The organism is Neobacillus drentensis (assembly GCF_036965425.1).
Taxonomy (GTDB): domain Bacteria; phylum Bacillota; class Bacilli; order Bacillales; family Cytobacillaceae; genus Neobacillus; species Neobacillus drentensis_F.
In genome coordinates this window covers 101,571-148,393 of sequence record NZ_JBALPP010000033.1, presented here as the reverse complement: position 1 = coordinate 148,393, position 46,823 = coordinate 101,571, and the positions used below count along the sequence as shown (strand labels likewise).

At 41.2% G+C, this 46,823-nt stretch carries 43 protein-coding genes, 1 other RNA gene and 1 other annotated feature (1 of these 45 only partly in view); of the genes, 5 read left to right on the top strand and 39 right to left on the bottom strand.

The window, feature by feature from the left end:
* Positions 1-226: 226 nt before the first annotated feature.
* The 13 genes from V7161_RS09030 to cymR form a co-directional block, all read right to left on the bottom strand.
* Positions 227-520, bottom strand: a complete 294-nt coding sequence (locus tag V7161_RS09030) for a DUF1292 domain-containing protein (RefSeq protein ID WP_223591243.1) — start codon at positions 518-520, stop codon at positions 227-229.
* A gap of 12 nt (positions 521-532) precedes the next feature.
* Complete coding sequence (gene ruvX, locus V7161_RS09025; protein ID WP_335444248.1) at positions 533-949, bottom strand: Holliday junction resolvase RuvX; 417 nt, start codon at positions 947-949, stop codon at positions 533-535.
* A gap of 3 nt (positions 950-952) precedes the next feature.
* Entirely contained in the window at positions 953-1,219 is a 267-nt protein-coding gene (locus V7161_RS09020) for an IreB family regulatory phosphoprotein (RefSeq protein WP_066311816.1), read from the bottom strand.
* 134 nt (positions 1,220-1,353) lie between these two features.
* Positions 1,354-3,990 carry an alanine--tRNA ligase gene (gene alaS, locus V7161_RS09015; protein ID WP_335444246.1) on the bottom strand — a complete coding sequence of 879 codons (2,637 nt, stop codon included), beginning with the start codon at positions 3,988-3,990 and terminating at the stop codon, positions 1,354-1,356.
* Between the two features lie 339 nt (positions 3,991-4,329).
* Complete coding sequence (locus tag V7161_RS09010; protein ID WP_335444244.1) at positions 4,330-5,409, bottom strand: AI-2E family transporter; 1,080 nt, start codon at positions 5,407-5,409, stop codon at positions 4,330-4,332.
* 81 nt (positions 5,410-5,490) lie between these two features.
* Positions 5,491-5,625 carry a YrzQ family protein gene (locus tag V7161_RS09005; protein ID WP_289988099.1) on the bottom strand — a complete coding sequence of 45 codons (135 nt, stop codon included), beginning with the start codon at positions 5,623-5,625 and terminating at the stop codon, positions 5,491-5,493.
* 22 nt (positions 5,626-5,647) lie between these two features.
* Positions 5,648-5,839 carry a hypothetical protein gene (locus V7161_RS09000; RefSeq protein ID WP_223591237.1) on the bottom strand — a complete coding sequence of 64 codons (192 nt, stop codon included), beginning with the start codon at positions 5,837-5,839 and terminating at the stop codon, positions 5,648-5,650.
* A gap of 11 nt (positions 5,840-5,850) precedes the next feature.
* A complete protein-coding gene (locus tag V7161_RS08995) occupies positions 5,851-6,327 on the bottom strand; it encodes a PRC-barrel domain-containing protein (protein WP_335444242.1) in 477 nt (158 codons plus the stop codon).
* A 34-nt stretch (positions 6,328-6,361) separates the two neighbouring features.
* The gene (gene recD2 / locus V7161_RS08990) at positions 6,362-8,773 is read right to left on the bottom strand and encodes an SF1B family DNA helicase RecD2 (RefSeq protein ID WP_335444240.1); all 2,412 of its coding nucleotides are present in this window, start codon (positions 8,771-8,773) and stop codon (positions 6,362-6,364) included.
* A 33-nt stretch (positions 8,774-8,806) separates the two neighbouring features.
* Positions 8,807-9,460 carry a tetratricopeptide repeat protein gene (locus tag V7161_RS08985; protein WP_335444238.1) on the bottom strand — a complete coding sequence of 218 codons (654 nt, stop codon included), beginning with the start codon at positions 9,458-9,460 and terminating at the stop codon, positions 8,807-8,809.
* Between the two features lie 80 nt (positions 9,461-9,540).
* Positions 9,541-10,701 carry a tRNA 2-thiouridine(34) synthase MnmA gene (gene mnmA / locus V7161_RS08980; RefSeq protein ID WP_335444236.1) on the bottom strand — a complete coding sequence of 387 codons (1,161 nt, stop codon included), beginning with the start codon at positions 10,699-10,701 and terminating at the stop codon, positions 9,541-9,543.
* Positions 10,702-11,844, bottom strand: a complete 1,143-nt coding sequence (locus V7161_RS08975; RefSeq protein ID WP_335444233.1) for a cysteine desulfurase family protein — start codon at positions 11,842-11,844, stop codon at positions 10,702-10,704.
* Positions 11,845-11,889: 45 nt separating this feature from the next.
* On the bottom strand, positions 11,890-12,312 hold the full coding sequence (cymR, locus tag V7161_RS08970; protein ID WP_335444231.1) for a cysteine metabolism transcriptional regulator CymR: 423 nt from the start codon (positions 12,310-12,312) through the stop codon (positions 11,890-11,892).
* Positions 12,313-12,464: 152 nt separating this feature from the next.
* On the opposite strand from cymR, the gene V7161_RS08965 reads away from it, so the two are divergent.
* Positions 12,465-13,733: a replication-associated recombination protein A gene (locus V7161_RS08965; RefSeq protein WP_335444228.1), complete on the top strand. Its 1,269-nt coding sequence runs from the start codon at positions 12,465-12,467 to the stop codon at positions 13,731-13,733.
* A 48-nt stretch (positions 13,734-13,781) separates the two neighbouring features.
* On the opposite strand, the gene V7161_RS08960 is transcribed toward V7161_RS08965, so the two are convergent.
* The gene (locus V7161_RS08960; protein WP_335444225.1) at positions 13,782-14,732 is read right to left on the bottom strand and encodes an ABC transporter permease; all 951 of its coding nucleotides are present in this window, start codon (positions 14,730-14,732) and stop codon (positions 13,782-13,784) included.
* Positions 14,725-15,651 carry an ABC transporter ATP-binding protein gene (locus V7161_RS08955; RefSeq protein ID WP_335444222.1) on the bottom strand — a complete coding sequence of 309 codons (927 nt, stop codon included), beginning with the start codon at positions 15,649-15,651 and terminating at the stop codon, positions 14,725-14,727. The genes V7161_RS08960 and V7161_RS08955 overlap by 8 nt, the downstream gene beginning before the upstream one ends.
* A 223-nt stretch (positions 15,652-15,874) precedes the next feature.
* Here V7161_RS08955 and V7161_RS08950 point away from each other — a divergent pair, with 223 nt between their 5' ends.
* Positions 15,875-16,780 carry a nuclease-related domain-containing protein gene (locus V7161_RS08950; RefSeq protein WP_335444219.1) on the top strand — a complete coding sequence of 302 codons (906 nt, stop codon included), beginning with the start codon at positions 15,875-15,877 and terminating at the stop codon, positions 16,778-16,780.
* Between the two features lie 393 nt (positions 16,781-17,173).
* On the opposite strand, the gene V7161_RS08945 is transcribed toward V7161_RS08950, so the two are convergent.
* The 5 genes from V7161_RS08945 to V7161_RS08925 all read right to left on the bottom strand — a co-directional run bounded on the left by V7161_RS08945 (position 17,174) and on the right by V7161_RS08925 (position 21,979).
* Positions 17,174-17,941: a tRNA threonylcarbamoyladenosine dehydratase gene (locus tag V7161_RS08945; RefSeq protein ID WP_223591219.1), complete on the bottom strand. Its 768-nt coding sequence runs from the start codon at positions 17,939-17,941 to the stop codon at positions 17,174-17,176.
* Positions 17,942-18,107: 166 nt separating this feature from the next.
* A non-coding RNA gene (gene ssrS, locus V7161_RS08940) (6S RNA) lies at positions 18,108-18,304 on the bottom strand.
* A gap of 66 nt (positions 18,305-18,370) precedes the next feature.
* Positions 18,371-20,140, bottom strand: a complete 1,770-nt coding sequence (aspS, locus tag V7161_RS08935) for an aspartate--tRNA ligase (protein WP_335444217.1) — start codon at positions 20,138-20,140, stop codon at positions 18,371-18,373.
* 13 nt (positions 20,141-20,153) lie between these two features.
* Complete coding sequence (gene hisS / locus V7161_RS08930; RefSeq protein ID WP_335444215.1) at positions 20,154-21,425, bottom strand: histidine--tRNA ligase; 1,272 nt, start codon at positions 21,423-21,425, stop codon at positions 20,154-20,156.
* A gap of 77 nt (positions 21,426-21,502) precedes the next feature.
* Positions 21,503-21,742: a binding site (T-box leader), on the bottom strand.
* Positions 21,743-21,802: 60 nt separating this feature from the next.
* Entirely contained in the window at positions 21,803-21,979 is a 177-nt protein-coding gene (locus tag V7161_RS08925) for a hypothetical protein (protein ID WP_335444213.1), read from the bottom strand.
* Positions 21,980-22,146: 167 nt separating this feature from the next.
* Here V7161_RS08925 and V7161_RS08920 point away from each other — a divergent pair, with 167 nt between their 5' ends.
* Entirely contained in the window at positions 22,147-23,916 is a 1,770-nt protein-coding gene (locus tag V7161_RS08920; RefSeq protein ID WP_335444211.1) for an SH3 domain-containing protein, read from the top strand.
* A 38-nt stretch (positions 23,917-23,954) separates the two neighbouring features.
* On the opposite strand, the gene dtd is transcribed toward V7161_RS08920, so the two are convergent.
* The 6 genes from dtd to V7161_RS08890 form a co-directional block, all read right to left on the bottom strand.
* Positions 23,955-24,398, bottom strand: a complete 444-nt coding sequence (dtd, locus tag V7161_RS08915; RefSeq protein WP_223591210.1) for a D-aminoacyl-tRNA deacylase — start codon at positions 24,396-24,398, stop codon at positions 23,955-23,957.
* An 11-nt stretch (positions 24,399-24,409) separates the two neighbouring features.
* A complete protein-coding gene (locus V7161_RS08910) occupies positions 24,410-26,605 on the bottom strand; it encodes a RelA/SpoT family protein (protein WP_335444208.1) in 2,196 nt (731 codons plus the stop codon).
* A 210-nt stretch (positions 26,606-26,815) separates the two neighbouring features.
* A complete protein-coding gene (locus V7161_RS08905) occupies positions 26,816-27,328 on the bottom strand; it encodes an adenine phosphoribosyltransferase (RefSeq protein WP_335444206.1) in 513 nt (170 codons plus the stop codon).
* Positions 27,319-29,682: a single-stranded-DNA-specific exonuclease RecJ gene (gene recJ / locus V7161_RS08900; RefSeq protein ID WP_335444204.1), complete on the bottom strand. Its 2,364-nt coding sequence runs from the start codon at positions 29,680-29,682 to the stop codon at positions 27,319-27,321. Before recJ ends, V7161_RS08905 begins: the two co-directional genes overlap by 10 nt.
* A 97-nt stretch (positions 29,683-29,779) precedes the next feature.
* Positions 29,780-32,041: a protein translocase subunit SecDF gene (secDF, locus tag V7161_RS08895; RefSeq protein ID WP_335444201.1), complete on the bottom strand. Its 2,262-nt coding sequence runs from the start codon at positions 32,039-32,041 to the stop codon at positions 29,780-29,782.
* Positions 32,042-32,176: 135 nt separating this feature from the next.
* Entirely contained in the window at positions 32,177-32,473 is a 297-nt protein-coding gene (locus tag V7161_RS08890; RefSeq protein WP_335444199.1) for a post-transcriptional regulator, read from the bottom strand.
* A 139-nt stretch (positions 32,474-32,612) separates the two neighbouring features.
* Between V7161_RS08890 and spoVB the strand changes: the two genes are divergently transcribed.
* A complete protein-coding gene (gene spoVB, locus V7161_RS08885; RefSeq protein ID WP_335444197.1) occupies positions 32,613-34,166 on the top strand; it encodes a stage V sporulation protein B in 1,554 nt (517 codons plus the stop codon).
* A 30-nt stretch (positions 34,167-34,196) separates the two neighbouring features.
* Here the strand turns inward: spoVB and V7161_RS08880 are convergent, their stop codons facing one another.
* Positions 34,197-34,856, bottom strand: a complete 660-nt coding sequence (locus V7161_RS08880) for a DUF421 domain-containing protein (protein ID WP_335444194.1) — start codon at positions 34,854-34,856, stop codon at positions 34,197-34,199.
* Positions 34,857-35,042: 186 nt separating this feature from the next.
* Between V7161_RS08880 and V7161_RS08875 the strand changes: the two genes are divergently transcribed.
* Positions 35,043-35,450 (top strand): TIGR04086 family membrane protein, encoded by a 408-nt coding sequence (locus tag V7161_RS08875; protein ID WP_335444272.1) that lies wholly within the window; start codon positions 35,043-35,045, stop codon positions 35,448-35,450.
* 40 nt (positions 35,451-35,490) lie between these two features.
* On the opposite strand, the gene yajC is transcribed toward V7161_RS08875, so the two are convergent.
* From yajC to nadB, 12 genes are all read right to left on the bottom strand, one after another.
* Entirely contained in the window at positions 35,491-35,769 is a 279-nt protein-coding gene (gene yajC, locus V7161_RS08870; protein WP_223591195.1) for a preprotein translocase subunit YajC, read from the bottom strand.
* Between the two features lie 28 nt (positions 35,770-35,797).
* Positions 35,798-36,937 (bottom strand): tRNA guanosine(34) transglycosylase Tgt, encoded by a 1,140-nt coding sequence (tgt, locus tag V7161_RS08865; protein WP_223591193.1) that lies wholly within the window; start codon positions 36,935-36,937, stop codon positions 35,798-35,800.
* Positions 36,938-37,016: 79 nt separating this feature from the next.
* The gene (gene queA / locus V7161_RS08860) at positions 37,017-38,045 is read right to left on the bottom strand and encodes a tRNA preQ1(34) S-adenosylmethionine ribosyltransferase-isomerase QueA (RefSeq protein WP_335444192.1); all 1,029 of its coding nucleotides are present in this window, start codon (positions 38,043-38,045) and stop codon (positions 37,017-37,019) included.
* A gap of 38 nt (positions 38,046-38,083) precedes the next feature.
* Positions 38,084-39,085 carry a Holliday junction branch migration DNA helicase RuvB gene (gene ruvB / locus V7161_RS08855; protein WP_335444191.1) on the bottom strand — a complete coding sequence of 334 codons (1,002 nt, stop codon included), beginning with the start codon at positions 39,083-39,085 and terminating at the stop codon, positions 38,084-38,086.
* Between the two features lie 10 nt (positions 39,086-39,095).
* Positions 39,096-39,707, bottom strand: coding sequence for a Holliday junction branch migration protein RuvA (gene ruvA / locus V7161_RS08850; protein ID WP_335444188.1), 612 nt, complete (start codon positions 39,705-39,707; stop codon positions 39,096-39,098).
* Positions 39,708-39,821: 114 nt separating this feature from the next.
* Positions 39,822-40,361, bottom strand: coding sequence for an intercompartmental signaling factor BofC (locus tag V7161_RS08845; protein ID WP_335444187.1), 540 nt, complete (start codon positions 40,359-40,361; stop codon positions 39,822-39,824).
* Positions 40,362-40,481: 120 nt separating this feature from the next.
* Positions 40,482-41,225, bottom strand: a complete 744-nt coding sequence (locus V7161_RS08840) for a YhcN/YlaJ family sporulation lipoprotein (protein WP_335444185.1) — start codon at positions 41,223-41,225, stop codon at positions 40,482-40,484.
* A gap of 84 nt (positions 41,226-41,309) precedes the next feature.
* On the bottom strand, positions 41,310-42,110 hold the full coding sequence (locus V7161_RS08835; RefSeq protein ID WP_438825805.1) for a phosphotransferase family protein: 801 nt from the start codon (positions 42,108-42,110) through the stop codon (positions 41,310-41,312).
* 145 nt (positions 42,111-42,255) lie between these two features.
* Complete coding sequence (gene safA / locus V7161_RS08830) at positions 42,256-43,902, bottom strand: SafA/ExsA family spore coat assembly protein (protein WP_335444179.1); 1,647 nt, start codon at positions 43,900-43,902, stop codon at positions 42,256-42,258.
* Between the two features lie 279 nt (positions 43,903-44,181).
* Positions 44,182-45,279, bottom strand: a complete 1,098-nt coding sequence (gene nadA / locus V7161_RS08825) for a quinolinate synthase NadA (protein WP_335444177.1) — start codon at positions 45,277-45,279, stop codon at positions 44,182-44,184.
* Position 45,280: 1 nt separating this feature from the next.
* Positions 45,281-46,129, bottom strand: a complete 849-nt coding sequence (gene nadC, locus V7161_RS08820) for a carboxylating nicotinate-nucleotide diphosphorylase (protein WP_335444175.1) — start codon at positions 46,127-46,129, stop codon at positions 45,281-45,283.
* On the bottom strand, positions 46,098-46,823 hold the end of the coding sequence (gene nadB, locus V7161_RS08815) for an L-aspartate oxidase (protein ID WP_335444173.1). Its footprint extends 849 nt past the window's final position; 726 of the gene's 1,575 nt are visible here — the last part of the coding sequence; its start codon lies off the right edge, out of view; it ends in the stop codon at positions 46,098-46,100. The genes nadC and nadB overlap by 32 nt, the downstream gene beginning before the upstream one ends.

Here is a 46,823-nt window from a genome sequence, read left to right as displayed (position 1 = left end):
GAATAACATCTTTTTTTGTGTCTTTATTGTCAGTCGTCATCTTCTTCCCCCTTTCCACTTGACTTACTTTTGTAAAATAACGATAGGTAATGAATTTTTGCAGATAAAACTCCTATTTTATTTCAGCATATAGTAAGAAAAATGTCAATTTAACAATTAATTTGTCGTATAGGAAGTGAAATTATCAAAAAAAAGAACCAGCAATAAAATAGCTGGTTCCCTCTTCTTATTCTTCGTCTTCTTGCTCTTCATAGAAGGTATTTAGCATTTCCTCAACCATATCCCATTCCTCGTCGGTTTCAATCGGGATTAATTCACCGTCGCCGCCCTCGTCAGTAGGATTAAAGGCGTAAGCATGAATTTCTGGACCTTCTTCATCCTCTTCGTCCATTGCACCAACTGGAGTAAATAAGACATAAGACTTTTTGAATTCTTCAGATTCAAAGGTAAAAAGCACTTCAAATAATTGCTCATTTCCTTCTTCATCAACGATTGTAATTTGGTTTTCTCCGTGTTCCATTTCTTCACCTCATTAATTTTTGCTATCAAGATAGCCTTGCAGAATCATTACAGCTGCCATTTTATCTATGACTTTTTTACGCTTTTTTCGGCTGACATCCGCTTCAAGCAATACACGTTCAGCAGCCATTGTTGTTAGGCGCTCGTCCCATAAAATAGTCGGCACAGAAAATTGTCTTTCTATTTCCTCAGCATATTGCTTGCTTGCCTCACCGCGCGGTCCAATTGTACCGTTCATATTTTTTGGCAAACCAATGACCACTTTATCTACTTGATACTCTTTTATTAATTGACCAATTTCCTCAAAACCAAACGCCTGTCTTTCTTCATTGATTTTGAGGGTTTTGAGGCCCTGTGCCGTCCACCCCAGTTCATCACTAAGAGCAATTCCAACAGTTTTTGAGCCAACATCTAAACCCAATACGCGCATTCATTAACCCTCTCGTTGCTGTTTTAGATAGGATTTGACTAATTCCTCAATAATTTCGTCCCGTTCAAGCTTGCGAATGATATTACGGGCATCACGATGACGTGGAATGTAGGCAGGGTCTCCTGATAAAAGGTAACCGACTATTTGATTGATAGGGTTATACCCTTTTTCCTTTAGAGCCTCATAGACTTGAAAAAGTACATCGTTAACATCATGTTCAAAGGGCTCTTCCGGAAAATTAAATCTCATCGTTTTGTCAAATGAGCTCATATCATGCACCTCGTTCTTTAAGGAGAGAATTGTATCTGTCTAGCTCCAGCGCCTAGGGGCTCGGGTCATAAGCCCCAGGACAAGGCGCTTCAGCTTTTCTAATTACCTACATTTTACACTAGTTTGTCCGTTTATCAAATGGATTTTACCCATTCGTCAACGAATTGTAAAGCGGATTCAAGTTTTTCAGGATCTTTCCCGCCTGCTTGGGCCATGTCAGGACGACCACCGCCGCCTCCGCCGCATCTCGTTGCTACTTCTTTGATTAGCTTGCCGGCATGATAGCCTTTTTCGATTAAATCCTTCGTTACCGCTGCAATTAAATTAACTTTTCCTTCATGAGCACTGCCTAATACGATAACTGCAGAGCCTAGTTTTTGCTTTAAATCATCTGCCATATTTCTTAAGTTGTTCATATCAGCAGCCTGAACTTTAGCAGCTAACACTTTAACTCCATCTATTTCTTTAACATTAGACACGAGGTTACCAGCTTCAATATTCCCAAGCTTCGCTGCAAGTGATTCGTTTTCACGTTGAAGCTGTTTGATTTCAGTCAATAAACCTTCAATTCTCACAGCGATATCTTTAGGATTAGATTTAAGCTTTTCAGCTGCTTCCTTTAATAAGCCAACTTGTTCATTTAAGGCTTTATAAGCAGATTCGCCTGTAACTGCTTCAATCCGTCTAGTTCCAGCCCCAATTCCGCCTTCTGAAACGATTTTAAATAAGCCAATCACAGAAGTGTTAGGAACATGACAGCCGCCGCAAAGCTCAAGGCTGTAATCGCCAACTTTTACAACACGGACAATATCGCCATATTTTTCACCGAAAAGTGCCATAGCCCCCATTGCTTTTGCTTCAGCAATTGGCTTTAGGCTGATATTGACTTCAATATTACTCCAGACTTTTTCATTAACGATTTTTTCAATTTGCTCCAGTTCCTCCGGTTTAATTTGACCAAAGTGCGAAAAGTCAAAACGAAGGCGGTCTGGTTCAACAAGGGAACCTGCCTGGTTCACATGCTCGCCAAGGACGTCCTTTAATGCTTGATGCAGCAAGTGAGTAGCTGTATGGTTTTTAATAATTTTTACGCGGTTATCCGCATCGACAGCAGCCGTAACTTGATGATTTGTTTTTAATGTACCTGATTTAACGACAACTTGATGCAGGTTTTGACCGTTTGGTGCTTTTTGAACATCTTTTACAAAAACACTTACGCCCTCGCCCTCAATCAGGCCGCGGTCAGCGATTTGTCCGCCGCTTTCAGCATAGAAAGGTGTTACGTCTAAAATAAGCTGTACTTCCTCACCGCTTGCAGCCTCATTTGCAAGTTCACCATTTTTTATAATGGCTAAGACAGAAGAAGTGGTTTGAAGCTGGTCATAACCAACAAACTTGCTTTCTACCGTCACATCGCGCAGTACACCGCCTTGAACCTGCATCGAATCAACATCCGCACGTGCTTTTCGTGCACGTTCCCGCTGCTGCTCCATTTCTACCTCGAAGCCTGCATGATCAACCTTCATACCTTCTTCTTCTGCATATTCTTCAGTTAATTCAACTGGGAAGCCGTAAGTATCATAAAGACGGAAAATGTCTTCACCCGAAATCGTATTGCTTTCTTTAGCTTTTTCCTTTTTAATAACACTTGCTAAAATAGCTAAGCCTTCATGAAGGGTTTCATGGAAACGCTCTTCTTCGTTCTTGATGACTTTTTGGATAAATTCTTCCTTGTCTTTTACTTCAGGGTAAAAATCCTGCATGATTTCCCCGACGACTGGAACCAGTTCAAACATAAATGGACGATTAATATTAATTTGCTTCGCGTAACGGACAGCTCGGCGGAGCAAACGTCTTAATACATAGCCGCGGCCTTCATTTGATGGCAAGGCCCCGTCCCCAATTGCAAAAGCAACGGTACGAATATGGTCTGCGATAACTTTGAAAGCGACGTCACGTTCTTTATCTACACCGTATTTATCACCAGAAATTCCTTCTGTAGCACGGATAATCGGGATAAATAAATCAGTATCAAAATTGGTTGGAACATTTTGAACAACGGATGCCATCCGCTCTAATCCCATTCCAGTATCAATGTTTTTCTTTGGAAGCGGAGTATAACTGCCATCAGGATTATGGTTAAATTGCGAAAATACCAGATTCCAAACCTCAAGGTAGCGTTCATTTTCCCCGCCTGGATATAACTCAGGGTCGCTCGGATCATTTCCATACTCAGGACCGCGATCATAGAAAATTTCCGTATTCGGACCGCTTGGGCCCTCCCCAATATCCCAGAAGTTTCCTTCAAGTCGAATAATACGTTCTTCCGGTACTCCGATCGTTTTATTCCAAATTTCATATGCTTCATTGTCTTCTGGATGGATGGTTACTGATAATAGCTCTGGGTCAAAGCCAATCCATTTTTCAGAGGTTAAAAACTCCCATGCCCATTCTATGGCTTCCCTTTTAAAATACTCACCGATAGAAAAATTTCCAAGCATTTCAAAGAAGGTATGGTGGCGGGCTGTTTTCCCGACATTCTCAATGTCGTTTGTACGAATGGATTTTTGCGCATTTGTAATTCTTGGATTTTCCGGCACGACACGGCCGTCGAAATATTTTTTTAAGGTTGCCACACCGCTGTTAATCCACAATAATGATGGATCATCATGCGGGACAAGTGAAGCACTCGGCTCAACATGGTGTCCTTTTTCTTTGCTAAAAAAATCAAGAAACATTTGGCGGATCTGAGATCCCGTTAAGTTTTTCATAATATAGACCTCCTTATATATGTAAAAAAGAATACAAAAAAGCCCTCATCCCTATAGCAGGGACGAGAGCTATGTCTCGCGGTACCACCCTGATTATGAATACAAAAGCACGTATCCACCTCTCAATAAAGCCTTAACGCGGCTAAAACGGCAGTGGTTAGCTGCACTCTGGACTAGCGTTCTGTCATCCTTCATCTAGAGCTCCTTTCAGCCGGGGAAGCTCCTCTCTTCAGCGCAATTTGCGCTACAGATGGTCTACAACATACTAAGGTCCTTCAACATGTTCATCCAATTATTCTATATCGAATTATATCCACCCAGAAAACGTTTGTCAATTTCTTATGTTGGCGAATCAGGCGTTTCCCGCTGCATAAAATGATTTTTTGCATGAAGGATCGCTACTTTTAGAACAACTAGGATTGGAACTGCTAATATCAATCCTAATATCCCGCCAATTTCTCCTCCTGCCGTTAACGCCACCATGATTAATAAGGGATGCATATGCAGACTTTTCCCAACGATATACGGAGATAAAATATTTCCCTCAAGAAATTGCAATCCAAACACAATGACTAATGTGATAATGACTAGCTTAACTGATGTAGTTGCTGCAATAATAACAGCAGGCACCGCGCCGATTATCGGTCCAAAGTAAGGAATCACATTTGTGGCACCAACTATTAACCCTAATAGCAATGGATATTTTAAATGAAAAATCCAAAATAATAAGGCCGAAATGCTCCCGATAATAATGCAAACCAACAACTGCCCCCTGATATAGCTGCCAAGGGAATCATCGACATCCTTAAGAAAAGCCGTTCCTTTTTTACGCCATTTTTTCGGAGTCAAATACCAAACTGCCCGTTTTATCAAAGGAAAATCCTTTAACATATAAAAAGCAATGAACGGAATAATCATAAAGATTAATGCCGAATTCAAAAAGTTCATTAAAATATTCACAATTACCGTCAAAAGCGAATCCATCTTTTTTTCAAATGCGTCAATACCATCATTTAATTTGGTTTGCAGACCATCGGGCCATGCTCTCGTGTGGGATTGTAAATGATTGATCCAGCCCCGGTATTGCTCCGCAAATACCGGAGCACTTTCTGACAGATCCTTTAATTGGTCGATGATCACTGGAATTCCTTTATAAAGGGCAAAACCGATTCCGCCAAAAAATAGCACATATATTAAAATAATAGCAAGACCACGGTGCAGCCCTTTTTCATGCAATTTTTCTACAATAGGATGAAGTAAATATGTTATGAATCCCGCTATGACAAAGGGGAGAACAATGATTGCAGCCATTCTTACAATCGGCATCCAGACAAAGCTAATTTTTAGAAAAACAAAAATGGCTATTAATAAAAGGAGCAAAAATCCGATTCTATAATACCATTTCATTCGAATGTCCACGTCCACGCCTCCTTTCTTTTAGTTTTGGAGACATTTCAATGGAATATTCAAAATCCCCCTCAAATTTGAGGGGGATTAATTTTAAAACATCGCTCGTTTTACTTTCTTTTGCATTCTTTTCATATTGCGGGCTGACAGCATATTATTTCTTTGGGCGATATTATATGCCGCCATTCCAGCACCAAAGGCAACCATCGTCGTCATCATTTTATTCATACGCCTCACCTCTTTGCTTTATTTAAAGGGTGTAACGACGTTCTTCTTCTTCAAACAAATCATCCAGCGAACTTAGGGATCCGTCTTCTTCGACTTGATGGGTGTTGATTATACCTTTGTTAAGGGAAAGTTCAATAAAACAGTTCCAGCAATAATATTGGTTGATACCAATTTTGCCGATATCCTTGCTTTGACAATTGGGACACTTAAACATGAAAAGACACCTCACGTATGATCTACATCAACGATAATGGCATCCTTTCCGATCGCTAAGGGCTTCCCGGATTGAACCACTTGTTTCCCTTCCGTAATCTCCGAAAAGAAGCCATCCGTGATTTCGTACCCTACGATTGTGCCCACTTCCTCCTGAAAATATACATCTTTTAACATTCCAAGCGACTCACCGCTCTTTGTAAGCATCATCATTCCATCTAGAGAATGTTGATGGGTCAAGGTATATTCAGGGCTCTCTTTCAACTTTTCCAATTCCTCGGCATCCTCAATCATTACCCCATCCCAGCCAAAGGAAGCCACCTTTTGAATATCTAGAAAATAGGAATGTTTGAAGAAAACGCCTTTTTTTACTAAAAGACCATTTACTTTTCCATTGCTGGAAATACAAAGGTCGTGAATTTCGCCAATTTTTGTTCCTTTTTTAGTGTCAAAAACCGGCTGTCCTTTTAATAATGAAAATGTCCGCAAAGAGTGTCCCACCCCCTCTCGAACATTTATAGTTTCAGTCTTTTACCATAAAATCATAAGGGGTAACGTTTTCCATACCCACCATTGGATTGACCAGCATTAGTTCCTCTTCTAACGACATTTCGCTCTCCGCTGCTTTTGAAGCTAAACTGGAATCATTTGCCGGAAGTGTTTCACGAAGCTTTTCGCATAGAGTGGTTTGCCTTTTCGATTCATCCGCTCGTTCCACGCCCATTCTGAGTGCATCTTCTTCACCGCATAATATCAAGGATTGCTTGCTTCTTGTAATCGCTGTATAGATTAAGTTGCGCTGCAGCATCCGGTAATAACTTCTTGTTATTGGAAGGATGACGATAGGAAATTCGCTGCCCTGCGATTTATGGACAGAACAGCAATAAGCAAGGGTAATTTGGCTTAAATCCTGCTTTGTATATTCGACTTCATTGCCTTCAAAGGAAATGTAAATCATATCTTGTTTTTCGGTATTTTCCTTCGCATAAATAATCGAAATAATTTCTCCTATATCGCCATTAAATACATTGCTTTCCGGCTGATTAACAAGCTGAAGCACCTTATCGCCAATTCGATACTTCACTTCACCAAAGGTAATTTCCTTTCTTGTGCCCTCCGAATTCGGATTAAATATTTCCTGCAGCAAAAGATTTAATCGGTCAATTCCTGCCGGTCCCCGATACATAGGGGCTAATACTTGAATATCCTTGGCGGTATAGCCTTTATTTTTTGCATTGATTGCCACCTTTTCAACTACCTGTGAAATCTGGGCTGTTGAACATCTAATAAACGAACGGTCTGGCTTTCGTTCTGTGACATTAGCCGGCAAGTGACCCTTTTTAATGTCATGAGCTAGTTCGATTATAGAGGAGCCTTCTGCCTGGCGGTATATATCGGTTAATCGTACTGTTGGAATTCGTTCCGATTGCAGCAGGTCTTTTAATACTTGACCAGGTCCAACCGATGGGAGCTGATCTTCATCCCCTACTAAAATCACTTGAATATTCTCAGGGAGTGCTTTAAACAATTGATTGGCAAGCCAAATATCGAGCATGGATGTTTCATCGACAATCAGAATTTTCCCTTCAAGAGGACTGTCTTCAGCTCGGTCAAATCCTTCTGAACCGTTAAATCCAAGCAGCCTGTGAATCGTCACCGCTGGAAGCCCTGTTGATTCACTCATCCTTTTAGCTGCTCTGCCAGTTGGTGCGGCCAGCAAAAATGGAAACGGCTCATCCTTTTTATGGTAATCCTTAAGCTCTAATGAACAGCCATGCAACTCGGCATATAACTCGACAATTCCTTTGATGACTGTTGTTTTTCCTGTTCCAGGCCCCCCTGTTAGGATCAACATCGGTGACATTAACGCTGTTTGAATCGCTTCTTTTTGTGTTGGGGCATATTGAACCCCAATCCGCTCCTCTAAGCTTCCCAATGCAAGCAAAAACTCCGATTCCGGAAATTGTTCTCTGTACTCAGTTTGTTTTAGAATGCGATTGATGCTAGTAACAAGTCCCTTTTCCGCAAAAAATAAGGAAGGTAAATATATGCGCTTTTCTTCTCCAATTATTTTTCCTTCTTCTTCAAGCTTGATAATCTCGTTAGAAATATTTATGTAGTCAATTTGATCCCGTTTATTTTCTTCTAAAAGTGCTTTTACCCGCTCAAGCAAATCCTCTGCCTGCATAAAAACATGACCGGTTTGCATACTTTCATTTTCTAGGATATAGAGACAGGCTGCTTTAATTCGGTCAGGATGGCTGCCGGAGATGCCAAGCTGGTAGCCCAATTCGTCCGCTCGGCCAAAACCGATCCCTTCAATATCTTCGACAAGCTGATAAGGATTTTTTTGAATGGTATTTAAGGTTTCTTCTTTATACACCTGATAAATCCGCATCGATAACTGCGGCCCAAAGCCATATTGATTTAAGGCGACCATAACCTGCTCGAGTCCTTGATGCTCCATCAAAGTATCATAAAGCAGCTTAGCCTTATCTGGAGGGAGCTTTGGCACTGAATCTAAGAGTGACGGCTGATTAAGTATTTTCGAAATCGCGTTTTCCCCTAGCGTTTCCACAATGTTTTCGGCCGTCTTTTTTCCAATCCCTTTAAACATTTCGCCGGATAAATAAGCAATCACTCCTTGTTTTGACTGCGGCATATCCTTTCTGAAATGATTAGTTTGAAATTGCAGTCCGAACTTAGGATGATCTTTAAACTCACCGTAGAAAATATAGGTTTCCTGCTCATGGATTTTTGGAAAATAGCCGGTGATAACCGCTTCTTTGTCCTCATACGCATGATTGGTTTCATCAACCCGGATTCTTAAAACCGTATAAAGATTCTGCTCATTGTGAAAAATCGTAACAATTGGTCTGCCCTTCACAAACTTCCCCTGTTCAGCAAATAAATCAAGCGAGTCCTGTTTTTCCATTATGCTCCCTCCCTCCTCTTAAAATTTAATACTTTATTGATTATTTTCAATTAATTTTTTGGCATGACCAGCAAGCATATGGTCTGGTTGAATGTCTAAAGCTTTTTGGAACATTTCTAATGCTTTATCAGCATTTTCTTTAAAGGCATACGATACCCCTAAATTATAGTAAGCATCTGAATGATGAGGATCTAACTCCACACATTTTTCAAATTGAACCATCGACTCATCAATGAGCTCTAACTGGGCTAAACATAAGCCATATTGAAAACGTGCTTCGGCATCGCTTTCATTAAGCTCTACGCTTCTTTGCAAGTAGGGAAGAGCAAACCTTCCTTGGTCTAAACTGACTAGAGTTAATCCCAGCATAAAGAAATTGTCAGCAGACTGAAGTCCTTTTTTCATCGCGGTTTCAAACATATTTTTAGCTTCGTTGAATAAGTCTTTGCTAAAAAGTAAATTACCGATACTATAGTATGCAGCCGCTGCGTTTTCATCTATTTGGATTGCTTTTTGATAGAAGTTTAGAGCTCTTTCATCGTCCCCAACTGCTGAGAGGACGTTACCAAAATTTATATAAGCAATAGGATCTTTAGGGTTTTCTTCAATAGCTTCGTTAAAGGCCTTTGCTGCCTCTTCCCAGTTCCCTTCTTGCATGTACTGTACACCCAATTGGTTTTTATCCATTCCAATCACTCCATTCTAAAGGAAAGTATAACATATTCCGTAAAAAAACCCTGACTCCAGAGCAGGAATCAGGGCCGCTTTTATCCGACGTAGGTCAGACGCTCACCATTTTTATATACTTCGTCAATCGTTCCCCCGCCAAGGCATTCATCACCATTGTAAAAAACAGCAGCCTGTCCAGGTGTGACGGCACGAATTGGTTCATGGAAAATAACTTCTGCCCGGCCCCCTTCCAGTGGACGAACTGTTACCTTATTATCTTCCTGACGATAACGGAATTTTGCCGTACATTCGAATTCTGCCGGTTTTTCCCGATTGGATACCCAGCTGATATTGGCCGCGATTATCGAATCGGAATATAACTTATCGTTATGAAAACCTTGACCAACATACAGAACATTTCTTTTTAAATCCTTCCCGATGGCAAACCAAGGGTCACCCGAACCGCCAATGCCAAGTCCATGACGCTGGCCGATCGTATGATACATTAGCCCTTCATGCTTGCCCTTTACTTCGCCTTCGAATGTTTCCATTTTTCCAGGCTGTGCCGGTAAATATTGTCCTAAGAACTCCTTAAAATTCCGTTCCCCAATGAAACAAATTCCCGTGCTGTCCTTTTTCGTCGCGGTTGCCAGGTTCGCTTCCTTGGCAATTTCCCGTACTCTTGCTTTTTCTAAATTCCCGATTGGAAACATAACTTTACTTAGCTGCTCCTGAGACAACTGATTCAAGAAATACGTTTGGTCCTTGTTTTCATCCAGACCGCGGAGCATTTTGTATTCTCCATCACGATATTCTACCTGTGCATAATGGCCAGTCGCAAGGTAGTCCGCTCCCAACTTCATCGCATGCTCGAGGAAGGCTTTAAATTTGATTTCTTTATTGCACATCACGTCGGGATTAGGTGTTCTTCCCGCCTTATATTCTTCAAGGAAATAGGTAAATACCTTGTCCCAATATTGCTTTTCAAAATTAACGGCATAATACGGAATACCGATTTGATTGCAGACACGAATCACGTCTTCATAGTCTTCTGTCGCTGTACAAACACCGTTTTCATCGGTGTCATCCCAGTTTTTCATGAAAATGCCGATGACATCATAGCCCTGCTGCTTCAATAAAAGCGCTGCTACTGAGGAATCCACCCCTCCGGACATTCCAACAACAACCCGTGTGTCTTTAGGATCTTTTCTTTCCAATTTTAATTCACCTCTCTTTTTGCGGAAGCTTTTGCTGTACATTTATTTTTTCAGACGCGAAACCACCTTAGCCGTTTCTTCCGCAGCCTTTATTACTTCTATCTCTGTTGTGGTAAAGCCAAAGCTGAAACGGATGGAATTGATTAATCGCTCTGATTGTTTGCCAAACATGGCCACCAGGACGTGAGAAGGTTCGATTGAGCCAGCCGTGCAGGCTGATCCGCTCGAAACGGCAATACCTGCTAAATCAAGATTCACCAGCATCGCTTCCACGCTTGTCCCCGGAAAGCTTAAGTTTAATACATGCGGCAGCGAATTTTCAAGCAATCCGTTTACCTCAAACTCGACCTCTAAATCCCGAAGCTTTCGTATAAGGGCTTCTTTTAATCCAAAATACTTATCACGTTTGGTGGAGCGATCTTCATTTGATACGATGACGGCTTCATGAAAGCCAGCAATGGACGCAACATTTTCCGTCCCTGCCCGTCTTTTTCTCTCCTGCTCCCCGCCAAAAATACGAGGGGAAATTTTTACGTCTGCACTTGCAAAAAGAAAGCCCATTCCTTTTGGGCCATTGATTTTATGAGCAGAAACAGATAATAAGTCAATCATGCATTCACGTACATCAATGTCCTCTACTCCATATGCCTGAACCGCATCGGTGTGAAATTTCGCTTGATGGTCTTTTAATAGTTGTCCGATTTCCTTGATTGGCTGAATGGTACCTACCTCGTTATTGCCATACATAACAGAAACCAAGATTGTGTCGTCCCTCAAAGCGGTTCGGAGTTCATCGATCGAAATTCGCCCTGTTTCATCGACAGGTAAATACGTAACCTCAAAGCCCATTTTTTCTAGTTTTCTACAAGCATGAAGAACTGCATGATGTTCAATTTGTGTGGTGATAATATGCTTCCCATTTTTCTGGTAGCTCTCAGCCACACTGAATAAGGCCAAATTATCGGCTTCGGTACCCCCGCTTGTAAAAATAATCTCGTTTTCCTTCGCTCCAATGCTTTTAGCTAAAGCTGCCCGTGCAAGGTCAATATGATGGCGGGCTTCCCTTCCAAAGGAATGAATGCTGGAAGGATTTCCAAAAGTTGAGTTCATGACTTCGAGCATTCTCTCCACAACCCTTGGATGCATAGGAGATGTCGCGGCATGGTCGAGATAGATTCTTTCCATAAATACACCTTCAATCAAAATAATTCTCTATTATTACCATTCACCTTAAATGTAAAACATATAACCTTCTTCTGGTTCTTGATCTTCACTGTGGCTCGCTAAGTCTTCTAATGTCGTATTATCTAAGACGTCTTTAATCGCATCGCGAATACGAATCCACAGCTCACGTTTGGCAGGTTCTTCATCTTCAATTCCCTCTACAGGCGTAATTGGACCTTCAAGGACACGGATAACATCCCCTGCAGTAATTTTTGAAGGAATATCTGAAAGAATATAGCCGCCATAAGCACCCCTAATACTCCTAACTAATCCGGCATTTCGTAATGGAGCAATTAATTGTTCTAAATAATGTTCTGACAGATCATTGGCCTGGGCAATTGTTTTTAAAGAAGTAGGACCTTCACCGTGTTTTTTAGCAAGCTCAATCATAATCGTCAAGCCATAACGTCCCTTTGTTGAAATCTTCATTATTAGCACCCCTATGTTCTATTATCTATATTTAAGAAAATCCTTAGTTAATTGATAGGCATTAAAATTATATCATATTCTTCTTTAATATGCTTTTAGGATAGAAAATGGTATCGTTAAGGTAAGTGATTTCTTATGTTGGAGAGATGAACATGCAGCAAAAACCTTTAGCATTTCGGATGCGTCCCAGAACGATTGAAGAAATTGTCGGCCAGCAGCATCTAGTAGGCGACGGTAAAATTATTGCGAGAATGGTAAAAGCGAAACAGCTGACATCAATGATTTTATATGGACCGCCAGGGATCGGCAAAACCTCGATTGCCAGCGCCATCGCTGGCAGCACGAAATATGCATTTCGAACTTTAAATGCCGTAACCAATAATAAAAAGGACATGGAAATTGTCGCAGCAGAGGCGAAAATGTCCGGGAAAGTAATCCTTCTCCTCGACGAAGTCCATCGTTTAGATAAAGCAAAACAGGATTTTTTATTACCTTACCTGGAAAACGGAATGATTACCTTAATTGGCGCTACAACCAGCAATCCTTATTTTGCGATTAATCCAGCGATCCGCAGCCGATGTCAAATTTTCGAACTCAAGCCGTTAACTCCAGTTGAAATTGGACAGGCGTTGAAACGGGCACTTGAGGATGAAGAACGGGGCTTCGGACGATTAAAGGTGGCGGTTTCTGATGAAGCACTGCAGCATTTTGCTCAGGCATCGGGCGGTGACGTGAGAAGCTCGTTAAACGCACTGGAATTAGCGGTTCTTTCAACAGATAAAGATGCGGAGGATGTAATTCATATCGATGTGGCCACAGCCGAAGAGTGCTTGCAAAAGAAAAGCTTAGTTGCCGATAAAGATGGGGATGAACACTATGATGTCCTCTCGGCTTTTCAAAAATCAATTCGCGGCAGCGACGTCAACGCGGCTCTTCATTATCTTGGGAGGTTAATTGAAGCAGGCGATTTGGTCAGTATAAGCAGGCGGTTGATTGTTATTGCTTATGAGGATGTTGGGCTCGCCAACCCACAAGCGGGAGCAAGGACCTTAGCGGCCATTGAAACGGCAGAACGAATCGGTTTCCCTGAAGCAAGGATTCCCTTAGCAAATGCCGTGATTGAACTGTGCTTGTCACCTAAGTCCAACTCTGCTGTTTTAGCGATTGAAGCAGCCCTTGAAGATATTAGAAAAGGAATCGTCGGCGAAGTACCGGACCATCTGCGTGATGCCCACTATAAAGGCGCAAAAGAGCTTGGCAGAGGAATCGGCTACAAATATCCTCATGACTTTGAAAACGGCTGGGTGCCTCAGCAATACTTACCGGACAGGCTAAAAAATAAACAATACTATCAACCTAAGAAAACTGGGAAATTTGAGCAGGCATTTGCGACTGTTTATGAGAAATTAATGCGAAAATAGGAAAAAAGGTGTCAGGCACTATTGGATCGTGCCTGACACCTTTTTTTGTTAAGCTGCTACGTCACGTTTTTTGAAAACGAAGAAGGCAAAGAACTGGAAGACGACAAAATAGAGCAGCAGCATGAGGATGGAGAAGGTCAACGTCATCCCTTCCACCATTGGCGTGCCTTCGAAATATTGCATTAAATCGGTATTGGCAAATAGGATGTATTTCGCCCAAGCAAATTTCAATGACAATAAAGCTGTGAATTGATCCCCGGTAAATAATAAGAACAGTGATAGACCTATCGCCAGCGAACTATTCCGGAACACAGATGAAATCATAAATGCCATCGTAACTAACATCATCATTTTAATCGAGTTTAGACCGTAATAGATTAATAAGTGAACAACAATATTTTGTTCCGTAACCTGGCCATTATTATAATTCAAATATGGAAGGGCATTCTCTGGCATCCCAAATAAGACAGCTCCCAGCGCCATCGAAAAAACAAACAGAATCCCAAGCATAAACAGGGCAAACATTAAAACGGTTAAATATTTCGAGGTAAGGATTTTCGTCCGATTAATCGGCCTGATTAGCAGCAGTTTAATGGTCCCCCAATTAAATTCACTGGCAACAATTCCAGCAGAGACGATTATGGTAAATAAACCTGCTAAAATAATGAGCTCTGATGCATCTTTGACAAAGGACCAAACATTATATTTTTCATGCGGATTTATATGATGCTTGATTCGATAATCATTGATGGCGATTTCTTTTTGATAAAATTTCTTTTCTATTTTGGTTTGACTTTGATCCATCTGCTTCTTTAATGCATCATTTTCCTGCTGCAAGGTTTGCTCCCAATTTTTATCGACAGCTGCTTTATTGTTATTATCCTGATACTTAAAAAAGATTCCTACTATAATGGTAACGGCAATTAAGATAGCCATCATTACATATGTTCCCGGTCGTTTAAAAATTTTCATCCATTCATTTTTGATTAAATTAAGCATGGGTTGCAGCCTCCTTTTCTTTCGTAACTTCTAGGAAGCGATCCTCTAATGTTTTGGCTATTTCTTTTATCCCAAAAACCTGGATATCCTCATTCACCAATATTTTGACTAATTGAGGAATTTCTTCCTTCGAAACCTCAATGGAGATGCCATTTCGTGATCGGCCTATCCTAATATTAGGATAGGTTGTCTCAATTAGTGCTAATGCCTTATCGCTTGGAAATACCTCTAATTCATACGTGCTTTCGGTACTCTGGACGAATTCCTGAACTAGTTGTACATCAATCAATTTACCGTTTTGAATAATTCCAATTCGGTCGCACATCATTTCCATTTCAGACAGAAGATGGCTAGAGACGATGACGGCCATATTTTTTTCACGGGCCAGCAGGCGGACATAATCGCGGATTTCTCTTATGCCTGCTGGGTCTAATCCGTTTGTTGGCTCATCAAGGATTAAGACTTGGGGGTCATGTAATAGACACTGTGCTAGCCCTAATCTCTGCCGCATCCCAAGTGAATAGGTTTTTACTTTGTCGTTAATCCGGTCGGTTAACCCAACAAGTTCGACTGTTTCGGCTATTTTTTCTTTAGTAATTCCTTTGGTCATTCTGGCATAATGCACCAAATTTTGATAACCGGTTAAAAATTTATACATTTCGGGATTTTCAACGATGGCGCCTACATGTCTAACAGCATCTTCAAATTGGGTTTTAATGCTTGCGCCAGCAATGGTGATATCCCCTGAAGTGATTCCCATCAGGCCGACAATCATCCGAATGGTTGTCGTTTTCCCCGCCCCATTTGGGCCTAAAAAGCCGAAAACCTCACCTTTATTTACTTGGAAGCTAATATTATCAATAATGGTTCTTCCCTTAATTACTTTGGTAACATCTCTTAACTCGACAATTTTTTCCATTTTTTCTCCCCTCTCTATTTGCCAGTTTACCTTATTGAAGAAAATTTTTCCTGTATTAAGGTGTTTTTCTGACTTTATTATATCTAGATTTAGTTGACAGGATAAACGGCTCGAGGATGAATGGGTTATAGGGCTGGAGACTGAGAATGTTAACAAAACGTTCATGCATTATTAACAAAATTATTTTTTATAATGAAATTATGGATTTGAGAGGAAGTGTAATATGTTTTTAAAGTCCCGTTCACCCTCGATTGAATTGAGGATTCTTCGGTCATTAAATACACGGATGTTGTTATCACCCAAGGAAAGGAAGCGGTATTGGAAACTCGAAAAAGGCTATCAGGGAGAGGTGATGTTTGACCAATTAACAGCAACCTTTCATAGTGATAAGTATGTTATCAATGATTTATGCCTTGAGTTTAACAACTCCTTTTTCCAAATCGATACCTTAATCATTTCTCAAGAAACACTTTATCCTTTTGAGGTTAAAAACTTTGAAGGTGACTTTTATTATGATTCAGGTAGTTTCTTTACCATTGGCGATGAAGAAATTCAGAATCCCTTAGATCAATTAAAAAGGAGTAAATTGCTTCTTGGGCCATTAATCAAAAATCTTGGATTTCCTTTTCCCCTAGATGGATATGTCAGCTTTGTAAACCCCAAATTCACCTTATATCAAGCCCCATTAAACTCACCAATTATTTTTCCGACACAGCTTGATAGCTTTATAAAAAAATTTGACCAAATTCCTTCAAAATTAAACGGCCTACATAAAAAGCTCGCGGACCAATTAATTTCAATGCATCTCAATGAAACCCCATATAGCCGGTCAATTTCATATAAATATGAACAACTAAGAAAGGGCATCCTTTGCTTCTTATGCTTTTCATTTATGCATTTGGTTGGTGAAAAGAAATTGGTATGTGAAAAATGTGGGTGCCAGGAAGATGTGGTTTCCGGCGTTTTAAGGAGTGTCGAGGAGATAAAGCTGCTTTTTCCTGATATGAAGATTACAACTAATCTTGTGCATGAGTGGTGTGGGGTGATTAAGTCTAGAAAGAAGATTAGGAGGATCCTAATGGAGAATTGTAATCAAATTGGGTACGGTCGTTGGTTTTACTATGAATAAATTTGATATTTAAACTTACACTATGGTCGTTTAAGGGATCCCCTAAACGGCCTTTTTTATTCTACGTTACCTTTTTTCTTCTCACTTCAGGGTTTTAGGCACGTAGACAAGGTCTACGTTACTTTTTTCTTACTCCCACCGCGATTTCGGGCACGTAGACAAGGTCTACGTTACCTTTTTCTTACTCCCACCCCGATTTCGGGCACGTAGACATGGTCTACGTTACCTTTTTTTACTCCTCCGCCGATTTCGGGCAAGTAGACACGATCTACGTTACCTTTTTCTTACTCCGACTGCGGTTTCGGGCACGTAGACCCGCTCTATGTTAACCTTTTTCCCCTCCAGAAAAAGAAAAAACCCCAAACTATACCAAGTCCAGGGCCCACAACAAGTCTATTTTTCATCCGAAACGCGACTAATTTTGATATTTTTAAGCAATTCTCTCACTACATAGCTTGCCATAATTAAGCCGGCAGCAGATGGTACGAAAGCATTAGAGGAAGGAGGCATCTTCGCCTTACGGATAGCCGCTTGATCATTTCCGACCTCTTTGCGGACATCTTCCCGAATAACGATAGGGCTTTCATCGGAAAAAACAACCGGAATGCCTTTATGGATTCGTTCCTTACGCAGCTTCGTACGAATTACCTTTGCAATTGGATCCGTATGCGTTTTTGAAATATCGGCAATCTGAAAGCGGGTTGGGTCCATTTTATTGGCTGCCCCCATGCTTGAGATAATCGGGATATTTCGCTTCAAGCACTCTTTCATTAAATGGATTTTATACATAATGGTATCCGACGCATCAACCACGAAATCCAGATTATATCCGAAAATATCTTCATAAGTTTCCTCGGTATAAAACATTTTAAGAGCGATGACTTCACAATCAGGATTAATATCCTTAATCCGCTCCTCCATGATTTCAACCTTTGGACGGCCGACAGTTGAAAGAAGGGCGATAAGCTGTCGATTTACGTTGGTAATATCAACGTCGTCTTTATCGATTAACACTAAGCGTCCGACACCAGAACGGGCAAGCGCTTCCGCCGCAAACGAACCGACACCGCCAATACCCAGAACAGCAACGGTGCTGCCCTTCATAATATCTAATCCTTCTTTTCCTATCGCAAGCTCATTACGAGAAAATTGATGCAGCATTTATTTTCACTCCAAATGTAAATTCAATTTATATTTATTTTTTCACCATAAAAATATATCATACCCACTCATAAAAACAAGTATTTTTATAGGAATTATGTAGATACAAAGCAAAAATAAAACCTCCTGCACAATGACAGGAGGTTTGGCACTCATAAGAATAGAAAAGAGTCCCAATGATGCCGTCGCTAATGATCCCTCGTTTTGATCCCGCATTCAGCAGGGGGGTGTCCTGTTCCCGAAATTATAAGTCCCCTAACTCGTCAAAGAGTGAGGCATTTATGCAATCAGGAAACTCCAGACTCCCGAATAAATAATGTTCGGTCAAAACTTCAGGTAACACAACGTACATTTCAGGACTCTTTTGAATTGACTTTATAATACCATATTAAGATTCGTCATTCAAGGTTTCACGAAAGCGAATTCATGCTATTTATTGACATTTAGTGACAAATTTAGTTCTTTTAATTGCGCTTCTGAAACCTCACCTGGTGCATCAGTCAACAAGCAGCTTGCACTTGCTGTCTTTGGAAATGCAATCGTATCACGAAGGTTAGAGCTGCCGGCAAGCAGCATAACCAAACGGTCTAGACCAAGGGCAATTCCGCCATGTGGAGGTGTACCATACTCAAACGCATTTAACAGGAAGCCGAACTGCTCGCGCGCTTCTTCAGAACTAAAGCCAAGGACGCTGAACATTTTCTCTTGGATATGACGTTCGAAAATCCTTAAAGAACCGCCGCCTAGCTCGTAACCATTTAGTACAAGGTCATAAGCCTGAGCACGCACTTTAGAAGGATCTGAATCTAAAAATTCAAGATCTTCTCTAAATGGCATTGTAAACGGATGGTGAGCGGCATAATAACGGCCTTCTTCCTCATCGTACTCCAAAAGCGGCCAGTCAGTAACCCATAGGAAATTAAATAGGCTTTGATCGATTAAACCTAATTCTTTACCAAGCTTCAATCGAAGTGCGCCCAGTGCATCGGCAACAACGCTCTTCTTGTCAGCGACAAACAGCAGCAAATCTCCAGCAGCCGCTTCAAGGGAAGCCAGCAGTGCATTCGCATCCTCTTCTGAGAAGAATTTAGCAATTGGACCTTTCAGGCCTTCAGCATCTACCTTTAACCAAGCAAGACCCTTTGCACCATAAACAGCCACGAATTCAGTTAGGGCATCGATATCCTTTCGGGAATACTTTTCAGCTGCGCCTTTTACATTGATAGCTTTAACTTGACCGCCGCCTGCAACAGCAGCTGCGAACACCTTGAATCCGGAATCCTTAACGATTTCAGAAAGATCAACCAACTCAAGACCAAAACGGGTATCAGGTTTATCAGAACCAAAACGGCTCATCGCTTCGTCATAAGTCATTCGTGGGAACGCAGCCGGAACATCTACACCCTTAACTTCCTTCATCACCCTCGACATCATTTTTTCCATCATAGCAATGATATCCTCTTGGCTTAGGAAGCTCGTTTCAATATCGATTTGTGTAAATTCAGGCTGGCGGTCTGCACGCAGGTCCTCGTCACGGAAGCAGCGGGCGATTTGATAATAGCGCTCTACTCCGCCAACCATTAGCAATTGTTTAAAAAGCTGCGGCGATTGCGGCAATGCATAAAATTCACCAGGATGAACACGGCTTGGCACTAAATAATCACGGGCACCTTCAGGAGTGCTCTTTGTTAAAATCGGCGTTTCAATATCTAAGAATCCTTCACCATCAAGGAAATTACGTATTTCCCTTGTCACCTGATGACGCATTTTCAGTGTTTCAAAAATGACCGGGCGGCGGAAGTCTAAATAACGGTATTTCAGACGTACATCCTCGGAAGCATCAGTTTTATCAGTTATCATAAACGGCGGAGTTTTCGCTTCATTAATAATCGTCACGACTTCCGCTTGGACTTCGATTTTCCCCGTTTTTATGTTCTCATTAATGGTCCCCTCTTCACGAGCAACAACCGTTCCAACAATATCAAGAACATATTCATTACGGATTTTTTCGGCTGCCTCTAAAGCTTCCTTTGACAAATCAGGATTAAAGACAACCTGAACAATTCCTGTACGGTCGCGAAGATCGATAAAAATTAATCCGCCTAGGTCCCGTCTTTTTTGAACCCATCCCTTAAGGGTAACTTTTTCCCCTACTGCTGTTTCTGGAACTTCACCACAAAAATACGATCTGCCAAACATTTCTTAATCCCCCTTATTGTTTTAACCCCTGAAAATATTGAATAAAAGATTCAAGTGCTATTTCTTCTTGTTCTCCTGTAGCCATATTTTTCACATTGATTTTGTTGTTTTTAAGCTCATCGTCACCAAGAATAGCCACATATTTGGCCTTCAAGCGGTCTGCCGACTTGAATTGGGCTTTAATTTTTCGATCTAGATAATCTCTTTCTGCTGAAAAACCAGCGAGACGAAGCTGCTGCAGCAAGCCAACTGAATAATCCTTTGCCTCATCACCAAGTGAAGCCAGGTAACAATCAATGCCTTCATTAATTTCAAGTTCAATTCCTTCTGCCTTAAGAGCAGCAATAAACCGTTCAATACTTAACGCAAAGCCGATTCCTGGTGTTTCCGGACCGCCAATTTCCTCCGCTAAGCCGTTATAGCGGCCGCCGCCGCATAAAGTAGTGATCGCGCCAAAGCCCTCTGCATTGCTCATAATCTCAAAGGCTGTATGGTTGTAGTAATCCAAGCCTCGAACAAGATTGGCATCCACTTCAAATGGAATATCAAGCTGGGTTAAATACTGCTGTAATTTATCAAAATAAGCCTTTGAATAATCATTTAAATATTCAAGAATCGATGGTGCTGATTTCATTAATTCATGATCGTGATCCTGCTTACAATCAAGGATTCGCAAAGGGTTTTTCTCGAGACGGTTTTGGCAGTCACGACAAAACTCGCCGATTCTTGGTTTAAAGTGATTCACTAACGCCTCGCGGTGAGCAGTTCTGCTCTCCTTGTCACCAAGGCTGTTAATAATCAACTTCAGTTTTCGCAGACCCATTTCCTTATACAGATTCATCGCCAGCGATATAACCTCAGCATCAATCGCCGGATCATTGCTTCCAAGCGCCTCTATTCCAAACTGGACGAACTGGCGGAAGCGCCCTGCCTGCGGCCGCTCGTAGCGAAACATTGGTCCCATATAATAAAGCTTCACCGGCTGGTTTGCATAACCAAACATTTTTTTCTCAACAAACGAACGAACCACCGCTGCCGTACCTTCTGGTCTTAATGTAATACTCCGGCCGCCACGGTCTTCAAAGGTATACATTTCCTTTTGAACAATATCAGTCGTATCACCGACTCCACGTAAAAAAAGATCAGTATGTTCAAATATAGGTGTCCGAATTTCTTGGTATTGATATTTTTCACAAAGTTCTCTTGCTTTTTGTTCTATCAGCTGCCATTTCTCAACTTCACCTGGCAGGATGTCCTGTGTTCCTCTTGGAATACTAATTGCCATGGTAGGAACCCTCCTCTATATATAAAAATTAATTATGTAATCTAAAAAACAAAAAACTCCCATCCCTTGTAATAAATACAAGGGACGAGAGTTTATATCCCGCGGTGCCACCCTAGTTGAAGCGACCCAAAAGGGTGTGCTTCCTCTTAAACAGTTAACGCCTGTTACGTTCATCTCCTAATAGAGCCAAGACTTTTTCAGAGAGAAACCTACGGAGTGTTCCTTCATTAAGACACATGCAGAAATGCTTTCAGCCTAAGGCATTTCCTCTCTTTTCATGGGTTAGTTTAATTACTATGCTCCATCATTGGTTATATCCGAGTATGTTTTATATTTATATAATAATACGGAGCATCGCGTGCCTTGTCAAGAGAGTTTTATGATCTCCCCAAAAGTTTTTTTAACTTTCTGACATCACTCATCGTCAACCCGAATTCAGATGCAAGCTCAATGGATGAAGCGTGCTGCTCTTTTTCAATAAAATCATGAAAATCCACCCCAAATAGCCGTCCATTCATGGATTGGATGTTCATTCCTTTGTCACTTGATCTCATGCCAATCACCTCTGCCTTTTCCTTTGATAAGCTTATTATTTCCATCCTTGCGAAAAAATTGCATGGATAAGAGGAATTTCGAGATTTTGTTGGCCAAATTTAACAGTTTAGGAATGATTTTCACTAATTTTTACGGTAAAATAAGGAATTAGACAAGGAGGGGAAGAATGTTCAAAAAGTTTAGTTTACTGCTATTATCTTTAATCCTTTTTTTCGGAGCCTTCCTGCCGCAAGGAAAAAGCAGCGCAGCAAGTGGTTCCATCATTATTTCAAGTGATACAGCCAATATTCGCAGCGGACCGGGATTAAGCTATCCGCTCGTAAAAATCGCAAACCGAGGCGAAAAGTATTCCATTGTCAAAGAAAAGGATGATTGGATCCAAATTCAGCTTTCTTTTGGCAAAACAGGCTGGGTGGTAAATTGGCTTGTTTCAAAAGAAAATGAACAAAAAACAGCTAATGCAGCATCTGCCTCAAATTCCGCAGACACTGTTGCAAAAGCCAATACCGATCAATTAAGGGTTCGTTCCGGACCTGGGACAAGCTTTCAAATTGTCGGATTCTTAAATAAGGGACAGGAAGTTACCATCCTCGATCAAAACGAAAACTGGTATAAAATCACCTCCACCTTTGGCGAAGGTTGGGTTGCTAGAGATTTTTTAGTTATACAAACGGGGCAGCCCGAAAAGAAACCGGAATCGACTACTTCGAAGGGGACTACATCGGGTGTTGTAAATGGTGATACCTTAAACATCCGGAAGGAGCCTTCATCATCAAGCTCGGTCCTTGGAAAACTAACCAAAGGGACAATCGTAACGATTTATGATAAGCAAAAGAGCTGGTATGAGGTGGGATTCGGCAATCTGAAAGGATGGGTCAGCTCCGAGTTCATTGACAAAGGGTCGGACGCATCCAAGGTGGACAAGCCGGCAAAAGCCAACGGTATTACTGGCACTGTAACAGCCAACAGTCTTAGTGTCCGCTCAGTCGCGTCATTGAATGCATCCATTGTTGGCAGTGTTACAAAGGGACAAAGTTTTACCATTTTAGAAGAGAATAATAATTGGGCAAAAATAGAGTATAAGAATGGTAGTTTTGGCTGGGTGGCCGGGTGGTACCTTGAAAAATCATCTGGAAAATCAAGTAGTGGGCAAACATCAGGAAACGATAAAACCATTACCATTCTGCAAGACGGTACTAATATCCGTAAAGAAGCAAATGTACAGTCTGACGTGCTTCAACGCGCCAATGAAGGAGAATCCTTTTCAGTTGTCAGCGTTAAGAATGATTGGTATGAAATTAAACTTAAAAATGGAAAATCCGGTTACGTTGCCGGCTGGATCGTTTCTACAAACGGTTCTGCACCGAGGATTGAGAAGTCCGGCGCAGATGGCTATTTAAAAAATAAAACCATTGTACTGGACCCTGGTCATGGCGGCGGTGATAACGGAACAACTGGAGCGAGCGGCACACTGGAGAAGAACCTTACCCTTCGAACGGCTCGCCTTTTATATGATAAGTTATCAGCCGCTGGTGCGAATGTCTATATGACCCGAAATACTGATTCCTATCTTACACTCCCGTCAAGGGTGAGCTTAGCAAGTGCGAACCGTGCAGATGCCTTTATCAGTTTGCATTATGATAGCAATTTAGACCGCAGCGTCCGCGGTATGACTGGCTATTATTATCATTCCTATCAAAAATCCCTGGCAGATACGATTTTCGCTTCCACCATCGCGCAAACTAAATTATCCAACCGTGGGGTACGCTTTGGTGATTTCCATGTTATTCGGGAAAATAGCCAAAAAGCGACTTTGATTGAGCTTGGCTATTTAAGCAACCCAGAGGAAGAAATGACGCTAAATTCCGGAGCGTTCCAGGAAAACGCTGCATCGGGTTTGTATGATGGACTAGCTCGATTTTTTAAAGAGAATTAAAAAGGCTAGGCACTTTTCATTAAGTGCCAAGCCTTTTTTTATGCTTTACTTTCAACGATTAAGGTAACTGGACCGTCATTTGTGAGTGAGACATCCATCATCGCCCCAAACACGCCTGTTTCAACCTTAACTCCTTTTTCACGAAGCATAGTGTTAAATACTTCGTAAAGCTGGACAGCCTGCTTCGGCCTTGCCGCATCCATAAAGTTAGGTCTTCTTCCTTTTCGGCAATCTCCATAAAGCGTAAATTGAGAGACAGAAAGAATTTCTCCGCCTACATCAAGAAGGGAAAAATTCATTTTTCCCGCTTCATCTTCAAAGATTCTAAGGTTTACAATTTTATCGGCCAAATAAGCTGCATCTTCTTCCCTGTCCTCATGGGTAATGCCAACAAGGAGGACAAAGCCTTTTGTAATTTGCCCAGTAATTTCGCCATTAACGGTTACTTGGGCAGCTTTACTTCGCTGTACTACAACTCGCATTTTGAAACTCCTTAATTCATAATTCGGCGCACCGAATAAATATCCGGGATTTGTTTAATCCGGTCTACCACTTTCTGGAGATGGCTGACATTATGAATGGCAATCGACATAATAATTGTCGCCATTTTATTTCGGTCAGATTTACCAGTTACAGCTGAAATATTTGTTTTCGTTTCATTTACAGCTTGCAGAACTTCATTCAAAAGTCCTCTGCGATCGTAACCGCTGATTTCGATATCGACATTGTATTCTTTTCGGTCATTTAGGGAAGTTTCCCATTCTACCGGAATTAATCTGGACTGGGCATCATTGGAATCAATGTTCGTACAGTCAGAACGATGCACGGACACGCCGCGGCCCTTTGTTATAAAGCCGACAATTTCATCTCCTGGCACCGGATTACAGCATCTTGATAAACGAATTAACAAGTTATCAATACCTTGAACACGGACACCCGACTCTCGTTTTTTGGTCGAAGGAAATGCCTTTAAATCCGTTATCGCGTTGGTGATGCTGGCTGACTGCTCCTGGTCGCGCTTTTTCCGCCATTTCTCTGTTAAGCGGTTGGCCACCTGCAGGGCAGTTACCCCATTATAACCAACTGCCGCATACATATCCTCTTCCCCCGCAAAATTAAACTTTTCCGCAACCTTTTTCAAATTATCAGGAGTGAGGATCTCTTTAATGTCAAACTCCATCGCCTTTATTTCTTTTTCAACAAGCTCTCTGCCCTTGACAATATTCTCATCGCGGCGTTGCTTTTTAAAGAAGGCGCGGATTTTATTTTTCGCTTGGGAGGTTTGTGCCAGCTTCAGCCAGTCTTGACTAGGACCATAGGAATGCTTGGAGGTAAGAATCTCGATGATATCCCCAGTCTTAAGCGTATAGTCAAGCGTCACCATCTTGCCGTTCACTTTTGCTCCTATCGTCTTATTGCCAATTTCAGAGTGAATGCGATATGCAAAATCAATAGGAACTGAACCGGACGGCAATTCGATCACATCGCCTTTTGGTGTAAACACAAAAACCATATCGGAAAACAAATCGATCTTTAATGATTCCATAAATTCTTCCGCATTTTGCGTATCATTTTGAAATTCCAGGATTTCTCTGAACCAAGTTAATTTTTGCTCGAAGGTGGAGCTGTCACTGATCGCCTTGCCTTCTTTGTATGCCCAGTGGGCCGCAATCCCGAATTCGGCAATTCGATGCATTTCGAAGGTCCGAATCTGTACTTCAAGTGGATCCCCTTTTGGTCCAATAACAGTTGTATGCAGGGATTGATACATATTCGGCTTTGGCATTGCAATATAATCCTTAAACCGTCCCGGCATTGGCTTCCAGCATGTATGAATAATGCCTAGTACCGCATAACAGTCTTTAATACTGTTGACGACAATTCGAACGGCCAGCAAATCATAAATTTCACTGAATTGCTTATTTTGCAGGGCCATCTTCCGATAAATGCTGTAAATATGCTTTGGTCTGCCAGAAAGTTCGGCTTTTATGGATACCTCACTCATCCGGTCCTTGACTTCATCAATGACGTCCTCTAAATATTGCTCCCGCTCAGCACGCTTCTTTTTCATTAAGTTAACAATCCGGTAATATTGCTGCGGATTTAAATATCGTAATGCTGTGTCTTCCAGCTCCCACTTAATTTTAGAAATACCAAGACGATGCGCTAAAGGGGCAAAAATTTCAAGTGTTTCATTTGAAATCCGACGCTGTTTCTCTAAAGGAAGATGCTTCAATGTCCGCATATTATGCAAACGGTCAGCAAGCTTTATGAGAATGACCCGGATGTCCTGTGCCATTGCCACAAACATTTTTCGGTGGTTTTCAGCCTGCTGCTCCTCGTGCGACTTATATTTAATTTTCCCTAATTTGGTTACTCCATCGACAAGCATAGCCACTTCGGCATTAAAGGCTACTTCAATATCCTTTAAGGATACATTTGTATCTTCAACAACGTCATGGAGAAAACCAGATGCAACCGTTGCCGGATCCATCTCCAGGTCAGCGAGGATGCCTGCAACCTGAATAGGGTGGATAATGTACGGTTCGCCTGATTTTCGATATTGTTCACGATGAGCATGCTTCGCGAATTCATACGCTTTTTTCACGAGTTCCACATGTTCTTCATTTAAGTATTTTCTAGTCTTGTCGATGACTTGGTCGGCTGTTAACACTTGATCATTCGCCATGAAATCACCTTTATTTTCATCTCAATTTTATATATATATAAATGTCATCCTATAAAAAATAGTTCCTAAATTAGAATGATTGTTTCTATTATCGAAAAAAATAACAAAGATGTAAAGAGATTGAGAGATTTTTTCAACAATTTACGAAAAAAATGTCGATTTTCCTTATACAAAGAGAGCACCCGCCTATCGAGTGCCCCCTTATATTCATTAATATTCCAATAATGTTAAAATATCATAACCGTCAAGCTTGCTTCTGCCTTCTAAATAAGTTAACTCCACTAAGAAAGCGATACCAGCAACAACGCCGCCAAGCTGTTCAACTAATTTGATTGTAGCGTCGATGGTGCCGCCTGTAGCTAATAAATCGTCTGTAATGAGAACGCGCTGGCCAGGCTTGATCGCATCCTTATGGATGGTTAAAACGTCGCTGCCATATTCTAAGCCGTAGTTAACCTTTATGGTTTCGCGTGGAAGTTTTCCTTCTTTACGGACTGGAGCAAAGCCAATTCCAAGCGAATAAGCAACTGGACAGCCAATAATAAAACCTCTGGCTTCTGGTCCAACAATTAAATCAATATTCTTATCTTGAGCATATGCCACAATCTGGTCTGTTGCATATTTATAGGCTTCGCCATTGTTCATTAATGGAGTAATGTCTTTAAACTTAATTCCTGGTTTTGGGTAATCCTCTACGATTGCGATAAATGGTTTTAAATCCATCCTTTTACTGCCTCCTCAATTTCAACCGACTCTTGAATAACTTCGTCGAACCAGCCTTTTAATTCCTGAAAGGATGAAAACAATAAATCTCTTTCAAGAGCATATTGAGCTTGTTTTAATTGATAGGTTCTTGAGTCAGTTAAATCACGCTTCTGCGCTGATCTTTGTAAAGTTATAAATCCATTGTTTATTGTAACAAATTCCAGCTCAGAAAACACCTTTGACATAAAGTAAATCGTTTCCTTTGACCAGCCGCGCTGCTTTGCAATATCATCACCGTAACGTTTAAGGTCAATCGGGCCATTTTTTAACAGGAACGCATAAAACCATTTAAAATGTTCCCGTGTTGGAATGGTGCTGAAAAAATCGCTGGACTCTTTATAGAAATAGGCATAAACCCTTGCCGGCTGTTTCCCCTTCAATAATTGAGCAACAAGCTCTTTTGAAGGCGGAAGGTCGACCAGTACGATATTTGCCTGATAACCATCGAAGGATTGGGCATCTTCCATATCTTGAATAAGAATGGTTTCAAGCTGAAGTTGAGCGGTTATTTTTTCATAATGCTCTTTGTTAAAAATAATAATTTTTCTATTTTCATCTGGAACCAGACTGCCAATAGTATTGATTCGCTTTTGTCCGCGATAATCGAATAACTGCCAGGACTGCACGGCCATATCATGGATGAAAATTTGCGGTTTACGTATATTGTTCCATTCGTTTATCGATAATTCTCCAATGAATGAAATTTTTGATGCTGGAGAAATTTGATCAACAAATGGACCTAATCCAAATCCGACCCCATCCAATGTGGCACCCTGATCATTCACTAATATTTTTAAATGGTTTTGGTCACTGCCAATTTTTCTAATAGAAGAAATATCAACATTATTTATTAAAACTTTTGGCTTGGAGTTGTCCATACCAAAAGGAGCTAATTGATTTAATTCATCTAATGCTGACAATTGGATATCCTTAAGTTGAACCTCTTCGTCAAGATAGGTGACCGGCATAAAATCTTCTTCGGTCATTAGCTCATCTGCAAGATGGTTTAACCTCTGACGGAGCTCTCCCACATCATCCAAGTTCAAGGTCATCCCCGCTGCCATTGGATGTCCGCCAAAATGCGGCAGAATATCGCGGCAGGTAGATAAATTATGGAACAGGTCAAAACCGGCAATACTACGTGCCGATCCCTTTGCCAACCCTTTTTCACGATCGAAGCTCAGAACAATCGTAGGACGATAAAATTTCTCCACGAGTCTTGAGGCAACAATCCCAATAACTCCGGCATTCCATCCTTCTTTTCCAATGACGAGAACTTTATTGGAGTCAATCGGATAATTCTGTTCCACTTCTTCGATTGCTTCAAGTGTAATCGTATTTACGATCGATTGCCTTGTTTTATTCAGGTCATCCATTTCTTGCGCTAAATGGTCTGCTTCCTCCGGATCATCTGTTAAAATAAGCTGCACCGCCAAATCAGCATCTTCCAAACGGCCGACAGCATTAATCCTGGGAGCGAGAGTAAATCCGATTGTTTCTTCGTTAATGGCTGATAAATCCACTCCAGCCAATTTAAAAACAGCCCTTAATCCTATGTTTGTTGTTACCTTTAATTTTTCGAGACCTTTTTTAGCAATCAGTCGATTTTCACCTTTTAAAGATACCAAATCCGCAATTGTGCCAATAACGGCAATCTCAAACAAATGCTCAGGCAATTTTCCATATAAAGCATGTGCTACTTTAAAGGCTACCCCGACTCCGGCCAGCTCGCGAAACGGATATATGCTGTCAGGAAGCTTCGGGTGAATGATAGCAAGCGCTTCAGGAAGGACCGGACCCGGTTCATGGTGATCCGTAATAATAAGGTCAAGCCCCAGCTCTTTTGCCACGTTTGCTTCATGTATAGCAGATATTCCAGTGTCAACAGTAATAATTAATTTTATACCAGATTCTGCTGCCTTGCGAAAGGCAGATTCATTTGGACCATAGCCTTCTGTAAAGCGATTAGGGATGTAAAAGTCAACATTCGCTCCTAAATCACGTAAGGTGATCATCAGTACGGAGGTGCTGCTAACTCCATCAGCATCATAATCGCCAAAAATAAGGATTGGTTCTTGCAGTTCAATGGCTTTCTGAATTCTATTCACCGCGATGTCCATCCCTTTTAACAGGTAAGGGTCGTGGAACTCATCCTTTCCAAATAAAAAATACCGTGCAGAATCAACGGTATCAAATCCACGATTGACAAGCAGCGATGCAACTAGAGGTGTTATTTTCAATTCATTTGCCAGCATTTTAACAAGTTGGTCATCAGATTTACGAACAATCCATCTTGTTTTCGACTTTAACATTAGTAAGTTCACCCCTCAGACTTTTTTATTATACAGGAGCTTGAACCAGCTTTCAATCATAAGAAAAAACCGCAGAATCGCTGCGGTTTTCTAAAAATTACACTTGCGGTTGATCTGAATATTTTCTTTTTTCTTTAACGGTTTTAATGACGCCTTTCTTTTTCAGCTCTTTACATTTCAGAACATACCATAAAGAACCGGCGATAAAGATGGAAGAATACACACCTACAATTAATCCCACGAACAACGCGATAGAGAAATTAAGAATGGATGGACTTCCAAAAATCATTAAGCAAACCACAGTAATGAGTACTGTTAAAACGGTGTTAATAGACCGTGTTAACGTTTGACGGATACTTACGTTTACGACCTCGGCAATATCCTCAACCGTTTTAAGACGCTTTTTCTTGCGCATATTTTCGCGGATCCTATCGAATGTAACAATCGTATCATGGTTGGAATAACCGATGATGGTCAATACTGCCGCAATAAAGGTCAAATCTACTTCCAGTCTTGTAATACTAAAGATTGCAATCATGAAAAAGGCATCATGAAGGATGGAGGCAACGGCAGCAATTGCCATGTATGCTTCAAAGCGAACAGATACATAGAGAATAATACCGATTGATGCAAACAAAATCGCAAAAAAGGCATTTTTCGCCAGTTCTTTTCCTACAGTCGGAGAAACTGTGCTGACATTCGGCTCATAACCAAATTGCTTTTTGAAATCCGCTTTTAAATCAGCAATTTCATTTTTTGACATAACCCCGAGCATGCGGACTGCCCCAATTTGCTTTTTATCACCGGAAATGACGATATCATCTGGTGTTAAATGATGCTTTGTAAATGCTGCTTCCACCTTTTCAGTGGTTAATGGTGTCTTAGATTGAACCTCAACACGTGTTCCACTTGAAAAATCAATTCCTAAATTCATGCGGAAAATGGCAAGAATTATAACACCTGCTACTAGCAGAACACCGGATATAGCAAAAATTGGTTTTCTAATTTTAACAAAATCAATTTTGTCAAATCTTGTAGGAAGATTAACTGTATCGATATTTTCGGTAAGAGATTTAATTTGTGACTGACGTACAGAAAACCAACCTGGTTTATCCTTCAATAAACCACTGTTCACCCAAAGTCCTAGTAATAGCCGTGCACCGTAAACGTTGGTTAAAAAGCTCATAAGAACACTCACGATTAACATGGTCGCAAACCCTTTTACCGAGCTTGTCCCATAGAAGAAAAGAACACCTGCGGTTAAGATGGTTGTTAAGTTTGCATCAAGAATCGCAGTAAAAGCATGCTGCTCACCAGCTTGGAAGGCTGACTTAATCGTTCTGCCCACTTTAAGTTCTTCTCTAATCCGTTCATACGTAATTATGTTGGCATCGACGGCCATACCGACCCCTAGTATAATCGCCGCAATTCCCGGCAAGGTCAGGACTCCATTCATCCAATCAAAAATCAATAGGACGAGATAAATATAAATGGATAACGTAATAGTTGCAATGAAACCTGGAAAACGATAATAGAAAAGCATAAATAAATAAATGATAATGACACCAATGATTCCAGCTAAAATCGTGTCATGTAGTGCTTGTTCTCCAAACTTAGCTCCGACGGAAGTAGAGTATACCTCTTTAAGCTTTACTGGCAAGGAACCTGCATTTAAAAGAGAAGCCAAAGTTTGAGCTTCTTTCGCTGTGAAGCTTCCGACTATGGATACAGTGTCTTGATTGAAAACTTGTTTCACAGTTGGTGCAGATAAATATTTCGGATCCGGCTTTGTTACTTCTGTTTTAAAGGAGTCTTTGCCTTCTTCAAAATCAAGCCAAATAACAAGAACATTTGGATTCATGTTCATAATTTCTTCAGAGACCTTTCGGAATTTATCCGCGCTCTTTAATGTTAAAGAAACGCTTGGATTTCCATTTTGGTCAAAGGTTTGCTTCGCACCGCCCTGCTTTAAGTCAGAACCGTCCATCATCAGACGGTCATTGGCATCGCGGAAGGTTAAGTTAGCTTGGGTAGACAAAATTTCACGTGCTTTATTTTGATCTTTTACCCCGGCAAGCTGAACGCGAACGCGGTTATTACCTTCAATCTGAATATTCGGCTCACTTACGCCCAGCACGTTAATCCGCTTATCAAGGGCTTCCGCCGTACTAGCTAGCACATTTTTGTCAATTTTCTGTCCTTTTTTCGCTGGTTGTACCTCGTACAAGACCTCAAATCCTCCTTGGAGGTCAAGTCCAAGCTTCATATTGTTTAAGATGTTTTTCGTTGTTGCCCCCATTGTGCTTCCGAGAATCAGAACCACAAGTAAGAAAGCAATGATTCTACTGCGTTTTACCATTATGTATTGTTCCTCCTTAGTGCGTGTGCAAAGCACTTTTACCGTCATGTCCTATATAAAAATAATAAAAAAGTCACTGCTATCATTATGGAATAAGTAAGAAAGTGTGTCAATTTACAAATATATGAAAACGCTCTATTTCAATAGCTCTTTCCATTCATTTTCATCATCAAAAGAGAACTCAGCCGTTTTGAAGGCTTCAATCGTAGCAAAGTTCATATAATCGCTAACCTTGACAGAGAGTATTTCTTGGATCATTTCGTACAGCTTCATTTCATCCTTTACCTTTTTCCACTTTTTCTTAATTAAAAAATCCCAAAGCTCCTTTTCTGTTACAGAGTCAATTCCTAGTAAGCGAAACTCAAAAAGTTTACTTTTTAAGGCCGGCTGTACCTGGGTACGAAAATGATTAAATTTATGGCTGTTATCCATTTTAACTACCCCCTGAGAGAAGTCCCTAAAGTTCTTGAACCTTTGCAAAAAGCCAAGACAACTTGTCATGCTTTGTCCACCATGATGCATATAGTTAATTGTATATGATATCGCCTATTTTGAGAAGGTGGGAAGTAGAATGTCGAAGTTTTTAAAAGGGACCTTTATCCTATTAGTGGCCGGTTTTATAACGAGGGTCCTCGGATTTATTTATCGAATCGTGCTCGCTCGCAGCATTGGCGAAGAAGGCGTTGGCTTATACATGATGGCATACCCCACGTTTATTCTCGTGGTTACGATAACGCAGCTTGGTCTCCCGGTTGCCATCTCCAAAAACATTGCCGAGGCGGAAGCAAGGAAGGACTATGGAGAAATTAAAAAAATCCTGGTGGTCTCCCTTGCCATCACCATTGGACTTTCCATCCTTATTACCCCAGCATTGCTATTACTGGCACCAATGCTTTCAAACACGCTTTTCACCGATCAAAGGACCTATTATCCTTTAATCGCGATTGCACCAGCACTGCCAATTATCGCAATATCTTCAGTATTAAGGGGATACTTCCAAGGGAGACAAAACATGCGTCCCTCCGCTGTGTCTCAGATATTAGAACAGCTTGTGAGAATAACCCTGATCGCAACCGCTACAAAAACCTTCCTCCCCTATGGGGTTGAATATGCTGCGGCAGCCGCGATGGCCGCCTCTGTATTAGGTGAATTGCTTTCCCTAGTTTATTTGCTGACCATGTTTAAATTAAAAAAGCGGTTTAAACTGAGGAAAGATTTTTTCCAATTTGTTCATAAAGGAAAGCGGACCTTTAAAGAGTTAATGGAAATCGCCCTGCCTACGACGGGGAGCAGGATGATTGGATCATTAGCATGGTTTTTCGAACCAATCGTTGTTGCCCATAGTTTAGCCCTTGCTGGTGTACTGGCCGTAAATGCAACGAAACAGTATGGAGCTTTAACCGGTTATGCTATGCCGCTGTTAATGCTGCCTTCATTTGTTACGTTTTCCTTAGCGACTTCACTGGTCCCAGCAATTAGTGAAGCCAATTCCAAAAATAATCATAAATTAATCGAATACAGGCTCCAGCAAGCACTTCGCTTTGTTTTTTTATCAGGGGGACTTGCTGTCATTGTCCTATATGTTTTGGCGGACCCGCTTATGCAGCTCATGTACGGCTCGACGAAGGGAGCCTATTTTATTAAGATTATGGCTCCCTTCTTCTTGCTCTTTTATTATCAGGGACCCCTGCAGGCCGTCCTACAAGCGTTAAATCTTGCAAGAGCGGCCATGATTAATAGTCTCATCGGAGCCGTAGTGAAAACAGCCGTCATCTTCTTACTTGCTTCCCAGCCATCCTTTGGAATTACCGGCGCCGCTCTTGGGATTATTGTTGGTTTTGTTTTAGTTACCATCCTTCATTTTGCAACAGTAATGAAGCGAGTGGCCTTTTCCTTTTATATTCGCGATTATTTAAAAGGAATTCTTGTTATGGCGGCATCGGGCTGGCTTGGCTATTGGTTGTTTGAAAATATTCTTCTAAAAGAAGCGTTAACAATTCGTGTTTTAATCTCCGTCTCAGGAATGAGTCTTTCCTACATTATGATGTTGATCTTTTTCGGTCTTCTCAAAAAAGAAGAACTGGAGCGAATACCGTGGATACGAAAATTTATTATTTTTCGCTAAAGAAGACACGCTAATTCTGCGTGTCTTCTTTTACTCATCCTGCAGGTCGATAAAGAATTTCCCGTTTTCATAGCTGCAAAACGAAATCTTTTTCACATCACGGTAGCCCTTTTTTTTTAATTCCTGACGGAGCCACAGATTGGTTTTATTAATTCTTTTTAAATTTTCTTCCTCGATGGAACCATCGATAATTAACGGGATAGTAATATCCCCTTGCTTGGGGATTTCATTGCTGTTTTTTAATTTTTCAATGACGGACAGGCTTCCGGATGATTCAAGTATCGCAAACTCAACATCAGCAATACTGCGAATGTCTTTTTCCCTTAATTGTGTCATTAAATCATCAAAATTGTAACGCTGCTTGCGCATTGCTACTTCGTCTATTTTCCCACGATTTATAATAATGCTCGGTTTGCCATCCACCAAATCACGAAATCTTTTACTTTTTAAAGAAATGATGGCCATGATGATTTGGATAAACATCAATAAAACCATTGGTACGATTGCATGGAGCAAACGGACATTCGGCCGCTCAATAGCCACAACTGCCAGTTCGCCAATCATAATGAAAACGACCAAGTCCAGAATGCTTAGTTCCCCTATTTCACGCTTACCCATCATTCGAAAAATGACCAGAATGAGTACGTAAAAGAGAATTGTTCGAAACACAATTGTTAAATATGGATCCACTTTGTTCCGCCCCTTTTTTTCCATTCAAAACTATTGTTTGCAGTTTGCGGCGGATAATGATAGGAATAAACTTCCAAAGTTATTTATTTAAAGTGATGAAAATTTATTCTACTTTTTCTTCTTCACGAATACGCTTGTACTAGGAAAGAAACTGTCTACTAAAGGCAGGGTTTCAGCCTTTGGCGACTGAAAGGGGAGAGAAAAATCGAATCTAAAAGCTTTGGAACTTCAATTCTGTATGGATTAATCTTTATTCTTGCATTCGCTGCTGTCTGCAGCCTGATTTTTGCGTTTATACTTCGATTTACATCAACACGGGAAGGCTCACTTCAATATGTGGTAACAGCTTTATCGTTTATCGGTTTATTTGGCGGCGGTTTTCTTTCTGGTGGGAAACGGAAAGAAAAAGGTTGGCTGATAGGGGGAACTACGGGGCTTATTTACTCATTCATTGTCTTTTTGTTTCAATATTTAGGCTTTGATCACCTCTTTAATGCCGAGCAGGTTATCTATCATACCTGCTACACATTAATCGCAATGATGGGCGGTATTCTTGGGGTCAATATCGCAACAAATAATAAAAGGCATGCATAAATATTAAAAGGAAGCCTTCACTAAAAGGCTTCCTTTTGTATTATACTTCTGCAGTCTTTGAAGATTCAGTTACTTCGCGAATGGCATTGCGGTCATAGGTAAGACGGCTGCCGTCTCCACATTTGATCACAACTTTATTGTCATCGATCGAGTCGACAAAACCATGTAAACCGCCAATCGTGACGATTTTATCACCCTTTTTTAAGTCGCTTTGCATTTCACGAACCGCTTTTTGGCGCTTTTGCTGCGGGCGAATCAGTAAGAAATAAAATAACACAAACATTAAAATTAATGGAATGAGTGTAGTCATGTTTTGCATCTTGTTTCCCTCCTTTCAAAAAGATCTATTAGAAGTTTTTCGCATTTGGCTTATTAAAGCCGTATTGCTCAAAAAATTCTTCGCGGAAATCACCAAGCCTGTCTTCCATAATAGCTTGTCTGACCTTCTCCATTAATCTTAGCAGAAAATAGAGATTATGGTAAGACGTTAATCGAATTCCAAATGTTTCATCACATTTTATTAAATGTCGAATATAGGCTCTGCTATAATTTCGGCATGTGTAGCAATCGCATTCAGGATCAAGCGGTCCAAAATCTTTAGCAAATTGAGCATTTTTGACAACCAAACGGCCCGAACTGGTCATGAGCGTACCATTTCTTGCAATCCTTGTTGGCAGTACACAGTCAAACATATCAATACCACGAATGGAACCATCAATAAGTGAGTCCGGCGAACCTACTCCCATTAAATAGCGTGGTTTATTTGTTGGTAATAGCGGTGTTGTGAATTCTAGCACCCGATTCATGACGTCTTTTGGTTCCCCTACTGATAATCCGCCAACAGCGTAGCCTGGGAAGTCCAGTGAAACGAGGTCTCTTGCACTTTGACGGCGAAGCTCCTCATATTCTCCTCCCTGTACGATTCCAAATAAGCCTTGATCCTCTGGACGCTGATGCGCGTTTAAACAACGTTCCGCCCATCTTGAGGTCCGCTCTACTGATTTTTTCATATATTCAAATGTAGCAGGGTATGGCGGGCACTCATCGAAGGCCATCATGATATCGGAACCAAGAGCATTCTGAATTTCCATCGCCTTTTCCGGTGATAAAAATAATTTTTCACCACTCATATGGTTGCGGAAATGAACACCCTCTTCTTCAATTTTACGGAATTCACTTAAACTGAATACCTGGAATCCGCCGGAATCTGTTAATATAGCGCGATCCCAATTCATAAATTTATGCAGCCCGCCAGCTTCTCTAATAATTTCATGCCCAGGGCGAAGCCATAAATGATAGGTGTTGCTTAAAATTATCCCTGCCCCCATCTCCTTTAAGTCCTCAGGGGACATCGTTTTGACGGTCGCCAGTGTTCCAACCGGCATAAAGGCAGGTGTATCAAAAGATCCATGCGGGGTGTGGACTCTGCCAAGCCGTGCCCCGGTTTGTTTACATGTTTTTATTAACTCATAGCGAATCGCTGTCAAATTGTTTTCTCCTTCCTATAGGCGGTGTGATGAGCCAGCTAAGCAGTGATTCACTTAAGCGGCGCCCGCCCCTTTCCCACTAGATGATAAGCATTGCATCACCAAAGCTGAAGAAACGGTACCGCTCATCCACAGCTGTATGGTAGGCATGCAATACATTTTCTCTTCCAGCTAAGGCACTCACGAGCATGATCAAAGTTGATTTAGGTAAATGGAAATTCGTAATCATCCCGTCAATCGCTTTAAATTCGTAGCCTGGATAAATAAAAATACTGGTCCAGCCGCTGCCAGCAATAAAATGTCCATCGTTTTGCGAGGCAATCGTCTCTAAGGTGCGGGTCGAAGTTGTACCAACGGTGATAATTCGTCCACCGCTCTCTCTAACCTCGTTTAAAAGCCGCGCCGTACCTTCTGTAACCATATAATATTCAGAATGCATATCATGTCCTTCAACATCGTCCACGCTGACTGGTCTAAATGTACCAAGTCCGACATGCAGAGTGATAAAGGCAATATGAATACCTTTTGCTTTAATATCATTTAATAGATCTTCAGTAAAATGAAGTCCTGCCGTTGGGGCCGCAGCGGAACCAGGCTCGCGGGCAAAAACAGTCTGGTATCGTTCACGGTCATCCAGCTGCTCTTTGATGTATGGGGGCAGGGGCATTTCGCCTAATTGGTCGAGGACTTCGTAAAAAATGCCTTCATATTTGAATTCCAATACCCTGCCGCCATGTTCGGAAGTTCCAGTGCATACGGCTTTAAGGAGTCCATCACCGAATTGGATTTCCGTTCCTTCTTTCACCCGTTTTGCTGGTTTTACGAGGGTTTCCCATTGGTCGCCTTCCAGCTGTTTTAACAGTAACACTTCAATCTTGGCTCCAGTATCCTGCTTGACGCCAAAAAGGCGTGCAGGAAGAACTCTTGTATCATTTAATACAAGGCAATCCCCTTCACGCAAGTATTCGATTATATTTTTAAATACTTCATGTTTTAGTTCGCCTGTTTTTTTATTTAAGACCATTAATCTACTGTCAGTCCGGTTTTGCAGTGGGACTTGTGCAATTAATTCCTCAGGCAAGTGAAAATCAAAAATATCTACTTTCATAAAATTACATCCTTACTATAACTTTTTAAAATACGTGCTCACTTTGCAGGGGTATCCATGCCGAAATGATGATATACGGCTGGTGTTACCATTCTGCCCCTTGGTGTTCGCTGCAGGAAGCCAATTTGTAATAAATAGGGTTCATATACATCTTCAATTGTTTCCGCTTCTTCGCCAATTGATGCAGCAATCGTATCCAGGCCGACAGGACCACCGCGGAATTTTTCAATAATCCCTTTTAACAGCTTGTGATCAATATGATCCAGACCAAGCCTGTCTACCTGAAGTAATTCAAGCGCTTCTCTCGCAAGGGTGAGGTCGATGGTGCCGTTTCCCTTTACTTGGGCAAAGTCACGAACCCTGCGGAGGAGACGATTGGCGATTCTAGGAGTTCCCCTTGCTCTTCTTGCGATTTCTGAGGCAGCCTGTTCATCTATCTCCGTTTCGAATAAATCTGCGGTACGGATAACAATATTTTTTAACTGATCTTCTTTATAATACTCGAGCCGGCATAAAACTCCAAATCGATCCCTCAGTGGCGCAGACAAAGAACCAGCCCTGGTTGTCGCCCCGACCAATGTAAACGGCGGGAGATCCAGGCGGACAGACCTTGCACTTGGACCTTTCCCGATAACAATATCAAGACAGAAATCCTCCATCGCCGGATACAGTACCTCTTCAATCGTTCGCGGCAGCCGATGAATTTCATCGATAAATAAAACATCTCCAGGCTCAAGCGCTGTTAAAATTGCTGCTAAATCGCCCGGCCTTTCAATTGCCGGTCCGGAGGTTGTCCGAAGGTTAACCCCCATTTCATTAGCAATAATAACAGCAAGGGTCGTTTTCCCCAAACCAGGAGGCCCATATAGAAGAACATGGTCCAACGTTTCCTTCCGAAGCTTTGCCGCCTTAATAAAAATTTCTAAATTTTCCTTGACCTGGCTTTGTCCAATATATTGCTTTAAGGTTTGCGGTCTGAGACTTTGTTCAATGCTTATTTCACTTTCATTAGCTTCATTAGAAATAATCCGGTCATCCATAAATTATCACCTATTTTAAAAGGCGCTTTAAGGCCTGTTTAATGTATTGATCAGTGGACATCTGCTCTTTTCTTAATTCAGGTGAAATCTTTTTAATTTCTTTATCAGAATAACCCAGTGCTTTTAAAGCAAGAATGGCTTCTTCAAAGGCCGTATTGTTCGTTTGTGTATGTAGTGGAAGTGTATCGGCATTGAATAGATTTGGAAAGTAATCTGGAACAACATCCTGTAGTTTCCCTTTTAAATCGAGGATCATTTGCCGTGCTGTTTTTTTGCCTACTCCAGGAAATTTAACGAGGAAGGCTTCGTCCTCATTTTCGATGGCGTTCACCACCTGTTGGACTTCACCAGAAGCAAGGATCGCAAGCGCTCCCTTCGGCCCGATACCCGATACATTTAACAATTTAGTGAATAGTTTTTTCTCTTCCCTTGATTGGAAGCCATAAAGCGCCATTACATCTTCGCGAACATAATGGTAGGTATATACAGTTACCATTGTTTCCATCTTGCTGGAATAAATAAACGGATTGGGTGTCGCAATTTGATAGCCAATTCCATTATTTTCAATGACAATATATTCGGGCCCGACAAACTCAACGGCCCCTTTAATAAATTCAAACAATCGTATTCTCTCCCTTAGTTTTTCACCGTATTTCATTCTACCATAATTTTAAGTTTAAGAAAGAAATAAAAAACAGGCTGATTTATTAAGATCAGTCTGTTTCAAAATGATAATTCATTCTTTTTTTAATGAGTAAGGCTTAAAGGTTTCTAATACTTGAACATATTGATCTTTCGTTTTAATAGGGATGCCTTGTATTAATTCTTCTTGTTTCTTACTTTCAAGCTTTCTAATATCTATTTGAAAAAACGATTGAATGATTCTTGATTGGCCGGGTCTGCCATTAAAAATGGTCAAAACCCCATCTTCTGTTATCCCGAAAAAGCCATTTGCTTTTAATAACGGGGATATATCATCGACCTTCCTTCTAAAAACAAAGGTCGATTCTTCCATTTCTGTTAGCTGCCATTGATCATACTTAGCCCAGAAATTCGCCATTGACCAACATGTTTCGTGAACGACTTCTTGACTAATTTCTCCATCGAGATAGATTCGTTCCAAAATAACCGTCAGGTGCTGAGGTTCCGTCTTTTGCCGGTCATCGACTTGTGCCGCCGAACCAGTAATTTCAGAAGCCCCGCCGATTAGTACATACAGTAAAACAGAAAATACGGCTAAGCAATACCGAGACAATGATATCCAATTGAACCTCATGATACTCACCTCTTTTTGTTATTAAATGAACAAACTTTACATTTCTAGTTTAGCCTTTTTTTCCCTTTATATCCGTAAAATTAAAAAGGCAAAGCCCGTAGGCTTTGCGCTTAATAAAGACTATTTTGAATATCTATTTGGAACTTCTTCGCTTTGGCGGCGGTCCTTGTTTGCTTTCGGCAGGCGCTGCGGCACATCATTATTGATGTTTCGGTCGCGTCCTATTGTCCCTTCATCTGTAATGACAGTTACTGATTTTCCGTTCGCGTACGGCTTTACCGCATTTTTAATCGCCCTTTTGGTTGCGGCCTCTCTGTCATGGTCCACTAAGTTAACCGAAACAATAACAGTGTTTCCATAGGCAACGGATCTTACTGATTGAACGTTATCAATGTTTGAAACTTTGCTCCTGATATTATCGGTTATATTTTCTTGAACATGTTTATCTGTTGCTTCACCGTTTTTACCGATATTTTTATTCAAGTGACCATGATAATTCATATCACTGGTACTAAAGCGGTTATCCCTCTGGAAGAAATTACGATCGGTCTCTGCTAAAGGTGTTGTAGGGTTTTTTGGGTTGCCATTTTCATCCCTTGTCTGAAGCAGTTTCCTTTTTTGATTATTTACAATTCCATCCTCATTCCCAAGGGTATGATCCATCATTTCGGTAAAGGCCCCATCATTGTCCCTAAGTAAACCATTATTACCATTAGGGTGGTTTTCATTCGAGTAATACCCCATCGGACGGGCCAGATTATTGCTCGCTTTATTCACACCTGCACGGTTATCATCATTGTTACAGCCGGCCAGCCCCATCATCATCACGGCTGAAAGAGGAATCATCCACTGCTTCTTGTTCAAGCGAAAAACCCCCTTAGTTCATCCTGAGCATTTCATAACATGCTCGTTATTAGGGTGCAATTTTTTAGGGGTTTTCATTCATTTTCATTCATCTACTATGGTCTTAATTCGGTCAATAAATTTTTTTCTCGCGTAAAACTGATTAACCGTTAAATCCATCACCTGTTTAAATTTAGCATGGTCAGAATACGATTTTTCCCTAATGATTCTGTTCCACTCGCGAAAAATATCTGCCGGATATACTAAGGCATACAAAAACGGTTTTAGAAGAATATATTTTTTGATCGGTTCATACTGAAGCAGCTTATCTAACGACCAGTCTAGATAAGGAAGAATCCGATTTGCGTATTGTAAATAATCAAAAGAAGCAGGGCCGATGCTGATTAAATCAAAGTCGATTAATAATAAGGTTCCACTTTTGTCCCGTAAAAAGTTATGATGGGCAACATCCCCATGCAGGATCACATATGGTTCTTTTTTGAAAAAGAGGTATTCCTTTTCCATACCCTCCAGTGACCACTCTGCCCACGAGACCATTTCCGAAATAAAGGGATCATTGAAAAAATATTTAACGANNGTCCACTTTCCAATTAAATCCGCTTTCGGCAGCAATGTACGATACCGTGCTTCAAAGGATGCCGTTGTTTGATGAAATTGTTCGAGCAGCTCAATTCCTTCCTGACGGTTTTTGTGGGAGTGAAAGGAAAAAGTGGTTTTGCTCGGGGCAACATACTCGATGCAGCCAAAGTAAGTACCCTCGAAAAACAGCTGATCTTTCACATTGGGATTAAGAAATTTATATGTTTTGCTGAACCCCTCTTTATTCAATGTGGTTGTAAACGCTTCTTGAAGTCTAAGTCTGCTGTTGGTTTGGTACCCCTTCATGATATAAGTATTTTTTTCTGTTTTTAAAAATAAAACAGATTTTCTAATCGGAACCATTTGGATGATTTTTTCTGTAAATTGCGACCGAAAATAAGAGAGGAGACGATTATAATAATCATCGTCTCCATTTTTGTTTTTCGTTGTATTAACTGCTCTCATCCTGGAACCCTTGCATTCCATAAGGATTAGTCCCAACCGGTCCCATTCCATAGGGGTTCATAAATGGAGGCTGAGCAACATTAGCCGGTCCAGTAAATGGCGCACTATAAATTGGCGGTGTTGGCGGTATAAAGGCAGGTGCAACACTTGTTGGTGCTGCTGGTATTCCAGCCGGCATTCCTGAAGGCATACCAATTGGGACTGCGCCGCAGCCGCAATCGTCTAAACCACCTGTCCCGATAGGCAGTCCTTGTGTTGGATAAGGCTGCTGCATATAAGGCATTTGTGCTCCAAAGCCTGGTACTGGTGCTTCTGCTGTCTCAAAATCTTCTCCCATAGTCTGTGGAACTCCGCCCATTTGTGGAGGGTAGCCATACGGCATTTGTCCATATGGTGCTCCCATCCCGTATGGGTTTACCATTCCAGGAGCCCCATACATCGGTCCAGGCGCAAATCCAGTCGGATGATGCGAGCCATGGTAAAAGGATGAACTTTCTACAGGATACCCACCTGGTACTCCTGTTGGATAGGCCGTTGGCGCAGCCCCAGGGTAGCCAACTGGTGGTGCTCCAGAGAAGCCTGTTGGCATTTGTCCATATCCGGCTGGCACTTGACCAAATGCAGCTGGGTCCATATAAGGCTGCTGGAACGCTGGGTTTTGTACTGCTCCCGGAATAAATCCTGGGTTCATTGCAGGTATTTGCGGCATAAATGATGATGATTCATCATGAAAATGCGGGTGCATATAGGGTGTGCCTGCTACTGTTGGTGCATAACCCGGTGTTACAGGCGGGTATCCAGCCGCACCAGGCATCACTCCGCCTGGCATTACTCCGCCCGGCATTACTCCGCCCGGCATCACTCCGCCTGGCATCACTCCGCCCGGCATATGCGGAAACGGCATATACGGTGTTGGTACCGGGAACCCTCCGTCAAATGGCGGGCAGAATCCTGGCCCAGGCATAACTGGTGTCATTGGAACACAGTCTTGAACAGGCATTTGAATTGGTGCTTCCATTACTGGTTCTGGAATTGGATTTGCTTTGATTGGCATTTCTTTGATGGGCATTTCTTTGATTGGTACTTCTTTAATTGGCATTTCTTTCTTAGGTACTTCTTTGATTTCAGGAAGAATATTGGTTGGCTTTGGCGGCAGCTGCGGTTGAGGAATCATATTTGTCATATTCATCATATAGTAGTTGTTAATATCAATTTCTGGGACTACTTGTAGAGGCATTTTTGGAGTATAAGGTGCTTTTGGTGCTTCTTTGATGATTGGCTTCTCTTTCGCAATTGGCACTTCTTTGATTGGAGCTGCTTTAATTGGAGCTTCTTTGATTGGAGCTGCTTTAATCGGTGCCTCCTTAATCAGTGATTCTTTTAATGGTTTCTCTTTGGCAATCGGCATTTCTTTTTTTGCTCCCATATTGATTGTCGTACCAGGATTGTGTCCCGCAGATGCTCCTTTTTTTATCGTTCCACCTGAGGTTGGGACCTTTACTTTCATTCCGGGCATAATCATATCAGGGTTGCTGAGCTGCGAATTCATCTTTTTCAGCTCTTCAAAATTCACGCCGTACTTCTTGGCGATCTTCCAAAGAGTATCCCCTTTCTGTACGATATGGATCTTCACTCTGATTTCCCTCCTATGGCATAAGTCCATATAGTGTATGTGAAGATGGGCAAAGTGCTAACATTCTTCAAAAAAACTTATGCTAATTTTTTTAAAAATATGAATAAGTCCCGGAATAAATGGAGTTCCTAAGATTCGCAAATAAACAGCTCAGATTCGCAAATAAACAGCTTAAATTCGCAAATAAACTAAACTTGTCCGGCCGATAAATTTTATTTTCACTCTGGTAAAGACCAAATAAAAAGATGCAATCAACTATAATTGCACCTTTTTGTCCTATTATGAATTTTTTAGCATCCGTTCAAGCGCCAATTTAGCATTTTCGGCAATTTCTGAACTAACTTTAATGACATTATTCGTATTTTCTAATGTATCCAAGCTCCATACTAGGTGTGGCAGGTCAATTCTGTTCATAGTCAAACAAGGACACATATGAGGATTGAGAGATATAATCTGTTTATCCGGATGATTTGTAATGAGACGGTTAACCAGGTTCATTTCTGTACCAATCGCCCATGAAGACCCAGGCTCCGCTTTTTCAATTGCATTGATGATAAAGCTAGTGGAACCAGCCATATCAGATAATTCGACCACTTCGCGGCGGCATTCCGGATGGACGATAATTTTCATGTCCGGATACTTATAACGTATATCAATTACATTTTGAACGGTAAAATTTTCATGGACAGAGCAATGTCCTTTCCAAAGGATTACCTTTACTTGGGAAACATCACCATCATATTCTAATGTATCGTTAATTGGATTCCAAATGGCCATTTCGGATAGAGGAATGCCTAAATCAGCAGCAGTATTGCGTCCTAAATGCTGATCTGGCAAAAATAAAATCCGCTCCTTTTGTTCAAAAGCCCATTTCACCATTGTCTCCGCATTCGAAGACGTAACCGTTGCCCCGCCATTAGCACCGACGAACGACTTAATAGCGGCCGTTGAATTGACATAAGTTAAAGGAAGAATCGTGTCTCCAAACATCGTCTGCAGCTTCTCCCATGCTCTCTCCGTTTGCCCTAAATCAGCCATATCCGCCATCGAGCAGCCCGCGCGCATATCAGGCAAGATGACCTTTTGATTTTCCGTCGTTAAGATATCAGCCGTTTCTGCCATAAAATGAACCCCGCAGAAAACGATATATTCCGCTTCTGTATTTTCTGCCGATAATTGGGCCAGCTTTAAGGAATCCCCTGTCGCATCGGCAAACTGAATCACTTCATCCTTTTGATAATGATGTCCTGGGATGAAAAGCCGTGATCCGAGATTGTTTTTCACCTCGGTCACTCGTGCCTCTAATTCCTCTCGTGACATCTGCTTATATTTTTCCGGAATCATTTTATTGGATTGTAGTGAGGCTAAAATGTTCATCTTATTCTTCTCCTTTATTCCATTTTACTTTTACGCTTATATCCAACGCTTTATAAGAATGGGTCAAAAATCCAAGGGAAATATAATGAACACCTGTATCGCCATAGTCAGCCAGATTGCTCAATTGGATACCGCCTGATGCTTCAGTAATGATTCCGGCCGGAACTAATTTAATTAATTCCTTGATTTCATCAGGGGTGCGATTATCGAACATAATTACATCGGCACCAGCATTCACCGCTTCCACTACTTGTTCCTCTGTCTCAACTTCCACTTCGACCTTCACCATATGACCGGCTTGCTTTCGGACGGTTGCAACAGCCCGCTCAATCGAACCAGCAAAAGAAATATGATTATCCTTAATCATCACACCGTCATACAATCCAAAACGGTGATTAAAACCGCCTCCGCAACGGACCGCATATTTTTCAAACATCCGTAGTCCAGGCGTTGTTTTTCTTGTGTCGCAGATTTTTGTAAAATCGCTATTTAAGGTGATAACCGCTTTATTAGTGAGGGTAGCAATTCCGCTCATTCTTTGAATGAGATTAAGGACCACTCTTTCTCCTTTTAACAGATCTGCAATCTTTCCAGAAACAAGCGCAAGCTGCTGACCATATTCCATTCGGTCTCCGTCTTTTACGAGAACCTCAACTTTAATATCGTTATTTAACAGCTTGAAACCTGTTTTAATCACTTCCTCGCCGCAAAATATTCCTTCATCTTTGGCGAGAAAAACAATTTCACCATTCGTTTCATTCGCAAAAATTAAATCAGTGGTAATATCCTGTTCACCTATATCTTCGATAAAAAAATTCTCAAGTTGTGAGCGCAGTTTTAATGTGTTCATGATCTTTTTTCACTTCCTGTTTCTTTTTATGAGTGAGCGATTTTCTTAGCCAATGATTGTCATCCTCATGGGGATAATCACTTCTAAAGTGGCCCCCGCGGCTTTCTTTCCGTTTTAAAGCTGAATCCGTAATCAGTTTTGCCGTGAGTACCATGAAAATCTTTGTTAAGTCTTGAACAGAAAACGAATCAAGTTCAGTTAATTCAAGAACCTTAAATTGATGAAGCCATTTTCTCTGCTTCCTAAGGTCAACTTCATTGCGGACGATTCCCACCCGCTCCATCATGTAATCCTTGATTTGCTGCTCTGTAGGTAAAATGATTTTTTGCTGAGTAATATTTAGACACGGCTGTTTTGATACTGGTGTTTCGGCTAGATTAGTTTGAATCCATTCTGATAATTTTTTCCCTTGATACAATCCCTCTAAAAGGGAATTGCTTGCTAAGCGGTTAGCTCCGTGCAGGCCTGTACAAGCCGCTTCGCCTATGGCATATAGTCCATCAATGGAGGTACGCCCGATCAAATCCGTTTTGATGCCGCCCATTAAAAAATGGCTTCCAGGAGCAACGGGGATTTTTCCAGCTAATAGGTCAATGCCATTCTGCTCGCAAAGAGCCGTGATCGAAGGGAAACGTTTCTGAAAATCTTTTATACTACTAATATCTAAATATACTTTATGGCCATTTTTTAAATA

Bases quoted from the DNA above. Each gene is read 5' to 3' on its own strand.
- V7161_RS08950 (WP_335444219.1), top strand. From the start codon at position 15,875: ATGTTTTTAAAGTCCCGTTCACCCTCGATTGAATTGAGGATTCTTCGG.
- V7161_RS08905 (WP_335444206.1), bottom strand. From the start codon at position 27,328: ATGGATTTAAAACCATTTATCGCAATCGTAGAGGATTACCCAAAACCA.
- V7161_RS08975 (WP_335444233.1), bottom strand. From the start codon at position 11,844: ATGGAAAGAATCTATCTCGACCATGCCGCGACATCTCCTATGCATCCA.
- V7161_RS08890 (WP_335444199.1), bottom strand. From the start codon at position 32,473: ATGGATAACAGCCATAAATTTAATCATTTTCGTACCCAGGTACAGCCG.
- recD2 (WP_335444240.1), bottom strand. From the start codon at position 8,773: ATGGAAAAACAGGACTCGCTTGATTTATTTGCTGAACAGGGGAAGTTT.
- mnmA (WP_335444236.1), bottom strand. From the start codon at position 10,701: ATGTACAGCAAAAGCTTCCGCAAAAAGAGAGGTGAATTAAAATTGGAA.
- V7161_RS09000 (WP_223591237.1), bottom strand. From the start codon at position 5,839: ATGTTTAAGTGTCCCAATTGTCAAAGCAAGGATATCGGCAAAATTGGT.
- aspS (WP_335444217.1), bottom strand. From the start codon at position 20,140: ATGTTTGGCAGATCGTATTTTTGTGGTGAAGTTCCAGAAACAGCAGTA.
- V7161_RS09005 (WP_289988099.1), bottom strand. From the start codon at position 5,625: ATGAATAAAATGATGACGACGATGGTTGCCTTTGGTGCTGGAATGGCG.
- nadC (WP_335444175.1), bottom strand. From the start codon at position 46,129: ATGAACACATTAAAACTGCGCTCACAACTTGAGAATTTTTTTATCGAA.
- queA (WP_335444192.1), bottom strand. From the start codon at position 38,045: ATGAAAGTAGATATTTTTGATTTTCACTTGCCTGAGGAATTAATTGCA.
- V7161_RS08920 (WP_335444211.1), top strand. From the start codon at position 22,147: ATGTTCAAAAAGTTTAGTTTACTGCTATTATCTTTAATCCTTTTTTTC.
- hisS (WP_335444215.1), bottom strand. From the start codon at position 21,425: ATGGCAATTAGTATTCCAAGAGGAACACAGGACATCCTGCCAGGTGAA.
- cymR (WP_335444231.1), bottom strand. From the start codon at position 12,312: ATGAAGATTTCAACAAAGGGACGTTATGGCTTGACGATTATGATTGAG.
- yajC (WP_223591195.1), bottom strand. From the start codon at position 35,769: ATGCAAAACATGACTACACTCATTCCATTAATTTTAATGTTTGTGTTA.
- V7161_RS08960 (WP_335444225.1), bottom strand. From the start codon at position 14,732: ATGCTTAATTTAATCAAAAATGAATGGATGAAAATTTTTAAACGACCG.
- recJ (WP_335444204.1), bottom strand. From the start codon at position 29,682: ATGTTAAAGTCGAAAACAAGATGGATTGTTCGTAAATCTGATGACCAA.
- V7161_RS09030 (WP_223591243.1), bottom strand. From the start codon at position 520: ATGGAACACGGAGAAAACCAAATTACAATCGTTGATGAAGAAGGAAAT.
- nadA (WP_335444177.1), bottom strand. From the start codon at position 45,279: ATGAACATTTTAGCCTCACTACAATCCAATAAAATGATTCCGGAAAAA.
- V7161_RS08845 (WP_335444187.1), bottom strand. From the start codon at position 40,361: ATGAGGTTCAATTGGATATCATTGTCTCGGTATTGCTTAGCCGTATTT.
- secDF (WP_335444201.1), bottom strand. From the start codon at position 32,041: ATGGTAAAACGCAGTAGAATCATTGCTTTCTTACTTGTGGTTCTGATT.
- ruvX (WP_335444248.1), bottom strand. From the start codon at position 949: ATGCGCGTATTGGGTTTAGATGTTGGCTCAAAAACTGTTGGAATTGCT.
- V7161_RS09020 (WP_066311816.1), bottom strand. From the start codon at position 1,219: ATGAGCTCATTTGACAAAACGATGAGATTTAATTTTCCGGAAGAGCCC.
- V7161_RS08925 (WP_335444213.1), bottom strand. From the start codon at position 21,979: ATGAGATCAAGTGACAAAGGAATGAACATCCAATCCATGAATGGACGG.
- V7161_RS08945 (WP_223591219.1), bottom strand. From the start codon at position 17,941: ATGCTGCATCAATTTTCTCGTAATGAGCTTGCGATAGGAAAAGAAGGA.
- alaS (WP_335444246.1), bottom strand. From the start codon at position 3,990: ATGAAAAACTTAACGGGATCTCAGATCCGCCAAATGTTTCTTGATTTT.
- V7161_RS08955 (WP_335444222.1), bottom strand. From the start codon at position 15,651: ATGGAAAAAATTGTCGAGTTAAGAGATGTTACCAAAGTAATTAAGGGA.
- ruvB (WP_335444191.1), bottom strand. From the start codon at position 39,085: ATGGATGACCGGATTATTTCTAATGAAGCTAATGAAAGTGAAATAAGC.
- spoVB (WP_335444197.1), top strand. From the start codon at position 32,613: ATGTCGAAGTTTTTAAAAGGGACCTTTATCCTATTAGTGGCCGGTTTT.
- dtd (WP_223591210.1), bottom strand. From the start codon at position 24,398: ATGCGAGTTGTAGTACAGCGAAGTAAAGCTGCCCAAGTAACCGTTAAT.
- V7161_RS08910 (WP_335444208.1), bottom strand. From the start codon at position 26,605: ATGGCGAATGATCAAGTGTTAACAGCCGACCAAGTCATCGACAAGACT.
- V7161_RS08985 (WP_335444238.1), bottom strand. From the start codon at position 9,460: ATGGATAAAAACCAATTGGGTGTACAGTACATGCAAGAAGGGAACTGG.
- V7161_RS08965 (WP_335444228.1), top strand. From the start codon at position 12,465: ATGCAGCAAAAACCTTTAGCATTTCGGATGCGTCCCAGAACGATTGAA.